Genomic DNA, 55,620 nt, shown 5'->3' on the forward strand with positions numbered 1-55,620 from the left:
TTCCCAGGACCGCCTTCCGTGCCAACGGGCAGTGGTACGATTTGAGCTATCGTTGCGAGGTCGATCCGGACGCGACGAAAGTCATTTCCTTCGCCTTCCGTGTCGGAGATCCGGTGCCGCGCAGCGAATGGAAGCGCCGCGGGTTGCCCGCCGAATAGGTGGTCGAGGCCACGGAGGCTGGCTGGTCGGCGCCGTCAAATCCGGCCGGCGATGTCTTCGCGCGCTCCGGGCTGCCGAACCAACACGCGCCAAAAGTGGCTTTCGTCAGCGGCCGCCGAAGTCTAGCATACGGCTTTGGGAGGAGGCTTCGATGACTTCAAGTTTCAATGTTCATCATGCTGCCGGCTATGAGCAGCTCATGGGCCGCTGGAGCCAAAGACTCGCGCCGCTGTTCATCGACTTCGTGGGGCTTGCCGACGGCGAAAACATCCTCGACGTCGGTTGCGGTACCGGCAGCCTGACCTTCGCGCTCGTCAAGGCCGCTGACCTCGGCGAGGTCGCGGCGATCGACTTTTCGGCCGTTTTCGTCGAGGAGGCAATCCGACGCAACACCGATCCGCGGATAAAAATCCGTCAGGCGGATGCCTGCGCCCTGCCCTTTGAGGATGGCGCGTTCGACCGTGCCCTAGCCCTGCTCGTGCTCCATTTCGTGCCCGAAGCCGGCAAGGCAGTCGCCGAGATGCGCCGCGTCGTGCGGCCGGGCGGCGTCGTCGCGGCGACGGTATGGGACCATCTCGGCGGCATGCCGGGGATGCGCATGATGATCGACACGGTGGCGGTGCTCAGTGAAGGCGGACGCCAGTTGCGTGCCCGCTATTGCACGCAGCCGATGATGCAGCCGGGTGAAATGAAACGGACCTTTGTCGAACAGGATCTCCGCGACGTTACGGAAACCCAGTTGATGATCCGCATGGACTACCAAAATTTCGATGATTACTGGGCGCCGATTGCCGCCGGCGAAGGGCCGCTCGGCAAGTATGTGGCCGCGCTCGACCCGGAAGAGCGGGCGCGCACCGACGCCGCCATGCGCGACGCCTATGAGGCCGGCCGGCCCGACGGCCCGAGGTCCTTTGCCAATGTCGCCTGGGCCTGCCGCGGCGTCGTTGCCTGACGTTGGCGCTAATGCATGCCGTGTAAAAAGCGCATCGCATGAGGCCGATCGAACGCGACGCGCTTTAGCCGATCCCGTAGACCAGCCCAACGCGGCCGTCCGAAAGCTGTTCGACCTTGCGCAGTTCGAGCCCACGACGATTTTTCGCCGTCCCAAACAGCGCCTTTCCTTCACCGGCGAGCAGCGGATAGACGATGAGCCTGAGCTCATCGACCAGCCCGGCATCGATAAGGCTCGCGGTAATTCGGGCGCCGCCCATAAGGTAGATGTCCTTGCCGGGCTGCTGTTTCAGTGCAGCGATATCCTCGAAATTCCGCACGAAGCGCGTCTTTGGCCAGGCCGCCGAAGTCATTGTGTTCGACAGCACATAATGCGGGGTCTGCGCGGCGAAGCGGGCCCATTCGAGCTCGGCCGGCTTCGGCAATTTGCCGGTCATCGGCAGCGGCTTGTCGGGCTCGTTCTGGATGGCGCTCCAGTAGCGCTCGTAGCCGGCATACATGACGCTGCCAAGCAGGCAAGCGTCGATTTGCGGCGTCAGGCCGTATTCGTCCGACCACGCGTCGACCCAATCGGCGTAACCCTCGGGCCCCTCCATCTTGCCGTCGACGGAAATTTTCATTCCAGCGATTAATTTGCGCATGACTTCCTCCATCAGGCTTGCGGGATGCAAGCACGTTTCATCGGTTCAGCGTTGCTTCGTGTTGCTGGCGGCGACCTCAGGGATGGCCGCCGCGAGTTACATCAGGCCGGCAGGCGGCGGTCGTATTCTTCCCGCAGGCGGCTCCAGCCGTCCCAGAACGAGGTCGGCGTCTTGCCCGCCAGGCGGGCGGCCAGCAGGTCGAGGTGTATGTGCCAGCCGGCCGTGATGTTGAGCTGGATTGCACGTTCCGGCAGGCGGCGATGAACGACGGTGAGCAGCACATCGTTACCCTTCGCCTCCAGCAAGAAGGAGACGCCGCCGGTGTTTCCCCAGGTGATGGAAAGCTTGCGCGGCGGATCGAGTTCGGTGATCCGGCCCTCCATCCGATGCTCTTCGGGAAAGCCCGCTGGTCGCTGGCCAGGCGGGTCCGTCAGCTCGTCGTTACGCCAGACCAATTCGAACGAGCTGCCGGCCTTCATTTCCATCTGGCCCGCGGCCATCCATTGCCGGCGCAAGTCACTCTCGGTGAGATAGGCCCAGACGCGCTCGATGGGGCCGGGCAAGAGGCGCTGAATGGTGAACGTGGCGGGCTCGCTCAGCTCGCCATAGGCGTCGATGGTTCTCATCTGGTTCATTGCTCGTCTCCTTCTTCTGAGTTGGGCGATTTCCTGGGCTCTTCCTGGGCTTTGCGTGCGTCCTCTTCGCGAAGAAGGCGTTCGAGAACATCGAGACGACCGGTCCAGAAGCGCTCGTAGAAGCTGAGCCACTGATGGGCGCTGGCCAGCGGTCCAGGGGCTAGTCGGCACAGATGCGTTCGGCCCCTCACCTCTCGACGAATAAGCCCTGCGTTCTCCAGCGCCTTGATGTGCTTGGAGGCCGCCGCGAGCGACATCGCGAAGGGTTCCGCCAGCTGGCTTACCGTTTTCTCGCCATCGGCGAGATCGCGAAGCATGTGCCGCCGGGTGGCGTCGCCAAGGGCGTGAAAAACCGCGTCCATCTTGGGTGTCTCTAATTCAACCATGTAGTTGAATATAGACGCACGCTTTGAGATAGTCAACCATTTGGTTGAATAATTTATGCGAAGCGTCGCGGGACCGTTTGCGCCATCGAGCTTGTCGTGACGGGAGATGCGGACGCGCCCCGCGACAGTAAGGGCGAGGCCCTTATTTGCCGTCGAAGAAACGGTGGATCGCGGCTTCCAGCTTTTCGATAAGCTGAGGGTTGTGGCAGCTGCCAGCCCAGATCAGGGCGTTTAGCCTCATCTCTTTGTTGATAAAGCTCACTTTCCCAGAATCCAGCAGGTATTCCGCGATCTCGTAGTGCCGCCCCTTGATAGCCTCGATGAGCGCGTTGTTTCTGCCCGTCTTGTCGGTCAGATTTACTTCCGCGCCATTCTCCACGAGCAACTTGACGACTTCGAGATGCCCGTTCTTCGCCGCCTCGATAAGAGCCGTTCTGCCGTAGTAGTCAGCTCGCGCGTTGATCTCTATTTGGGGGTGTCTCACGAGGACTGCGATACACGCGTAATGTCCCTTGGCCGACGCAAGGCTCAAGGGCGTGCTCTTCCACTTGTTTCTGGCATTCACGTCGATTTCCGGGTCTTCGATCAGCGCCTCCACCACAGCTGTGCGGCCATTGAGGGCTGAAAGGTGAAGTGCAGACCAGCCGCCGTCGTCCGACTGATTGATGTCGGCGCCAGCCGCCAATTCCGATCGAACCGCCTCCGCATCGCCTTGTTCTGCCGCGACCAGCAGGGGCGACCAGTCTCTTGCCCCTTCGGCTTCCAAGCTGTTGGTCAACGCAGTCGCCTCCTCGGATCGTCCACAGAATACCACAGAATCCGCGATAGTGGGGTCGTCCTGTATAGAGTTCCCTGGAGTCCGTGGGTCGCAGAGAGCTGTCGGCCCGAAGCGGAGGATCAGCGCTTCACGTCCGTCTCCTCACATTCTCCTGAGATCGACTGGCTTTGGCGGCCATTCAGACTAGATAGAGCCTGCGCCGGGCGGAACGATGCAGAAGGACCTGAACATGCCTGAACAGATTACCCTGAATAGACCTGAACAAATCAGATTGAACGACGGCTCCGCCATTCCGCAAATCGGCCTCGGCGTGTGGCAGGTCGATCCAGCCATCACCGCCAAGGTGGTGCGCTGGGGAATCGAGGCCGGCTACAGGCTGATCGACACCGCCGAAGGCTATCAGAACGAGGAAGGTGTCGGGCAGGCGATCCGCTCGGCCGGCGTGCCGAGAAGCGAGTTGTTCATCACCTCGAAACTGCGCAACGGCGCGCATCAGCGCGACGCCGCCTTGCGCGCCTTCGACGAGACGATGAGCAAGCTCGGCATCGAACAGATCGACCTGTTCCTGATCCACTGGCCGGTGCCCAGCCAGGACAGATATGTCGAGGCCTGGAAGACGCTGATCGAACTCAGGCAATCAGGCCGGATCAAGTCGATCGGCGTTTCGAACTTCAACCAGGACCACCTCGAACGGATCATCGGCGAGACCGGCGTCACGCCGACCGTCAACCAGATCGAGCTCCACCCCCGCTTCCAGCAGCGTGACAAACGTGAATTCCACGACAGGCACAACATCCGCATCGAGAGCTGGAGCCCACTGGGCAGCGGCCGGCTGTTGAGCGATCCGACGCTTGAAAGCATCGCCAGGAAACACGGCAAGTCGGTGGCGCAGACGATCGTCAGGTGGCACCTTCAGGAAGGGCTGATCGTCATTCCAAAGTCGATCCACCAGGACCGCATCGCCGCCAATTTCGATGTCTTCGATTTCGAGTTGGAAGCGAAGGACCTCGAGCTTATCCGGGGCATGGATTCGCCCGACGGCCGCACCGGCCCGAACCCCGCCACGGCCGCATTCCTGTTCTAACGAGGCGGGCCAACCGGGACGTTGGCATTCCTTCACACCCCCCTCTGTCCTGCCGGACATCTCCCCTTCAAGGGGGAGATCGGCAGCTTCAATAGCCGCGCCCTTCTTGCAGCGTCGGAGATTAGCGAAGGCCGCGATGAGGGCCAATCTCCCTCCTTGAGGGGGAGATGGCCGGCAGGCCAGAGGGGGGCGCTGTCCCGCCAGCGATCAAAACTACCCTTCCCGCTCGCTCATATCCCGGAGCCATCCACCAGCGGCACATCTTCGCCCTCCCAGGGGCTAGGCATCGATCCCTTGCTGAGATTGGCCGACGGCAGCGGCATCCAGCACTTCAGTTCGGGTTCGGCATATTCGACGATGCGTCCTGGAGACGAGTCGGAGGCGCGCCAGCCTTCGCTGCCGAACTGATCGGCGCGGGCCCAGTAAGCCATGTCGACCTCGGCCGGACCCTGTTCGGACGGCCGAACCGTGACAAGGATTCTGCTGCCGTCCCTTGGCGCGCTCGACATGTGGCGCCACTGACCGGGCTCGTCCATTGCATTTCCTCCTGCGATCTTCGCCTCGAACGGATAGTCGCTTCGCGTTCGGAAGCGGTCAACCCGAACTTTTTTGCCTGAGACAAAACCCCTGTCCCGTCGTCGCGGAACAAGTCATGGCACGCCGGGTTTGGGCAAGTTGTTGAAGGAAGCAAAATGAGACCAGCGCCGCGACCGATCCTTACCATTATTGCATGGCAGGCCGCGTCTTTCGTTCGCAACCCGGTCCCGTCGCAATGAGGCAGGCCGGTTCCGATCATTCCATCCCACCGAAGGAGGGCAAAGGCGGCATAGGACGAGCGCTCGGCCTCGGACTGATAACAGGGGCGGCCGACGACGATTGTTCCGCAATAGGCACCTATGCCAGTGCCGGCGCCCGTTTCGGACCCGACCTGCTCTGGACGGCTCCGGTGACGTTGCCGATGATGTACGCGGTCGTCTACCTGTCGTCGAAGCTCGGCCAGGTGTCGGGGCGCGGATTGTTCCACGTCATCAAGGACTTCTACCCGCGGTGGCTGCTCTGGTCGGTGCTGTTGGGTGTGCTCGTCGGCAACACCATCGAGGCAGCGGCAGATCTTGGTGGAATGGCGGCGGCGATCAACATATTCGTGCCGCTTCCCATTCCGCTGATCGTGCTGTTCGTCGCCGCCCTCATCTTCGCCCTCCAGGTCTTCGGCTCCTATACTTTGATTCGCAACATCTTTCGCTGGCTGGCGTTGGCGCTGCTCGCCTATGTCGGTGCCGCCATTCTGGCCAAACCGAACGCCGCGGCGGTGCTGCGCGGGACGTTGCTCCCCAGGATCGAATTCAATCGCGAGTTCCTGTCGATCCTGGTCGCCATCATCGGCACGACGCTGTCCGCCTATCTCTATACGTGGCAGTCCAATGAGGAGGTGGAGGAGGAGATTGCCCAGGGGCGCACAACGCTCAGCCAAAGGAAGGGCGCTACCGACAGCGAACTCCGCCGCTCGCGCCGGGACATCCTCATCGGCATGATGTTTTCAAATCTCATCATGTATTTCATCATCCTGTCGACGGGGGCGACGCTCTACAAGGCGGGGCATCACGATATCGACACGGCCGCGCAAGCGGCGGAGGCGCTGCGGCCGCTCGCCGGCCAGGCCGCAAGCGTTCTGTTCGCCGCAGGTGTGATCGGCGTCGGTTTCCTAGCGGTTCCTGTCATGACCACCGGCGCTGCCTATGACGTGGCACAAGCCATCGGCTGGAAAAACAGCCTGCACGCCCGGGCTCGAGAGGCGCCCAAATTTTACCTCGCCATCGGATTTTTTACGGCGATCGCCGCTGGCCTGAACTTTCTCGGCTTCAATCCGATGAAGGCGCTGGTCTGGTCCGGCATCGTTCAAGGCTTCTCGACACCGCCCTTGCTGCTGCTCATCATGCTGATGACGAACAGCCGCAGGATCATGGGCGATCAGGTTAACAGCCGCAGCACCAACATACTCGGCTGGGCAACGACCGTCGCCATCTTCTCGGCGACGATCGGCCTGGTGGCAACCTGGTTCATGTAAATCCGGCAGGACAAGGGACGCCGCCAGTTGGACTACCCGTTCCCGCTTGCGGATTGCCCCAGCTTTGCCGGCCTTGGAAACTCCACAACATCTCCCACCGGCCGCTTGTATTGCGCTGCGACAATTGCATCGATCAGGAGATCCAGAGCCGCACGAGCCGTGCGGCTCGTCTCGTCCTCGCCGCTCAAATAGTGGCAGGCTCGTTCAAGGTGCAGGTGTGCGGCGGCAAAGTCGCTTGTCATAGGCATCTCCCTGTTGCCCGCCCGCCGGCAAGATGACCGCCTCGATTTAGCTAAAAGCAAATATCCACAGCCGGATTTGAATCAAATTGGCCTGACTCACTGCATGCCGCGGAGCCACTCCAGCGCCGTGGCCTGTGCCTCGCTTGCATCCTCCCCGAGGACCGCTAGGCCGTCGAGGATCGTGGTATCGGGACATAGTTCCTCGACGTCGCGCCGGGAGCGTCCGAGGGCGACTTGCCTTATATGTCCGGCCGGCTTCATGCGCTCTGTCCGACGCGCTGCGCCATCGCGGCTGAAGGCGCTGTGGCGGGTTTTCAGCGCGCTGCGGCGCATTGAATGAACCAATTGTGGGCGATGTGCCGCAAACTCCGTTCGCGCAATGCGCTACTTTTGAAATTTTCTCACTCTCTTAATTCTACAAACTCTCTAGATTTAACATAGATCGCTAGACCCAAGATCTTAAAATAGAGCGCTTGAGAGGGAGCCAGGAATGTCGAAAAAGCTCGTGGTGGGGCTGTCGGGCAATTTGACCCGGCCCTCGAAGACCAAGGCGTTCGTCAGCCACATTGTCGGGCAGGCCGCCGAAAGCATCGGCGCGGCCTCGGCCGTCTTCGATATCGAGGATCTCGGCGCTTCCCTGCCGCAGGCAAGGCGCCTCGGCGACCTCGACCCGGCGGCGCGCAACATTGTCGAACGGCTGCTGGGCGCCGACATCCTGGTGGCCGGCTCGCCGACTTTCAAAGGCAGCTATACCGGGCTTTTCAAGCATTTCTTCGACCTGCTCGATCCGTCGTCGCTGAGGGGCAAGCCCGTCATTCTCGCCGCGACCGGCGGCGGCGAGCGCCATTCGCTGATCGTCGAGCACCAGTTGCGGCCGCTGTTCGGCTTCTTCGAGGCGCTGACCGTGCCGACCGCGATCTACGCCTCCGACAAGGATTTTGCCAATGGCGTGCTGGTGTCGGAAGCCATCCACGCCCGCGCCCGGCAGGCGGTCGCCGAGGCATGCCGTGTAACCGGGGTGCCCTACGGCGTCGGCCTTGCCGCCTGAACGCACCACTGACCCGAGATCCCCTCTCCGATCCGTCCAGGAGCACGCCGCGATGACCAGATCCACCAAATCCAGGCAAATCAAACTGGGCGCTTTCCTGCCCGGCGGCGGACAGCATATCGCCGCCTGGCGCCACCCCGAGGCGCCGGCCGACGGCGCCACCAATTTCGAGTTCCACAAGCAGCTCGCCCTGACCGCCGAGCGCGGCCTGTTCGATGCCTATTTCCTCGCCGACAATCTGACGGTCGGGCTCGGCGCCCGCGAAGGCGGCAATGCCAAGATCGCCGGCTTCGAGCCAGTGACGCTGTTTGCAGCGCTGGCGCCGCTCACCACGCATCTCGGCTTCATCGCTACCGCCTCGACCACCTACGAGGAGCCCTACACGCTCGCCCGCAAATTCGCCTCGCTCGATCATCTGTCGAATGGCCGCGCCGGCTGGAACGTCGTCACCTCGGCCGGCGACGAAACCGCGCGCAACTTCAATCGCGAGACGCAGCCTGCCCACGCCGAGCGCTATGCCCGCGCGCATGAGCACGTCGAGACGGTCAAGGCCCTGTGGGACAGCTGGGAGGACGATGCCTTCATCCGCGACAAGAAATCGGGGCGCTTCTACGACAAGGACAAGCTCCACGACATCGACCACAAGGGAGCGCATTTCAGCGTGAAAGGGCCGCTCAACGTGCCGCGCCCGGTGCAGGGGCACCCGGTCGTGGTGCAGGCGGGGCAATCGGAAGACGGTCGCAAGCTCGCCGCCCACTCGGCGGAAGTCATCTTCACCGCCCATCAGAACCTGGCGTCGGCGCAGGAATTCTATCGCGATATCAAGGCGCGCGTGGCGGCCGTCGGCCGCGATCCCGAGCAGGTGCTGATCATGCCGGGCGTGGCACCCTTCGTCGGCCGCACCGAAGAAGAAGCGCGCGCCAAGTACCAGCAGCTGAACGATCTCATCCTGCCCGAAGACGGCGTCGCCCTGCTCAACGGGCTGGCCGGCCAGACGCTCGACATCACCGGCTATCCGCTCGATGGACCGCTGCCGCCGAGCAAGGAGACCGAAGGCATGAAGAGCCGCCAGGCGCTGATCCGCCAGATTGCCGACGAGCACAACTTCACCATCCGACAGCTTTACCAATGGGTGGCAACGGCCCGCGGCCATTATACCGTCATCGGCAGCGCCACGCAGGTCGCCGATCAGCTGGAGGAATGGTTCGGCAACGAAGCCGCCGACGGCTTCAACATCCTGCCGCCCTGGCTGCCCGGCGGGCTCGACGACTTCGTCGAGCTGGTGATCCCCGAACTGCAGCGCCGCGGCCTGTTCCGCACCGCCTATGAAGGCAGGACCCTGCGCGAGAACCTCGGCCTCAGGCGGCCGGAAAACCCCTGGACCGCCGCCCGCTCGGCGGTGCTGGCCGCCGAATAATCCCGAGAAGCCCGATATTTTCCAAGCAGGAGGCAACACGATGACCTTGCAGCACATCGAACAGGCCGCCAGCCTCGGCACGCCTGACAGCACGACAAGCCTCGGCACGGATTTCCTGCGCCTCGGTGGCCGGGCGGGCATCCGCTTCCTGTCGCGCTACGGCGTCCTCATCGCTTTCCTCGCAATCTGGCAAGTGTCGAGCAGCGCGGGCTGGGTCAACGCGGCCGTGCTGCCGCCGAGCGACATGATTGTCGCGGCACTTTGGAAGGGGCTGGTCGGCGGCACTCTGCTCGGCGACATCGCCATCAGCCTGCAGCGCGCCGGTCTCGCTTTCGCGGCCGCCGTGCTGGTCGCCATCCCACTTGGCCTGTTCATGGGTCAGGTGCGCACGGTCGAAACCGCGCTCGATCCCATCCTGCAGGTTTTCCGCCAGACCTCGGCGCTGGCGCTCTATCCCGTATTTATCCTGCTGCTTGGGCTCGGCGAGGCCTCCAAGGTGTTCGTCATCTTCTGGGCGACGCTGTTCCCGTTGCTGCTCAACACCATCGGCGGCGTCAAGCAGGTCGATCCGAAACTGCTGGAGATGGCCCGCGTCTATGGTGCCAGGCAGCTCACCGTCTTCCGCCGCGTCGTGCTGCCCGGCGCCGTGCCGTCGATCTTCGTCGGACTGAGGCTCAGCGCCACCACGGCGCTGCTGCTGTTGATCGCTTCCGAAATGATCGGCGCAAACAAGGGCATCGGCTTCCAGGTGATGAACGCGCAATACAATTTCCAGATCCCGCTGATGTTTGCGGCAATCGTCATCCTCGCCGGCCTCGGCCTGATTGCAAACCAGGCGCTGGTCAGCCTGCAGCGCCGGCTCTGCCGCTGGAGCAATGCCGTCGACTGACCACCCGCCCTTACCAATCTCAACCAGGCCAGAACTCAAATCAGGAAAGACCCGGACCATGAAAATCTCCCGCCGTTCCCTGCTTGCCGGCGCGCCCTTCGCCGCCGGCCTTCTCGCCGCGGGCCTGCCGCGCTTCGCCTTTGCCGAAGCGGAACCAGTGAAGTTCCGCTCCCTCGCCAGCCGTGGCAGCATCTCTCCGCATGAGCTGGCCGGCGAGCTCGGCTATTTCAAAGGCCTCGGTATCGAGGTCGAGAATGTCGGCTATTCCGGCGGCGGCCCGGAATCATTGTTTGCGCTGGCCTCCGGCAGCGTCGATATCGGCTCGGCTGCAACCGCAGCCGTGATCAACTCGATCTCCGGCGGCAACGACTTCGTCGCCGCCTATCCGAGCAACGGCATCAATAGCAAGGTGCGTAGCGTCTTCTACGTGCTGGACGACAGCCCGATCAAATCGATCGCCGACATCGCCGGCAAGACCATCGCCGTCAACACGCTCGGCGCCCATCTCGACTACACCGTGCGCGAGGCGCTGCACAGCGTCGGCCTGCCGCCGGATGCTGCCAATCTCGTCGTCGTGCCCGGACCGCAGCTCGAACAGACCTTGCGCTCCCGTCAGGTCGACATCGCGGCGCTCGGCTACTGGCAGGCGACGTTTGCCGGCGCCCTCGTGGACAACGGCGGCGTGCGTGGCGTGTTCAACGACACCGACGTGCTGGGCGAGCTGGCCGGCGGCTTCGTCGTGCTCAGGCGCGACTTCATCGCCGCGCATCCGGACGCCGCCCGCAACTTCGTCGAACAATCGGCGCGCGCCTCCGACTGGTCGCTGCAGAACCCCGACGAAGCGCGCAAGGTGCTCGCCACAATCCTCGACAAGCGCGGCGAAAACGGCGAACTGGCGCGTTACTGGACCGGCTTCGGCCTGCGCCAGGGGGCCAAGGCGACGGACCGCGACATCGACTTCTGGGTCAGCGTGCTCGAGCGCGACGGCCGCCTGCCAAAGGGCAAGCTGAAGGCAACAGACATCCTCTACCGGCCGGGCGAAACCAAGACCAACTGACAAAGGCAACCGACCAACCAGTTGGGAGACGCGCGCGATGAGCAGCACAAGCGGCGGTCAGGTCAGCATACGCGACCTGTCCAAATCGTTCAGCATCAGTGGGCGCTCGCTCGCCGTTCTGAGGACCCTCAATCTCGACATCCGCTCGGGCGAATGCCTTGTCATCGTCGGCGCCAGCGGATCGGGCAAGACCACGCTGCTGCGCATCCTTGCCGGGCTGGAGGCCGCCGACAGCGGCGGCGTCGCCATCGACGGCAAGCCGGTGCACGGCGTCGGTGCCGAACGTGCGGTGATCTTCCAGGAACCGCGCCTGCTGCCCTGGTTGACCGTGCTCGGCAATGTCGCCTTCGGTCTCGAAGTGCGCGGCGTGCCAAAGGCCGAGGCCGAGGAACGGGCGCGCTTCTATATCGCGCTCGTCGGCCTCGCCGAATTCAGCGATGCCTTTCCCCGGCAGCTGTCGGGCGGCATGGCGCAGCGCGTCGGCATCGCCCGCGCCTTGACCGTGCAGCCCGAAATCCTGCTGCTCGACGAGCCGCTGGGCGCGCTCGATGCGATGACCAAGATCGGCATGCAGGAGGAACTGGCGCGCATCTGGAGCGAGGAGAACGTCACCATGGTGATGGTGACGCACGACCTCGAGGAAGCAATCTACCTCGCCGACCGGGTGCTGATCCTGCCCAAGGAGAAAGGCGGCGCGGCGCGGCTGATCGACATCGACCTGCCCCGCCCGCGCGAGCGCAGCGAAAGCCGCTTCGTGCGCTACCGCGAGGAATTGCTGCGCGAATTCGGCCTGCACTGAAAGCCGCCTAAGGAGCCTTGGGTCCTCGCCCCGCAACGGGGTCGTGGGGGCGCGGCCCCGCCGTGACGGAGAGAGGGGTCCTCCTTTAAGTGCCCTGCCCCCACCCTCTTCCTGGAACCGGATTCCCCGCCCCCGCATTTCCTTAACCGGGAGGCGAAGGAGCGCGGCATGAAAGCCTTATTCGCAATCTTCGGCGGCTTCGTGCTGACGCTCGCCGTATTCGCCAGCGGCCTCGCCTTCGCCACCTGGCTTCTAATAGCCAAGCCGGTACGGCCGGCCGCCCCGGTCTCCAGCGTCGCCGAACTGTGGGCCAAGGACCCGCGACCGGTGAACCCGGCCTCGCAGCGCCTCGAGCGCCTCCCGGCCCGCCCGGTCCCCGTTCGCACCTCGGAAGTCGATCGCACCTCGAAACCCACCGATGCCGCCGCAGCGTCGACAGCCGACATTACCGCGACCGGCTCTATCCAGCCACCAGCGGAAGAGCAGCAGACGCTGCCCGCCGCCCACGTGGAATGGTGCGCCAGCCGCTACCGCTCCTACAGGCCGGACGACAACCACTACACATCCTACAGCGGACAACAGCGCCCCTGCATCTCGCCCTATCTCGGCGCCGCCGATGACGGCAGCTATTTCGAGGCGAGCGATACGTCGTCGGTGGAGGGCTACGCGCCATCGGATGAATCCGGCGCCGCCGAGCTCTCATTCGACCACGTGCAATACTGCTTCAGCCGCTACCGGTCATATCGACCGGAGGACAACAGCTATCAGCCGTATTCGGGCGGGCCGCGCAGGCAGTGCGAGTAGGCAGGCCGTGGGGTGGCTGGCGGCCGCAGTGCATGGCGCCTTGTGCGACCCCACCCAACGATCACGCAGATTTCTTGGATCGTTCGGGTTGGCGCGGCGTTCATCCGATACCCAAAGGAGAAATCAACATGGGCGACGACCGGGAAGACAAGATTCGTGAGCGCGCATACCAGATCTGGGTACGCGAAGGCGGGATCCATGGCGATCCCGAGCGGCACTGGCACCGGGCCGGGGCCGAGATCGACAGGGAGGCGGCCCTGCCACTGACGGCAGGCGATGCCCTGCCGGAAACCCGCGAGGTCGCGAGCTCCGACGTTTTGACGGTGGAGGCCCTGGCGGTGCGCACCGGCATATCGGGCGAACAGGCGCAGGAGCTGATCGACAGGCTGGGAAACGACAGGGCGGCTATCGAACAAGCCGCGCGCAACCTTAAGGGGAAGCAGCGGCTCGGGGAGTGACAGATGATCAGAAAACTCAAAGACGGAAAATACCGCCTCTATTCGCGCAAGAAGGACGAAAAGACCGGCAAGCGCCGCAATCTCGGCACCTTCGATACCCGCGAGGCCGCCGAAAAGCACGAACGTGAGGTGCAGTATTTCAAGAGGCATTGAGGCGGCGTGCTGTCGCTTCGGTGCCTCCATTAGTTGATATTGAACAAAACGGGAACAAAAATGTCAAGAGCGAATTGACTCTGCGAGGAATGCCTTCCTATTTGTCAGCAGGCGGGGCGGTTGCTCACAAATCGAGGAGAGCCGCGATGGGCAGACGAAAAAGCCGGTTCGACAGGCTGTCGGCGAGGGATGCGGAGGCGATCAGGGACACTTTGAGCCTGCGCAAGACGGTGCTGTCGTCGCAACTGCATCTGAAGGCGCATGGCGAGCTGTTCTGGCAGCTTTGCGGGCTTGTCGAGAAATTGCACGAGGTGCTGGCCAGCGTCGCGGAGAAGGAGCCCGATTACCGGATGGCGGAGCTTGGCCTGCTTCCGCTGCCCGAGGATTACTCGACCCGGAATTGAGCCATGGCCGGGCCGATGGACAGCGTTGGGCGTGCCGCCAAGGCCAACATGCTGCTCATCGTGGAGTGCGGCCATTGCTACCATGTCGGACGCTTCAGGGCGAATGACGTGGCCCAGGTGGTGGGCTGGAGCAAGCCGCTGGAAGCGATCAGGTTCAGGTGCAAACGATGCAGCCGCAAGGACACGACGGTGAAGACGCAGTTCATCGACCAGGACCATCCGCCCAAGGGCTACATCTGGGTGCTGCAGAAATTCAAGCGCTAAAACAACGAGCCTTGCGCCGGCGCCTGCTGCGGAAACTTGATCTGTGTCGCCGGCTTGTCGACGATCACCAGCGCATCATCGGGCGCCGTGCGCTGCAGGTGCCTTGCCTCCGACCATGGCGCCGTCAGCCAGGTCTCGGTTTCTTTCGGCGTGGTCAGGATCACCGGCATTGCCTTTTCGTGGATCGGCGCGATCAGCGCGTTGGGCTGGGTCGTCATGAAGCCATAGACCTGGTGATCGGCGGGGCCGTCCTTGACCTTGCGAAGGCCATGCCAGCGCGTCCACAGGCCGGCAAAGAAGAACAGCGGGCGGTCCTCGCCGAGTGCAAACCAGTAGTTGCGCTGGATGCCGGTCTCGTGGTCCTTGTCGCCGGGCGTCGGGCTAGGCTCGGCGAAGCTGGTGACAGGCACCACGCAGCGGTTCTCGATGCCGAGATATTGCTGCCAGTGGCCATATTGCGGATTGCGGATATTGGTGGTGCCATAGTCGGCCTTGCCCTTGACCCGCTCCAGTGGCGTCGGCATGCCCCACAGCAGATTGGCCAATTCGCGTTCGCCGTCCGGCGTGTTGCGCACCACAGGGCCTGGCTGGTTGGGATAGGTGTCGATCGAGGGTTCGAGATTGCCGAGGATGTCGCGCAAGGCGCGGGTCCACTGGCGGATGGCCTCCTGGCTGGTCGTGATGTTGTAGAGATTGCACATTTCAGGCCATTCCCGGATGCTCAGGCATCTTGTTGGAAACGGCCTGGAATTTCCAGCGCTGTGCGTCGGGTTGCTGACACGGCAGGCCGTGTCAGCAATGGTTTGTGAGACTTACCGCGCCGATTGTCTCATAGCTTGTGCGGCGACTGCGGCGAGAAAAGCCCTCGCCGCGGCATCGCAGGCCGCTCGAGACGGGCCTTTGGCGAAAAGAAGAAGCTCGGCGGCTCGAATGTTGAGCCCGTGCTTCCTTGCGAATGTGGCTAGATCGTAAGGCTTGTTGTCGTAAGGTTCGTCGTCGTAGTCGATCGTCAGATCGTAGTTTTCTTTCATTTTCTTCCTCCCTTTAGCGATCTCCCCCCTCCTGTCGCTAACGCAAAATTAACGTCGATGGCGGCGGGCGAGTCCACCAATCAGAGATTGTGTAAAAAACGTACGAGCTCGCATGCTCACCCTCGCAACGGGGCTGCGAGCAATCGCTGCGGGCCGGACCGGTCGAAAGAGCCGATTATGATGGCAATGTTGGAAAGGCTGCCACGGCCTGGTGCTACAGGGGTGTCCGAGACGCCTAGCGTGCCTAAATGGCCGGCATTTTCATCTTCCAGGCCCCGGTCCGCAGCCGGCGCCGTTGGGTCCGGCTAAAGGATAAATCCGGCTAATAACACCGTGAGGAGCAGCGACAGCGGAACGGCCGCAAGACACCAGATCTCCAACGTGTTGTTTTGCAGCGGGTCCATCGTCAGCCTCACTTTTTGGTTTGTCATTGTGACACTAACGGTTGGTCGGAGGTAGCGGTTCCAAGCGACGCCGTTCATAGAGCGCTGCCTGTGCTGCATATTAGCAACAGCTTGACGACCGCTGCGTACCGCTTGGACAACTTCACTGGCGCTGGTGGATGCGTATTCCGCAGGACTGCAAGCGCCCTCGGCATCAGTCGTGCGGGGACAGATCGCCGCCCATGATCAGCGCCGAGCCGGTCATGCTCCGGGACCCGATGGCTGCATCTATCTCCGGCCGAAGTTTCGCTACCACCGAGCCGATCCGATGTTCACTCCAGCCAGCGATGCGCGTTTACAGGGACCTAAGTCTGACCTGCCTGCGCAATGGTCTTGTGTACGGCCGGCGTCGGGAACAACTGCGCCCGTCTTCAGTTGAAGGCGTCACCTCCTCGAGGAGACATCGGCGCAGAATCAGTCCCTTCATGCGCTGATTAGGGTCCGCCTGCCATTGCTGGATTTGGCAGGCGGACCCTTGGTTCTGTACGCTCCAGATGAAAAGCGGGTAAGCTCGGGATCACTCATCATCCCAGAAACCCCGTAGAGACGTATGGCGGAGGTCTTCCTCGCCCCTGAGATGCTTGACCCGGCTTGACATCCGAGACGACCTCCCAGCGCGCGCACGCAGCGGGTCGCCCTCAGCCTTCCAGCGCCTCGTGCTGGTAAAGCTCGTCCATGCTGAGCGTCGCAAGCGCGGTGAACGGCGCCTGCTTTTTCACACGGCCGTGGCTCAGGATCACGACGTCGTCGCAGAACGAGATGGTGCTGCGATGATGGCTGATGACGATGGTAGTGCGGCGGCCGGCCCGCGACTTGAGCGTCTCGACGATTGCCGCTTCCGACAGGCCGTCCACCGCATTGGTGGCTTCGTCCAGGATCAGGATATCGGGATCGCGCACCAGCGCTCTGGCCAGCGCGATCCGCTGTCGCTGTCCCGCCGAGAGATTGACGCCGCGGTAGCCGACGACCGTCCAGTAACCCTGCGGCAGTTGCTCGATGAAGCCATGCGCTTCGGCCAGTTTTGCCGCGCGCTCGGCGTCATCGGCCGAGGCCGCGTCCTGGCCGTAGATGATGTTGTCGAAAATCGTGCCGTCGACCAGCTCCAGCTCCTGGCTGGCAAGCGCGATGTGCTTTCGCCACTGGCCGGGGTCTATGCGGTCCAGCGGCGATCCATCGACGAGGATCCTGCCGCTATCCGGTTCGACGAAGCGGCACAAAAGGTTGACGATCGTCGTCTTGCCGGCGCCCGACCGGCCGATCAGCGCGGTCGAGCGGCCGCTACGGATATCGAAACTCGCCGCATGCAGCACCACCGCGCGCTGCTCCGAGCCGGAATAGGTAAAGGTGACGTCCTCGAACTTGATGCCTTGGCTGAGCCCGGGGAACGCTGCGCTGCCTTGCGGCGGCGCTGGCTTGTCGGATGGGTCCAGCATCCACGTCACCTCTTCCAGCGATCCGCTGAGGCCCTGCAGCTGGCTCCAGGCCATTTGCAACGATCGCATGTAGGGCTGCAGCCTGTAGAGCAGGATGACGAAGGCGACGATCAGCGGGAAGGAAACATTGGCGAACCAGGCGCCGATCACCACCGCCAGGAACAGCATGGCGTGCAGAACCTCGGTCAGCGGCGGCAAAGCTCCCTGGCGGGTTAAAAGCACGAACGCCGCCCGGCGCACCGCATCCGATGCCTGGTCGAATGCCGCCTTCTCGCGTTGCTCCTGGCCAAAAATGCGGATCAGCCGCCCGGCATGCACCAGATGCAGCATCTGCGATGCGAGCTGGCTGTTGCGGGAGGCGACGCTGCGGCTCGGCGCCTTCAGATTGGCCGACAGCACGGCGTGCGCGACCTGGACCAGCGCCAGGCCCAGCGTCACCAGCAGCGTCATCTGCCACGACAGGAGCAGCAGGAAGGCCAATAGGATGATTGCGGCCGATGCATTGACGATTGCCCCCAACGTGATCTGGATGGCATCCGAGGCCCGCCAGGATTCGTTGGAGATGATGTTGAGCAGCCGTCCCGGGCTTTGCTGCAGGAAGAATGGGTAGCCCACCCGCAGCAGCCGCTCCGACAGCGCGCTGCGGATCGAATGGCTTGCCTTGCCATAGATAAAGGTGGTCAGCAGCGTGTTGGCGAAAGCGAACAGGTTCTTCAGCACGATCGAGCCGAGGATGGCGACCGATATGACGATCAGCCGGTCGCGCTCGCTCAAGCTCGATCCGACATGCTGGAAGACGGCGGAAAAGCCAGCCATGCCGGTCTGCCCCTGTTGCCCCATGATTATGTTCAGCAACGGGATGATCAGGCCGATGCCGAAGCCTTCAAGCGCGGCGCTGAGCAGCCCGAGCACCACCACGGCCGGAAGCAGACGCAACTGTTTTTGCCCGAGCGCGCGGCGCAGCATCGGTAGGCTGGGCGGCATCAGTCGCATGATGGCGGATCACCTTGCCTCGGCATTTGCCTGTTGCTCCTGTCGCATTTCCGTCGTTTCGGGGGATTTCGCCAGCAAAAGCACCGCGAACTTGGCCGCGCCCAGCAAGTTCATGCCGATGATCGGCCAGTGCGACAGCTGGAGTTCACGGTCGAACAGCGGGCCTTTCCCCAATTCGCGCAAGGCCGCCCTCATCGACCAGTAGAAATGCCGAAGCAGCCACGGCGCGTTGCGGATATGCTTCAGGCAAAGCCCGCCATTGCCCATGCTGTAGTCGCGATGCAGCTTTTCGATGGCCTTGCGGTCGCGCCGGCCGTGATGGTGATAGATGGTCATGTCGGGCACGTATTCGACCGGAATCCCAAGCAGCACCGCCCGCACCAGATAGTCCGTATCCTCCGCCGATCGCAGCGGGCCGCCGGCGCCGAACCGTTCGTCGAACCGCCCGATACGGGCGGCGACATCGCGATGCATCGTCATGTTGCAGCCAAGCACGAAGCCGCCGGGATGGACATCCGGCGTAAGCCGCGCGCGCACCGGCGACCGCTTGATGGTGAACGGCAGGTCGCGGGGGTCGCCGATCTCGACGCGGCCGCCGCGGATGACCCGTTCGCCGGCCGCATAGTGCCGCTGCAGATCGCGCAAATAATCCTTGTGGACAGCGCAATCATCGTCGACGAAGACCAGCACGCGGCCCCGCGCCCGCTCCAGCCCGGCGTTGCGCGCGGCCGCTAATCCGGGTCGCGGCTCGCAAATGGCGGTGAACGGGATGTCCGACAGTTCGGCGATGCTGGCCAGCCGTTTGGCCGTGCTGTCGGTCGAGCCGTTGTCGACAACCACCAGCTCGGCGGCAAAGTCGGCATGGGCACGACACGCGGCCTGGATCGAGCTGATGCAGGGCTCGAGTACGGCGACACGGTCGCGTGTGCAGACAATGAAGCTGACCGCCGGCGCCGGTCCTTGCTGCGGCCGCGGCGACATGGCCGCCGGCACCGTCGAGCGGCCGCGCTGCTGGAGCTGGTGCGATTTGACGAACATGCGTTGCTAGCTCAACTGGTTCGAAGGCAAAACCGCCGCGGCCGGCACGGACTGCAGATACCGCGACAGGGCATCCACCTGCCTGGTGACCGACATCGAGGCGAGACTGAAGCGCGGCGCGAAGGCACCGGTCCGAAACACGTACTGCTCGCGCCGCCGGATGAGGTTCCATTTCGCCGTCCGCGTCAGGAATTCGTGCATCAGCAGCGGCTGCCTTTCCCCCGATATCAGCTGGTAGTGGAAATAGAACAGGTTCAGCGTGCCGGCCTGGTAACTCGGCCTCGTCTCGGCCGGCAGTGCCGAAATCCTTTCTTCCAGCGCAAGGATCCATTCGGCGGCACGGCGAACCGTGTCCATCGACAGGACCTCACCGATGTCGCGCAGGCCTTGCGTCTCTTGTGCGAGCCCTTCGCGCTCGAGGTTCTCGGCGACGATCTTCAAATGGGTCCTGCGCATTTCGCGCTTGTGCCTGTTGGTCACGCTGTCGTCATGGATACGATAGGCGATCAGGCTTTCGGGGATCATGGCCGCCGGGTAGCGGTCGGTCAGCCGCCTGAACAGGTCGAAATCCTCGGCATGCTTGTAGCTTTCGTCATAAAATAGAACGCTCTCTTCGATGACCTTCCTGTTGTAGACGACCGTGGAATGCATGAAGATCGTGAAGAACATCGACAGTATTCGCAGGATATTGTCCTGGAATATCGGATCGGGCGAACCCCGGACGATGCGGTTGCCGAGCAAGGTATCGAAACCCGCGCCGCATAGAGCCAGGTCAGGCTGCTGGTTGAACAGCGCGACCTGCCGCGACAGGCGCTGGGGATAGGCGATGTCGTCGGCGTCCATCCTGGCGACCAGATCGCCGCGCGCCACGGCCAGGCCTTCGTTCAAAGTTGCGATCAGGCCACGGTTTTCGCGTGAGATGATCGAGATGCGATTGTCGGCCTGGCGGTATTTCTGCAGGATCTGCAGCGAGTTGTCGGTCGAGCCGTCATCGATGGCGATGACCTCCAGACGCTCGTAATCCTGGCGCAGGACGCTGCCCAGCGCAGCGGCGAGATAAGGTCCCGCATTGTAGATCGGCAGCAGAACGGAAACCAAGGGAGCAGCAGCCATGATCAGCTCCGATCGGTTCGGTGCAGCTTGCGCGGCAAGGGTGACGTGCCACCATCAAGCGGCCTGCCCGGATATGCTCCGGCCGCGAGCCATCCGGCATTGCCCACGTCCATGCCTGCCGAGATGGCGCCTCGGCCTTTTCCAGCAACATAGGGGAAGTGGCGCTTGAGGCTGTTGAGCGGCTTTTCGAAAAGCAGCCAAGAAACCGAAGCCAGCATGAGCGTCGCAGTTCCCGCGACCAGGAACCGCCCCGGCCCTTGCTCCGAGACGTTGAGCGGGATCCAGGGCTGCGACTTGACAACCAGAGCCAGCACTATGGATGGTAGAGATAGACGCCGTAGCTTATGCGGCCAAGGCCAAGCAGCGGCGGCAGTTCGAGAAGTTTTCCGACGCGACCGCCAATGCCCGTTGAACAGCTTGCAACGATGACCACCAGAGGCGCGACAGGCAGGATCTGCAACAGCAGCCAGAGACCCCATTCCTGCACCGGATTTGCCGGCGCCGGCGCAAACCACTGCAGAACGAAAAACGCCGCGGCGAGCCCCGGCCAGCCAGCTCGAAGCCATTGCGGCAAGCCGGCTGTTCTTGACCGGTAGGCGGCGAGCAGCGCGCCTGACGCCAATGCATCCATCGACGCCGGCGGCAGCAGGTCGCGCGCCAAACCGGGCGTTCCCGCGATCGGCCAATAAAACCGGTAGGCCAGCGACAGCATGATCACGCCGATGCAGATCGCTTCGAGGCGCTGGCGCGGTGCCAGCAGGACGATCAGTGGCCAGGCGATATAGAACTGCTCCTCGATGCTCAGGCTCCAGAAATGGCAGAGCAGCCAGGGCGTCCATTCATTCTGCGCCGCGTACCAGAAATTCGACAGATAGAGGGCATGCCAGGCCAGTGATCCTCTGGACTGCTCCAGGTCCACCAGCCAGACGAAACCCAGCACGGCGAAATAGGGCGGGAATATTCGCAGCGCCCGCCTGATATAGAAGGATTTCAGCGCCGGTCCGGTTTCGAATTCGGCGGCCGCTCTGGCTTCCAGCAGCAGTCGCGTGATCAGAAAGCCGCTCAGCACGAAGAACAGGCGCACGCCGATATGGCCCCAGAACGAGGACCCTCCGGCCGCGAAGAAATGGGAGTACAGCACCATCGTCACGGCGATGGCCCTCAGCGCGTCCAATTGGGTGTCGCGCGCATTTCCCATTAGCGGCATACGCCGGAGGGACGGCGAAACTGCCAATCGGTCAATATAGCGGCGTCGTTCACGGCGCATTCCAATCGGAAGCGCCCCCTTGCGCAGAATAGGACCACCATTGTGCAACGCAACACAAAAAGTTGACACATTTGAAACAGGAACGTGAGGCGCGACTAATAAAAGCCAAAAAACAGCAGGAAACAGCCTGAATTGTCCATTCTTGACGATTTTTTCGCACTGCCTTGGCCCGCCGATATCGGCGAGAGGGTGCTGCGATGCAGCATGTTCGCCGCCATCACGGGCGCAAGATCTGGGTCTGGACACAGATGCCCCGCCACAGGACCGGCCGGCAACCGACGCTCGGCGACCTTTTTGCTGCGCTGGCGCGGCTGCTGTTAGCGCGACAACAGTGGGAGCAAGCGCAAGCTTCCCGCCTTCGAGTTACGCCTCCTTGCTGGCATTCGCGAGCGCCACTGCGCGACGCTCCGGGAGCCCCAATCCGACGAGCGCGCCGGCGAGCGAGAGCAGAGCGGAGACGTCGATTGCCGAGGTGAAGCCATCGCTGAACGCGTCGGTGGACGAGAAGCTTCCAGTGCCGGCGAACACCGCACCGGCGATCGCGATCCCGGATACGCCGCCGAGAAAGCGGAATGTGTTGAACGTGCCGGCAGCCTTGCCGACCTCCGGCCGGGCGACCGCATTGAGAACCGCGTTCTGCGCGGCAGGCATGGCCATCGACACGCCGGCACCGGTAATGATCAGCGGGGCGACTAGCTGAACGTAGGGCAGATCAGGTGCGGCGATCTGCGCCAGCCAGGCCATGCCAGCCGCTTGCAGGATCAGTCCGGCCACCACAAGCCAGCGCTCGCCGACTCGGTTGATCAGGCTGCCGGCGATCGGTGCGACCACGAAAAGCGTGGCGGTCCAAGGCAGCAATCCCATGCCGGCGCCGAACGGCCCACGGCTCTGGGCAAACTGCAGAAACTGCGGCAACAGGAATACGAGGCCGTACATGGCGGCGCAAAGCAGGAAGTTCGCCCCTACGCCCGAGGAGAATGCGCGCGCCTGAAAGAACCGCAAAGGCAGCATGGGCTCACGGGCACGCAGCTGCCAAAGGACGAACGCGATGGCGAGAAGCAGCCCGGCCGTCAGCGCCGTCAGCACTTCAGAGCTGCTCCAGCCCACGATGTTGCCGCGCATCAGGCCCCAGACCACTCCGAATGCCGCCGCAGTTACCAGCACGACGCCGAGGACATCGATAACCGTGCCCGGCCCGTGACTCTCCGGAATCCGACGCAGCACCAGCGGGATGAGAACGATGCCGACCGGGACATTGAGCCAGAAGATCCAGTGCCAGGAGAGGCCTTCGGAAATCGCACCGCCCGCTATCGGGCCGATGATCAGGGCCAGGCCGGTGATGCTGCTGAAGATACCCAGCGCCTTGCCTCGTTCCTCCGGAGGAAAAGCGACGCTCAGCAGCGCCATGGCCAGCGGCATGACCATCGCGGCACCTGCGCCCTGGACCGCACGGGCCGCAATCAGCAATCCGGCATTGCCAGCGAGCGCGCACGCAACCGACGCTGCGACGAACAACGCCAATCCGGCAACGAGCGTACGGCGGCGGCCGAACCGGTCACCGAGCGCAGCCCCGGTCATGAGCAGGACGGCAAAACTCAAATTATAGGCGTTCATCGTCCATTGCAGCGTCTCCAGCGAGGCGTCGAGCTCGACGCGCATCGTGCTCAATGCCGTCGCCACGACCATCGCATCGAGAACGACCATCAAGGAGCCTATCGACGTGAGGGCGAGAACCCAGACCTTCGTTGATCCCGCACTTTGCTTGCTCATGACTATGGCGCCTCCGGCTTGAACAAAGGGCCCGCCAGGTTGACGGGCCCGTGATCCAGAGACGCGTAGGGAACATCAAAGGATTCCAGCAGGAGAAAGTTTTTTCGACCGAATCCTTTTGCCATCGTCGAGCGTCTATAAGACGCTGCGCCCGATGGCGGGCGCCTCTGCCTGGGAGATACGCATGAGATCGACCCTTGTGCGATGACCGGATCCGCAATCGGCACGCCAGAAGGACGGGAGCCATTCGACCGGCTGCTCGGCGAATTGCGGCCGAAACTGCACCGTTATTGCGCCCGCATGACCGGTTCGGTGATCGATGCCGAGGATGTCGTCCAGGAAGCTACGGTCAAGGCGCTCGAGGCGTTCCCCGGGACCGGGCCGATAGCCAATGTCGAGGGCTGGCTGTTTCGCATCGCGCACAATGCCGCGCTCGACCACCTACGCCGTCGTGCCAGGTTGGATGCCGCGCATGTCGTTGAGGATATCGATATGATCCCTGACCCCGGTATGTCGGCCGAGGGTCGACACACTGCAGCCGCAAGCCTGCAGACCTTCATGCGCCTGCCCGCGGCGCAGCGTAGCAGCGTCATCCTCATGGATGTGCTCGGCTATACGATCGAAGAGATCGGCAACATTATCGACAGCAGCGTTCCGGCGGTGAAAGCCGCACTGCATCGCGGCCGTCTGCGCCTGCGCCAGGTCGCCGGCGAGCCTGACGATCGGCCTGTGCCGGTGTTGGCCGAGCCCGAACGGGCGCGTCTGGCAGCCTATGTAGAGCGGTTCAACGCCCGCGACTTCGATGCGATCCGCGACATGCTGGCCGAGGACGTCCGGCTTGACCTCGTCAACCGGCTCCGGGCGAGTGGCCGCACGAAAGTGGGCCGGTACTTCCACAATTACGCGGGTATCCACGATTGGCGGCTGCTTCCAGGCCTGGTGGATCGGCAGCCAGCCATTCTTGTGATCGATCCGGACGACTCGGCCGGAGGGCTAAAATACTTTATCCTGCTGGAATGGGCCGGCGACAGATTGGCGAGAATTCGCGATTTCCGCTATGCGCGCTACACGCTTGACGGCGCCGAGGTGGTGCCTCTGCGGGCATAGCAATTCGCGTTTCATAATGCCGAACAAACACTGCCAGCTATTTTTGGATCGCGGCCGCTTGCCATCCAAGCGGCCGCCCTTTTCCACCGATCCTGCTTTAAGCCGGTTGCAACTCCCTGCGCGGCAGCGGCGGGAAGGCGATCGCAATCGCCATCGCGCCAAGCCCGACAAGGGCCGAGCCGATGAACAGCCAGGAATAGCTGGCATAGGCATCGAACACCATGCCGCCGGCGAGCGGGCCGAAAGCCATGCCGAGGCTGGACAGCATGGTTACTGCACCGAACACCGTACCGAGGATGCGCTGGCCGAAATATTCCCGCGCCAGCACCGCATAGAGCGGCATGACGCCGCCATAGGTGGCGCCGAAGATGACGGCGAGCGTGTAGAATTGACCAAGCTCGCTGACCGCCAGATAGGCTGCGATGACCACGGCCTGTATGGCCAGCCCGGTGATCAGCACCGGCTTGACGCCCAACCGATCGGCAAGCACGCCGTAAAGCAGCCGGCCACCCAGCCCTGCCAGGCCCTCGATGCTGTAGATGCTGACCGCCGCCATCGGCGCTATGCCGCACAGCATGGCATAGCTCACCATGTGGAAGATCGGCCCGGAATGCGCCGCGCAGCAGGCAAAGAAGGTCAGTCCCAACACGATGAATTGCGGCGAGCGCAGCGCCTGCGGAACCGTCATGCCGGCACCCTCGGCGGCAACGCTTGGGGCAGCGCCGTCGGCAGCGGGCTTGGGCGGCTGGCGCACCAGAAGCGCGGCCGGCAGTAGCAGCACCCACGCGGTTATGCCGATGTCGAACATTGCGGTGCGCCAGTCGTAGGCCGAAATCAGCCAGCGGGCGAAGGGCGAGATGGTCATTGGCGCCACGCCCATGCCGGCCGAGACCAGCGAGACGGCGAGGCTGCGGTTCGTGTCGAACCAGGCGGAGGTCAGCGCAATCATCGGCGCGAAGAAGGCGCTTGCCGCGAGGCCGACGAGCACGCCGTAGGCCAACTGGAAAACGAGCAGCGAACCGGTGCGGCTGGCCAGGACCAGCGCCAGGCCGAGCAGCACGGCGCCGGTCATGACGACGATGCGGGCGCCAAAGCGGTCGTAAATGGCGCCCCAGGCGAAGCCGCCGAGGCCCATTACCAGGAAGTTCAGCGTCATCGCACTCGATATGCCGGCGCGCGACCATTGTGTGTCAAGCGCCATCGGTTCGAGAAAGATCGCCAGCGAGAACATCGCCCCGAGGGCGACACAGGTCATCAGCGCACCAGCCGCGACGATAACCCAACGATAGGGAAGGCTCATTTCACTTTTCTCCCATGCCGGAAGCGTTGATACGGCACGACCTTTTCGAGCTTCGCCGAGCCGCTTGCGTCCGAAGGACGTTGGATATGTCATGAATCCGACAATCCGGTTGCATTTTTTATCCAGTCGGCGCGATGGCGCCATTCCACGGCTTTCTGGATTGACCGCGCACCATTCGAAGCTAGATTTCCAACCGGCGATCAGGAGCTGTCAAGCATGGCAAATCAGGAACTTCATCGCGGGCGTCTCATCGACCACCTCCATCTGGTGGTCAGGGATCTCAAGGCCAGCCGTCGTTTCTACGAGGCGGTTCTCAACGTGCTCGGCATACCGATCGGTGGCGCCGGCAATGATTATTTCTGGGCCGACGAGCTGTTCATCTCCAGCCCCGACAGCCCGGCGGCCCTGGGAAAGCTGACCGGCCGCCACCACCTGGCCTTCCAGGCAAATGACCGCGCCATGGTCGATGCCTTCTACAGGGCCGGGCTTGAGGCCGGCGGCACCGACAATGGTGCGCCGGGCGAGCGATCCTACCATCCCGGCTATTACGCCGCCTTCCTGCTCGACCCCGACGGCAACAACATCGAGGCCGTCCACCACGGCGCGGCCAACCGCAGCGCCGATTCAGTTAAGATCACGTTCTAGCTCTATGGACAGGTAACGAAGGCGGGGGTCGCTTGTGCTACTAACAGGGTAATCTCGAAGCCGCCGCTGTCTTTGCCACGGAGCCCTGCGCTATCGCGCCAGCGCCGCCATTTGGCCCGCAAGGAAGTCGACGAACAGCCGCGCCCGGACCGGTAGCTGCCGCCCGTAGGCATGGACGATGTGCACCGGCATGGTCCGCATCGCCACCTCGGGCAGCATGCGGACCAGGCGGCCCGTGTCGAGATCGTCCTGCACCGCAAACTGCATGAGATGCGCGATGCCGGCGCCGGCAAGTGCGGCATTGCGGATGGCGCCGCCGTCATCGGTATCGAGCCGCCCATCCGGCACGATCATCGTACCGTCGGCAAATGTGACCGGATAAGGCCGGCCAGCCATCTGGTGGCGGACGAATTCATGGTCCCGTAAATCCTCGACCGATGCCGGACGGCCGCGCCGCTCGACATAGGCCGGTGAGGCCACCAGCATGATCGGCAGATTGGCGATCTTGCGCGCGACGAGCCCGGTGTCTGAGAGCGGCCCCATGCGCACCGCAACGTCATAGCCTTCGCGGATCAGATCGGCGTGACGGTCGGTGACGCTGAGCTCCAGTTTGACTGCGCCGTGCTGCGCAAGGAACGCTTGCGCCCATGCCGCGATCAGGCCACGCCCAAGCTCGACCGGCGCTGTAACGCGCAGCAGGCCGCGCGCCGTATCGGCCATCTGAACGATGTCTTCGGCATCGTCCAGCGCCCTGAGCAGCGGCGCCACGCGCTCGTAATAGACGATGCCTTCGCTGGTGAGCCCGAGCCGGCGCGTCGAGCGCTGGATCAGCCTGACGCCGAGCCGACGCTCGAGCCGCGCCACGCTTTTCGACACTGCCGACGGGCTGGAGCCGACCAGCCGGCTGGCGGCATGGAAAGAGCCGGCATCGACGGTTCGGACGAAGGCGACGAGACCGGCGGTCTTTTCGAGGATGGTGGTCATTCCGGAATTCCAGGAACGAAAGAACGGATTGTGGGCACCATAATACGCGTTTCGATCATGATTAAATACCGCTCATCGTCAACAAAGGAGAGATTTGATGAGCAAGCTGAACGGCAAGGTCGCCATCGTCACCGGCGCCTCCAACGGTATCGGCGCCGCCATCGCCAAGAGTCTTGCCACGGCCGGCGCCGCAGTGGTCGTCAACTACGCCTCGTCACGGGAAGGCGCCGACCGCGTCGTCGCCGAGATCGAGGACCGTGGCGGCCGCGCCGTCGCCGTCCAGGGCGACGTGTCGCAAGCGGCTGATGTGCGCCGCCTGTTCGAGGCGGCGAAATTGGAGTTTGGCGGGCTCGACATACTGGTCAACAATGCCGGAGTCTTCGCATTCGAGCCGCTGGAAGCGGTTACCGAGGCCGAGTTTCACCGCGAGTTCGACACCAATGTGTTGGGCATCATTCTGACCACGCAAGCAGCAGTGAACCATTTTGGCGCGGGCGGCGGCAGCATCATCAACATAAGCTCGGTCGCCAGCCGCAATCCGCAACCGAACTCGCTCGTCTACGCCGCGACCAAAGGTGCGGTGGACACGATCACGCTGTCGATGTCGCGGGAGCTCGGCGCACGCAACATCCGCGTCAACGCCATCGCGCCCGGCGGCATCGATACCGAGGGCCTCGCGCGCATCGGCATCGTCGGCAGCGAATTCGAGAAGCAGATTATAGCCATGACGCCGCTCGGTCGCTTCGGCCTGCCCGACGACGTCGCCCGCGTCGCGGTGTTCCTCGCCTCCGACGAAGCGTCCTGGCTGACCGGCGAGCGCATCACCGCCTCCGGTGGCTGGCGATAGGCATGGAGGGCGCGAACCTGCCGGCTCGCTGACCGTGCTACCCGCGGCGCGACGCACTGCAATCGATGACGAGAGCGATCTAAGCCCTATGTAGCAGCGAGGAAGGAGCGCCGTGCGCCATCGATGACGGCGAGATGCCAGGGAGGTAACGGATGACGGGCGACGAAACAGCAATCCGAAAGCTGGTCGAGACGTGGATGGATGCGAGCAAGCGTGGAGACATCGCGACCGTCCTCAGCTTAATGACGGACGACGCGATCTTCATGGTTCCCGGCCGGGAACCCTTCGACAAGGAGATCTTCGCGGCAGCCGCGCGGGAGACGGCCGGCGTTCATATCGACGGCACGAGCGATATCGTGGAACTACAGCTTCTCGGCACTTGGGCCTTCATCCGCAGCCGCATCAATATGACCGCGACCCCGCCGAATGGCGAGCCGGTCCATCGATCGGGATATGCGCTGACGCTCCTGCGCAAGGAGGCGGATGGTGAGTGGCGGCTCGCACGCGACGCAAACCTGCTGACCCAGCAAGGCTAGAGCCGGTCTCCGGCATCGCTGCACCTGAAGGCGCGCCAGGGGGGAGCGATTAGATGGCGAAGATGCGATGCAGGTCGCCCTGAACAGCGTTCCCCTCCTCTACCCGATCACACCGGCAAAAGGGCGTTCGGCTTGACATCGGCGATGGAGGCGAACGTGTGCGTTTCGCGCACGCCGGGCAGCGGCAGGATGACCCGCTGCAGGAAATCCTGGAACACCGCCATATCGGCGATCCGCGCCTTGACCAGATAATCGAAACCGCCAACCACCATATGGCACTCCAGAACCTCCGGAGCTTTCGCCACGGCTTCGGCGAAGCGGTCAAAGACATGAGGCGCCGTGTGGTCAAGCCGGACCTCGATGAACACCAGCGTTCCCCGGCCGACCTTGCGCGGATCGAGCATGGCCCTGACCGCGGTGATGAACCCGTCGCGGAACAGGCGCTTAACCCGCTGGCTGGTTCCGGTCGGAGACAGCCCGACACGCCCGGCAAGATCAAGCGTCGTCCGGCGTCCGTCTTCCTGGAGCAACCGGAGCAGGCTGCGGTCTATCTGGTCGAGGTCGCTCATTTCACAATCCACGCTATCTAAGGGATTTGCGTGTTGATTTCACGCAGAGACACCGAAATCAACGTATTTCACAACATAAAACCTCGCAATAGCCTGCGCTTCCCTCACCGCTGAAAGCAAACGTGGTGAGCCGATTTCGAACACAGGAGTGCAGGATGACCAAGGAAGCGTTCAGCCCAGCCGGCAAGAGTGCGGCAGAAATCAGCAAGGGAGCGACCGAGATCCTGGTGCTGAGCGAAACCGATGTGATGGAATGCATCGACCTCAGTCAGCTTCTCGATGTTCTGGAAGACGGCTTCAAGGCGCTGTCACAAGGCAGGGTCGTCAATCCACCCCGACCACAGCTCGACATCCCCGAGGCCGGCTACAGCCTCGCCATGCCGGCCTGGATGGAGGGCATGAACCTGACCGTCAAGATCGTCAACGTCTTCGAAGGCAACCTGGCCAAGAACCTGCCCAGCCACCTCGCCACCATCACCCTGTTTGATCCGCTGTCCGGCCTGCCGGTGTGTATCATGGACGGCACCTTCATAACCGCGGTGCGGACCTCCGGCTCCGCCGTGCTGTCGGTGCGCACGCTTGCCCGCAGGGACGCCAGGATAGCGACCGTGGTCGGCGCCGGCGTGCAGGCCAACCAGCACCTGCATCTGTTGCCCTTGGTGCGCGACTTTGCCGAAATCCGTGTCGCTTCGAAGAGCTTCGACGATGCGGCAGCGCTTGCCCGGCTGCATCCGTCGGTGGTGGCGGTCGCCGATCTCGAGACGGCAGTGCGCAGTTCCGACGTGGTGTGCCTGGCGACCCACTCCTACCAGCCGGTGATCGACGCAGGCTGGGTCCAGCCGGGCACGCATGTCTCCTCGGTCGGGGTGGCGCCGCCCGGCGGTGAAATGCCGATCGAGCTCATCGGCAGATCCAGTCTTTTTGTCGAAACCAAGGATGCATTCAAACCGACCCCGGTCGGATCTTGCGAGCTTGCCGGCTTCGACCCGGATTTCGGCACCGAGCTTGGCGCCATGCTGCTCGACCGCGCGCCGGGCCGCGTTTCGGATCAACAGATCACCACCTACAAGGCGATGGGCATTGCGATGGAAGACATGGTCGCTGCCGACCTCGTCTATCGTTGCGCCCGGCGTCTGCGCAAGGGAAAGCTCATCGTGCTGTAGGGGCGCGCCGCACGCCAGGCGGGATCGACGGTGCTGACAGTGGCGCTTTCGCGCAAGCGGCCGGGCTAAAGGCCGGCCCCTCAGGCCGGCTCGCGCTTCAGCGCCTGCGCCATGCAGTGAATGCCGCCGCCGGTCTTCGAGATCTCGCTCATGTCGATGGCCGCCACCTCGAAGCCGCGCGCCTTGAGCTGGCCGATCAGCGTCTGGCTCGAGGTCGGGGCGATTACCCTGTCCTTGCCCAGCGACATGAAGTTGCAGCCGAGCGCCATAGTATCCTGGAACGGCACGTCGATGATCTCGTGGCCCTTGCCCTTCAGCCAGTCGACGATGCCGGGCTCTGTACAGGCAAGGCAGACGGCGGTCAGCTTTTCGGCGATCGGCACCACCATCAGGTCGATATGGACGTAATACTCGTCGATGAAGGCGATGCGGGTCTCCCAGCCCTCCTTGTCGAACCAGGCCTGGACCTGGCGCGCGCCCTCCTCCTGCGTGCGGGCGCCACCGCAGCCGATCAGCACGACGCCGTCCTCGATGACGTTGAAGTCGCCGCCCTCGAACGTGCCGGCGGTGACCATATCATAGATCGGGATGCCGAGCTTCTCATAGGTGCGGATCGCCGCGTAGTTCTCGCCACGCCGCCACCATTGCGACATGGCGGTGATGATGGCGCCGTACGGCGTCATGACGCTGGAATCGCGCGAGTAGACCTGCATCGGCAGTTCCGGCGTCGGCTCGTGCCAGTGGATGTTGACACCGAAATGCTCATAGGCGGCGACCAGGTCCTTGTGCTGCGCCTGCGCGATCTGGACGTTGCATGGCGCTTCGCGCAGGTGCTTGCGCGACAGCGAGCTGGTCGAGAGATGGCGCAGGAAATTCGGCGAGCCGAGCAGCACGTCGGTCAGCACGTCGGTCTCGTTGGCGAAGCCCCAGGCGGTCAGCGGCTTGGTTCCGCCGGCCGGGTTGCGGTGCTGCAGCGAAAACGGCTCGGCGACGATGCGGTCATGGACGGTCATGGGGTTTCTCCTCGTGAAGGGCGGCTTGGTTGATCATGCGGCTTGGTTGCCTGGTATCCACCAATCCCGTCCGCGCGGGGTGGTGATGTATTCCGGCCAGCGAAATCCGATGGGCGGATCGTAGTCGCAGAGCGGCGCGATCCAGTTCGAGCCGCCGATGCCGCCGCCGGTGCGGGTGACGAATTCATCCATCGCCGCGTCGCGCGCAGCCTCGTCTTCCAACAGGCGAAGTGCTGCCAGCGCGACCGTCTTTGCGGCGCAGATGACCATCGGGTCGATGGTGGCAGAAATGCCGCCCAGCGCATTCATAGCCCAGGACGGAAACGCGTGGCCGTTCTCGGATCGCAGCGCCGGCCGGGCGACGTAGAATCGTGCCGTCGGTGTATGCCACGACATGTCGGTGTAATCGTCAGAGGTGGAATTGAGCTGCCAAGGCGGCAGGTCGCGGCGCAGGAGCGCCTCGGCCGCCTGTGGTGCAATCAGCCGGTCCAGTTCGTCGATGAATGGTTCCTCGGTCGCCTCGCCCCCGGCATTGAGCTGGACTTCGCGGGCGATCGCCTTGGCCGTCTCGTCCCAGCACGGCGGCCCGACCGCCGCCAGCGCGTCGAAGGCAATACCGGCCATGACGTGATTGGCCAGCCCCGGCCGCGACTTCGACACCCAGTGCCGCTCATGGCGGCAGCCGCTCATCCTGGCTGCGGCTTCCGCATTGCGGTCGAGCACGGCGGTGACCTGCTCGGCCATCGCCAGCGTCGGCACGCGGATCATGTACTGGATCTCGGCCAGCCCGGCCGGCAGATTGTCGGCGGTCGCCTGGCCCGCCGTCAGGATCGCCTCGCTGATCGACCAGCCGCCCTGATGCGGCAGCATGGAATCGCGCAGCGCCTTGGACGCCATATACATCATCATCAGCGCGTCGTTGGCGCCGGGCGCCCTGACTGCCGAATGCGCCTGCGGGATGGGTGCTGCGCCGCCTGCCGCCCTCGCCCAATGTTCCGGCTCGTCGCACACAAAGCGGTAGATCATCGCATAGGCCGCACCGCAATGCGTATCCCAGCGCGCGGTATTGCAGAGCGGCAGCATATAAAAAGGATGGAAGGAGACCATGCCCGCTAGCCCATCGTAATAGCCCTTCGCGGCATGGATCGGCTTCGACCCGCGCACCTTCTCCGCCGGCTCGCCGGTGAAGCGCAGCGTGCCTGATATGCCGTGGCGCTGCATCGCCGCCTTGGTCGCCAGCAGCCCGCCGAGGCTGGCAATGCCGAGGCCGGAATGCGGATCGGTGTGGCCGCCAGCCTGTTCGCCGAGGCCCGGGCGCGGTCGCTTCACCGTCGCAGCATCCTGGCAATTGCCGGGCACTGCATCATACTCGGCATACAGGCCGATGGTCGGCCCCGCGCCATTGGCCCAGTGGGCGCAGAAGGCGGTCGGCATGCCGCCAGAACCTTCCTCGACGGAAAAGCCTTCGTGCTTCAGATGCTCGACATACCAGGCGGCCGACTGGTATTCGCGCCAGGCGGTCTCGCCGAAATCGAAGATCGCCCGCGTCCACGCCGATAGCGACGGCTGGATGTCATCCAGAAAGGCAAGTGCGGTCACTTGCGCGGAGGTCACCGGTTTCTCCATGGCGGAAAGAAAGCAGTGAAGCGCCCCGCCAAAAAGTGATATGTTTTCCCGGCTCATGCAAATTCGGTTCACCTCTTGAGAATTCCCTCGACGCAGGCGCTGCGCGCCCTCGACAGTTTTGCCCGCCACGGCAGCGTCTGGCGCGCCGCCGACGAACTGCATCTGACCCGCAGCGCAGTCAGCCATCAGCTTCGCCTGCTCGAACGCGATCTCGGCTTCGACCTGCTCGAGCGCATTGGCAAGGGCGTGGCGCTGACGCCGCGCGGCCAGCGCTATGCCAGCGACGTGCGCAAGGCGCTGACGGTGCTGGGCGACGCGGTGACACGCCATGCCGGCACCGGCATCGGCGGCTCGTTCAGCGTCAGTTGTACGCCGGGTTTCGCCTCGCTGTTCCTGTGCACCCATATCGGCGAGTTCCGGCAGATGTACCCCGATGTCGCGCTGCGCATCCTGACGCCGCGCCGTCTCGACGACGTGAGCAATGCCGAGGCCGATGCCTTCATCGCCTTCGGCGTCGGCAATTGGCCAAACCGCGCGGTCGAGCTGTTGTGCGGGATCTCCTTTACGCCGCTGTGCAGCCCGACGCTGCTCAACAAGATCGGCGGCTTCTCCAAGCCGGCCGACGTGCTGCGCGCCAATCTCCTGCATCTCGGCGATACCGAGGACTGGGCGCGCTGGCTGGCGCTGTCCAAGGTCGAGAACCCCGACCCGGAAGGCGGCATCTTCTTTTCCGACATGAACCTGGTCTTTTCGGCGGCGATCGCCGGCCAGGGCATCGCCATGGGCGACGAGCTGACCAGCGGCCGGGCACTGAGCGAAGGCCGGCTGGTCCGCCCCTTCGACATAGCGATCAATTCACCGCGCTCGTATTTTCTGGTTTCCGAGCACGCCAAGGCGGCGCATCCGGTGCTGGAGGCGTTTGGGCGGTGGCTGCGGTCGAAGCTGTCGGAGAACCAGCGTTAATCTCCCCCCTCGAGGGGGAGATTGGCGCATAGATGAATCAAATTTGCCGATCAGGCGAAAACTATTCGGTTGCGGTGAGCCGCCGCCCTGCCTACGATTTCGGCTACGCTAAGGAAAGGGCAGGATGCAGCAACCCGGCCGGGCCGCAGAGATCAAGGCAATCGGGATCGGCAAGAGCTTCGGCTCGTTCCGTGCGCTGGACGATCTGACGCTCGATATCGGCCGTGGCGAGTTCCTCACCCTGCTCGGCCCCTCCGGTTCCGGCAAGACCACCTTCCTGATGATCCTTGCCGGCTTCATTCAGCCGACCGACGGTCGCCTTTACAGCGACGGCGTCGACATCACCGAGCGGCCGGCCGAGCAGCGTGCCGCCGGCATGGTGTTCCAGGGCTATGCGCTGTTCCCGCATATGAGCGTCGAGGCCAACATCGCCTTTCCGCTCAAGGTGCGAAAGAAACCGGCGGCCGAGATCAAACGCCGCGTCGGCGAAATGATCGAGCGCGTCGGGCTCAAGGGCCACGAAAAGAAACTGCCGTCGCAATTGTCCGGTGGCCAGCAGCAGCGGGTCGCACTGGCGCGGGCGCTGGTGTTCGAGCCGGGCGTACTTTTGCTCGATGAGCCGTTTTCAGCACTCGACAAGGGCCTGCGCGGCCAGATGCAGGCCGAGATGAAGCGGTTGCACCAGGAGACCGGCACCACCTTCGTCTTCGTCACCCATGACCAGAGCGAGGCGCTGGCGTTGTCATCTCGCGTCGCCATCTTCAACCACGGCAAATTGCTGCAGGTCGGCGCGCCGGACGAGGTCTACGACCGGCCGGACAACCGCTTCGTCGCCGAGTTCCTGGGCGAGATCAACATGCTGCCGCTGAAGGGCGTACGCCCGGCCAACAATGGCTCGACGGGCCTCTGCGAAGACCGCGCGATCAGCATGCGCTGCAAGGCCGAGAAGGTCCGGGGCGACGCCATCCTGGCGATCCGGCCCGAATACATGTCGATCGCCCGCGAAGCCGCGACAGGCGAGAACGGCATTGCCGCGACTGCCGTCGCCTCGACCTATCTCGGCGCTGCGACGCGGCTCGATCTGACGACGCGGCAAGGCGCCAAGGTGACGATCTCTGTGCCGAACGAGGTCGCCGCTTCCGCGCTCAGCAAGGGCAATTCCGTCTGGCTGACCTGGCCGGCGGAGAAAGGCTTCCTCCTTCCGAACGGAGGACAATGACGATCGGCGCGGCGAATTCGCCAAGCTGACTTTCAGGAAATATCAACGACAAAAAAGGGGAACTGACATGACAAACCAAACCAAGAAAAATTCCATCGAGGCGCTATCCGCCAGGGCAGTGCGCGGCGAGATCTCGCGCCGGCAGTTTACGCAGCTGGCCGCACTGGTGCTGGCCGGCACGCCGATGCTGCTGCGCTCGACCGGCGCCTTTGCCGCGGCTAAGGAACTGGTGCTCGTCAACTGGGGCGGCGACGCCATTACCGCCTATGACGCGGCTTACGGCCAGGCCTTCACCAAGGAAACCGGCATTGTCGTTAAGATGGACGGCTCCGGCCCGACCGAAGGCGCGATCGCGGCGCAGTTCAAGAGCGGCGCCCCGACCTGGGACCTGGTCGACGTCGATCCGTTCTCGGCCATCACGCTCGGCGCCCAAGGCATGCTCGAGCCGATCGATTATGCGGTCGTCGACAAGAAGAAGATGCGGCCGGGCTTCGGCTGGGAATACGCCGCCTCGACCTATTTCTTCTCCTATGTCATCGCCTATGATGCCGAGAAATACGGCAGCCAGGCACCAACCGGCATGGCCGACTTCTTCGACGTGGCAAAATTCCCCGGCAAGCGCTCGCTCTACAAATGGGGCGTGTCGAGCTGGGAAGCGGCACTGCTCGCCGACGGCATCGCACCGGCATCGCTCTACCCGCTCGACCTCAAGCGCGCGCATGACAAGATCGCCGCCTTCAAGGAAAACGTCGTCGCCTATTGGGGTGGCGGCGCCGAAAGCCAGAGCGTGCTGCTCAATGGCGAGGCCTCGATGGCGATCGTCTGGTCGACCCGGGCTTCGCTCATCGAGCAGGATTCCGGCGGCAAGATCAAGTTCATCTGGGACCAGGGCCTGATCTCGCCCGGCGCGCTCGCCGTGCTCAAGGGCAATCCCGGCGGCAAGGACGCGGCGATGAAGTTCATCGCCAGCACCCAGGACCCGGAGAAGGAACTCATCATGTTCGAAAAGCTCGGTCAGGGTCCGGCCAACCCGGCCACCGATGCGCTGATACCCGCCGACAAGAGGCGCATCAATCCGGTCGATCCCGAGAACATGAAGAAGCAGATCCCGCTCGACATGGATTGGTACGCCAAGAACTACGGGGCGGCACTCGACGAATACACGAAGATCATCTCCGCCTGACAAGCCGGGATAACCGGATGAGAGCATACCTCTCCGACAGGATGGGCGCGGCGCTGTTGATGGCGCCGCTGCTCCTCTTTCTTGTGCTGGCCTATGCCTGGCCATTCCTTGGCGTGGTTAAATGGAGCTTCACCCTGCCCACGCCGGGGCTGGGGCAGTACAATGCGCTGCTCACGGATCAGTTGGTGCAGTCGGTCTTCATCCGCACGCTGCGTATCGCCGCGATCGTGACGATCGTTTCGGTTGTCGCCGCCTACGCCATCACCGTTGTCTGGGTACGCGGCACGCCGGTGCAGCGCGTCGTGGCCGAGTTCTGCATCCTGGTGCCGTTCTGGATCTCGGTGCTGACGCGCGCCTTCGGCTGGGTGGCGCTTTTGTCCAATCGCGGCCTGATCAACACCTGGCTGCAGGCGGTCGGCTTCATCTCAGAGCCGCTGGCGCTGGTGCGCAACGAGTTCGGCGTTATCGTCGGCATGACGCATTTCCTCATTCCCTTCGCCGTGTTTCCGCTGGCCTCATCGATGCGCAGCCTCGACGACCGTGTGCTGCTGGCGGCGCGCGGCCTCGGCTCCAGCCGTATGCGCACCTTTTGGTCGGTATTCGTGCCGATGACCAGCTCCGGCATCATCGGCTCGGCGCTGATCGTCTTCGTCTTTTCGCTCGGCTTCTTCGTCACGCCGGCGATCCTCGGCGGCGGCCGTAGCGTGATGATCGCCGAGCTGATCTACCTTCGCATCTTCCAGAGCCCGGACTGGGGCCTGGGCGCCGCAATCAGTGTCGTGCTGGTGCTGTTTGTCGGCGCGCTGATGGCGCTGCTGTTCCGCTATATCAGACCCAAGCAACTGGTGTAGCGCGATGCCGACCTACCGCCCCGGTCCCGTCTCGCTGGTCCTCGCCGCCCTCGTCGCGCTGTTCCTGCTGCTGCCGCTGCTCGCCGTCATCCCGGTATCGCTGACGCCGAGCCGCATGCTGGCGATGCCGTCGGGCGAATTGTCGCTGCGCCATTACCGGGCGCTGATCGAGGATCCGCGCTGGATCGATTCGATCCTGCTCTCGATCAGGATCGGCATCGTCAGCAGCGCCTTTTCCACCGTGCTGGCGCTCTGCTTCAGCCTCGGCATCTGGATGTTCCAGCCGCGCTTCACGGCAGCATTGGTCGGTTTCGTGCTGCTGCCGATGGTGGTGCCGCCGGTGGTCTCGGCAATCACGCTCTACTTCCTGCTGACCTCGATCTCCGGGTTCTCGTCGTTCTTCGGCTATGACACCTGGCTGGGTGTCGTCATGGCGCATGCGGTGATGACGGTGCCCTTCGCCACGGTGCTGATCCTGGTGTCGCTCAGCCAGCTCGACCGCCGCATCGACCTCGCCGCCCGCGGCCTCGGCGCCACCGTGTGGGAGCGCGCCACCCGCATCATCATGCCCAACATCAAGTTCGGCATCGTCACCGCGGCGTTGTTGTCTTTCGTGCTGTCCTGGGAGGAGATCGGCGTCACCCTGTTTATCACCTCGGTCAACGCCATCACGCTGCCGCGCTTGATGTGGATGGGCCTGCGCGACAACATCGACCCGGCGATCGCCGCACTCTCGGTGATCCTGATCGTCATCACCGTGCTGGTGCTTGTGGCGCGCAGCGTCGTGGTCAGGCTGCGCGCGGCGCAGTGAGGGCCGCCTCACGCCGTGGTGACTGGCGCAAATGAAACCTTGCGCTACGATTTTCGTTATAAGTAGTTCAACACGTCGAAGGCTCCGCCATGACCCAAGGATGGTTTTCCAAGCCGGTTGCGGTTGCGGTCGGCATCGTGGGAGATATCCGCAACATTTCCAACGCACGGCAGGCTGTCGAGTTGCTGGAAGCCCACTGGCGTGACGCCGGCAGCGCCAAACACGGCTTGGCACTGCGCACATGCCGCCGCGCCATGAGCGACGATCGCTGGACCGAAGCCGCCAGGGACGCGTTCGTCGAGGCCGCGCGGGCGGCGCATGTCCTGGTCGAGCGCGCCGTCGAACCGGAGAACCGGTCCAGGCAGGCAGGACCGTGATCGATTTGTGAGAGCCTCGGTGGTTCGGCCGATCTATTGCATCTCAGGCAGCATGCAATCTTGGAACGGCGCTGACGTCGACCTCGCGCTCCGCATGCCAGGCATCATAGGCAGCCTGCATCCTGAGCCAGATCGCGGCGCCGTCGCCGAACATCTTTCCAAGACGGGCAGCGACAGCCGGCGACACCGGCTTCTTTTCGCGGATGATGTCATAAAGCTGCTGGCGCGAGATTCCGAGCAGATTGGCGATCTCCACCTTGGTCTTTCCGGTTGCCGGGATAATGTCGTCAAGCAGCGCTCCAGGGTGGGATGGGCAGCGCTCCATCGGACGCATCGGCTCATAAGAGGTCATGGGCTGGTTGTCCTTTCGCTTGGGGCGCCACGTACCCATAATGATATTGTTCGAAATCTACCCGGGTTGCCAGACCTCCCGAAAACCTGGCGGAGTTGTGGCACAGCGCCACCCACTATCCCATCGCATGACGAATGGTCTTGGACAGGCGGCTCAAAAATGCCGGCCTCGACGCCGCATCAAGCTTCCACGACAGCACCGCGGTCGCCATTTTCCGCGGCAACACCCCGACCGACAGGAACCAGGCGGCAAGGATTGCACGCCGCCGCAGGGATGCGGTCATTTCGAGGCTGGCGACGGCGCCGGCCGCCCCGAGCGCCAGCCGGGAATCGTCGGCCACGGGATGTCGGCCGCTGTCCGCGCAGAGCGACGCCAGCCGCTCTTCCAGGTGGACCGGATCGTGGCGGACAGCATCCGACGGCACGATGGTCAGGCCGATCCCGGCGGCCTGGTCCGACAGCGCCTGCATGCGGCGGAAATCGTGAGTTACCCGCCAGCGTGCCCGCTCGGCGAGCTTTTCACCGAAGACTGAATGGTTGGCGCCATGGATCCGGTAGGCGCCAAGGCATTCGTCGATCGATTGGACATGCCCGTACATCGGCGCCAGCGTTGCCAGATAGCCGTCGGCGCCCTGCCGGAACTCCGGCTCCGGTATCGGCATGATCGATTCGAGCGTTGCGCGGTCAAAGGCCAGCCCGCTGGTCACTGTCGTCTGATAGCGGCCCTTGTGCAGGAGTTTCGGCATGACGTCGCCGCTGTCGAAAGGCAATTCGGGCGGCGGAAAGACATCCTTGATGCGTTGCCCCTCGTCGACGATATGCAGTCTGGACTGGACCTGAGCGGTTGCATCATCCCACGTTTCGACAATGGTGGAGACGGCGGTTGGATAAAGATAATCGTCGGCGTCGAGGAACAGGACGATCTTGCCCGAGCTCGCAGCGAAGCCGGTGTTGAACGCCGCCGCGTGTCCGCCATTTTGCGCTCGCGGGCATGCGAGGATCTCGTCGCGATAGGATTCCATGATTGTCGTGGAATTGTCCTGCGATGCATCGTCGACGACGATGACTTCGACATCCGCGTAGTCCTGCTCGAGGGCGCTGTCGATGCTGCGTTTGAGGAACCGCGCATAGTTGTAGTTCGGGATGATGATGGATACCGGAATGACAGGCTGCATCGCGTTTGACCTCGCATCTTGCTTTGGTTCGGCAAAGGCCCGCTCATGGGCCCGCCCCCCTCTTCAAGCGCCCCCTCTTGGCGCAACGAGTTCCCTGGGAGAAAGCCTGCGCTTCCCACGAGGAGACGAGTCACGTTTCGCGTTGCGACTTCGTACTGAGGCCGCCATTGCCTTCGAGGCTGCTGCCATGGTCAGGGTCGGCGGCAGCAAAAGCTCCGACGTTCGGCCAAGGTGGGTCGCAACCGAGCCCGACGGAAATGTCTCGCCTCGCGATCAGGTCGGGAGCGAAGCGGACGGGTGCCCTGAAGGCATGGCGGATACTGGCCTGCAAATGCGGCTGGAACAAGCCCCGCGTCGAAAATAGCGCCACTTCAGGTTGCGTTTCAGGCGGCATGCCGCGACCGCCGGCCCTTTTGCCCCGGAGCCGGTGAACCGCCTCCGGGGCCTTGTGATCATGTGGCCTAGACGGTCAGGCGGCCTGCAAACCCGGCAGCGACAGGTCGACTTCCTCCGGCAAGTCGCCGGCCATGGCGGCGGCAAACTTCGTCTGGTCGAGTTCTCCCTCCCAGCGTGCCACCACGACCGTCGCCACCGCATTGCCGATAAAGTTGGTCAGCGCTCGGCATTCCGACATGAAGCGGTCGACACCGAGGATCAGCGCCATGCCGGCGACCGGCACGGTGGGGACGACTGAAAGCGTTGCCGCCAGCGTGATGAAGCCCGCGCCGGTGATGCCGGCGGCACCCTTGGAGCTCAGCATGGCGACAGCGAGCAGCAGGATCTGGTCGCCGTAGGTGAGTGGCGTGTCGGTCGCCTGCGCGATGAACAGCGCCGCCAGCGTCATGTAGATGTTGGTGCCGTCGAGGTTGAAGGAATAGCCGGTCGGGATGACCAGACCGACCACCGAGCGGTTGCAGCCGGCGCGCTCCATCTTGGCCATGAGGCCCGGCAATGCCGCTTCCGAGGACGAGGTGCCGAGCACCAGCAGCAGCTCTTCCTTGATGTAGCGGATCAGCGCCAGGATCGAGAAGCCGTTGTAGCGGGCGACAGCGCCGAGCACCACCAGCACGAACAGCAGCGCGGTCAAGTAGAACGTGCCGATCAGCATGGCGAGGTTGGCGATCGAGCCGATGCCGTATTTGCCGATGGTGAACGCCATGGCGCCAAACGCACCGATCGGCGCGGCCTTCATCAGGATGGCGACGAGGCGGAAGATCGGCGTGGTCAGCGCCTGCAGGAAATCGACGACCGGACGGCCGCGATCGCCGACCAGCGCCAGGGCGACACCGAACAGCACCGAGAAGAACAGCACCTGCAGGATGTCGCCCTGCGCGAAGGCGCCGGTGATGGTGTCGGGGATGATGTTCATCAGGAAGCCGACGATGGTAGTGTCGTGCGCCTTCTCGGCATAGGCCGCCACCTTGGCGGTATCGAGCGTCGCTGGATTGATGTGCATGCCGGCGCCGGGCTGGACGACATTGGAGACGACCAGGCCGACGACCAGCGCCAGCGTCGAGAACACCAGGAAATAGATCATCGCCTTGCCGGCGACGCGGCCGACCTTCTGCAGGTCGGAAACACCAGCGATACCGGTCGCCACGGTCAGGAAGATCACCGGCGCGATCACCATCTTCACCAGCTTGATGAAAGCATCGCCGAACGGCTTCATCGCCTCGCCGGCTTCCGGATAGAAATGGCCGAGCAGCACGCCGGCGGCGATCGCCGCCAGCACCTGCACATAAAGATGCCGGTATAAGGGAAGTTTGCCGCGCGGCTCGGCGGCAGCGATTGCTGTCTGCATGACGTCCTCCATGGCGCCCCGATCGAAAGCTCGACTCCCCGGGGCAGTTGTTTTGAGACCAGCAGCCTCGCGACTGCTGAATTCGTGTTTGCAACAGCCGTGCCAGATACGCAGAAGAGTGCTTCAGCATTGATTTTATTGAGCATTCGCAAACGTCCGCACTGCCGGACGCATGGTCAAGTGCGACTCTCCGCATAGGTCGAATTGTGTTTTGTGCGAGTTCATGCACAAATGGGCGATGCTGCAACGCCCCGCCGGTGCCTTGTCTTCGACGCCCGAGCAACTCGCCAGGCGGGCGCGCCGAGCCTGGCTGCTGTTTGCGGCCGTCGCCCTGCTGATCGTCACCGCAGCGCTCTACGGCGCCGGCCTCTACGGCCGCACCGCCGAGGTCGAGACCCTGGCGGCGCAGGGGCGTACCGACGCCAATCTGAAGGTCGCGCTGCTGCGCGCCGTGCTCGAAAGCCCGCGTGCCCTGCCCCTGCTTTTGTCCGCAGACCAGCAAGTGCGTGACGCGCTGTCGCAGAAAAATGCCGCGGCAATCGATGTGCTGAACCGCAAGCTCGAGGGGCTGGTCTCCGGCACCAAGGCGTCGGTACTCTATGTCGTCGGCACCGATGGACTGGCGGTCGCCTCCAGCAACTGGCGCGAGCCGATCAGCTTCGTCGGCAATGACTACCGTTTCCGCGACTATTTCTCCGGCGCGATGCAGGCCGGAACCGCCGAGTATTTTGCACTCGGCAATGTCAGCAAGCGCCCCGGCCTCTACATTTCGCGGCGCGTCGGCGACACAGACGCACCGCTCGGCGTCGTCGTCGTCAAGATGGAGTTCGACCAGCTCGAAGCCGACTGGCGCGAGGCGAACCGCCCGGCTTATGTCAGCGACGAGAATGGCGTCGTGCTGATCACCAGCGTGCCGTCCTGGCGTTTCATGACAACCGCACCGCTGGCCGCACCTAAGCAAGCCGCGATCCGCGACAGCCAACAGTTCGGCGACGCGCCGCTTGTGCCGTTGCCGATCATGCACGCGCAGGCGCTCAGCCCGGATGTGTCAATCGTCCACGCAGTAACGCCCGGCGGCAGCGACGCGGAGTATCTCAGCCTTTTCACGACGATTCCTTCGACCCCCTGGCGGCTCGACTATCTGATCCCGGCTGAAGCGCCGATCGCCGCCGCCGTCCGCGAAATGCGGCTTCTGGCGCTCGGCGTCGTCGTCCCGCTGCTCGGCCTTGCCGCGTATCTGTTGTGGCGCCGGCAGTCGGCGCAGATGCGGATTGCCGCCGAACAGGCGGCCCGCACCGAACTCGAACGCCGCGTCGTCGAACGGACCGAGGATTTGAGCCGCGCCCGCGACCGGCTGCAGGCCGAGATAACAGGCCACCGCAGCACGGAAGCCAAGCTCCAAATCGTGCAGCAGGATCTGGTCCAGGCCAACCGCCTCGCCATCCTCGGCCAGGTCGCTGCCGGCGTCGCCCATGAGATCAACCAGCCGGTCGCCACCATACGCGCCTATGCCGACAATGCCCGCACCTTCCTCGACCGCAAGCAGACCGGGCCGGCCGAGGAAAACCTCGGCGCTATCGCAGCCCTTACCGAACGCATCGGCTCAATCACCGAGGAGTTGAAGGCATTTGCCCGCAAGGGCCGCACCGCCGCCGAGCCTGTCGAATTACGTGGTGTCATCGAAGGCGCCGTCATGCTGTTGAGAAGCCGCTTTGCCGGCCGGCTCGACGCATTGGCCATCGACCTGCCGCCGCCGAGCCTCAAGGTCATGGGCAATCGGGTGCGGCTCGAACAGGTGCTGATCAACCTCTTCCAGAACGCGCTCGAAGCACTCGACGGCCGCGACGACGCTCGTGTGCAGGTGTCGGTCGACGAGACCGCGGACGGCGTGACGGTCGGCGTGTCCGATAACGGACCCGGCATTCCACCCGCGATCCTCAAATCGCTGTTCACGCCGTTCAACACCTCCAAGGAAAAAGGCCTTGGCCTTGGCCTCGTCATCTCGAAGGACATCGTCGCCGATTATGGCGGCCGCATCGAAGTTTCGAGCGACGACAGCGGCACCCGCTTCACCATTCATCTCCAGACAGCAGCGTAAGCCATCATGACGAACGACAATGCCGCGCCGGTGATCCTGATCGACGACGACCGCGATCTCCTCAAGGCCACCGTGCAGACGCTGGAGCTTGCCGGCTTCTCGGTCTCGGCCTTTGCGGTGGCGGCCGAGGCGCTGGCCGGGCTCGACGCCGGTTTTACCGGCGTCGTGGTGTCGGATATCCGCATGCCTCAGATCGACGGCTTGCAGCTTTTCAACCGCATCCTGCGGCTGGATACCGACATTCCCGTCATCCTCGTCACCGGACATGGCGACATCGCCATGGCCGTCAAGGCGATCAAGGACGGCGCCTACGACTTCATCACCAAGCCTTTCGCCGCCGACCGGCTGGTACAGAGCGTGCGCCGCGCAGCGGAAAAGCGCCGCCTGGTGATGGAGAACCGGGCCTTGCGCGAGGCGGCCGGAGAGGCGCAGGACGGCCTGCCGCTGATCGGCCAGACGCCGGCGATGGACAGGCTGCGCCGCACACTACGCCAGATCGCCGACACCGACGTCGATGTGCTGGTGACCGGCGAGACCGGCTCCGGCAAGGAGGTGGTGGCAAGCCTTCTGCATCGCTGGAGCCGCCGCGCCAAGGGCAATTTCGTCGCGCTGAATTGCGGCACGCTGCCGGAGACCGTCATCGAAAGCGAATTGTTCGGCCATGAGGCCGGCGCCTTCACCGGCGCTCAGAAGAAACGGATCGGCCGCATCGAGCACGCCAGCGGCGGCACGCTGTTCCTCGACGAGATCGAAAGCATGCCGGTCTCGACACAGGTGCAGATGCTGCGCGTGCTGGAAATGCGCGAGGTCACCCCGCTCGGCACCAACGAGGTGCGGCCGGTGGATCTGCGCGTCGTCGCCGCCGCCAAGGTCGACCTCGCCGATCCGCGCCAGCGCGGCGCTTTCCGCGAGGACCTTTACTACCGGCTCAACGTGGTGACGATCTCGATCCCGCCGCTGCGCGAGCGCCGCGACGATGTCGCCCTGCTGTTCTTCTATTTCGCCGAGCGCGCCGCCGCCCGTTTCCACCGCCAGGTGCCGGCAGTGCCGGCTTCGGTGCATCGCCATCTCAGCGACCATGACTGGCCGGGCAATGTGCGCGAACTGGCGCATTTCGCCGAGCGGTTCGTGCTTGGATTGGAGGAAGGCGCCGAAGCACAACCCCCTGCCCCGACCCAATCGAACGCCGCCATGAAGCTGCCGGAGCGGCTGGAGCGCTACGAGGCCGACATCATTCGCGAGACGCTTGGCCGCAACGAGGGCGACGTCAGGCGCACGATCGAAGCGCTGGGGATTCCGCGCAAGACCTTCTACGACAAGCTCCAGCGCCACGGTATCGTGCGCAGCGATTTTTCGAGGTAATCGTCGCCAGGGCTTGACCGGGCGGCCCGGTTACTTGGCGTCGTGGAAGATGATACCGACAGTGTGGCGCATGCCGGAGCGAAGCCGGCTGACGCCGTGCCTGAGATTGACCCGGTAATTGCCCTTGCTGCCCTGGACCGGTCGATTGTGGACCGCGAAGGCGACCGCGTCGCCCCGGCGCAGCGGCACCACCTCGGCGCGGCTCTGCATGCGCGGACGCTGCTCGGTCAGCACGAACTCGCCGCCGGTGAAATCCTTGCCTGGTTCCGACAACAGGATCGCCACCTGCAGCGGGAAGGCCAGATCGCCGTAGAGATCCTGGTGCAAGCAGTTGAAGTCGCCGGGAACATATTGCAGCAGGAGCGGCGTCGGCCGCGTCTGGCCCTGCTCGTGGCATTGCTCGAGGAACGCGGCGTGTTCGTCGGGATAGCGCTGGGCGATACCCATGCGCTCGTTCCAGTCATTGGCGACCGCGGCCAGGCGCGGATAGAGCGCGGTGCGCAAGCCGCCGATCAAGTCGGGCAAGGGATAGCGGAAATAGCGGTACTCGCCCTTGCCGAAGCCATGCCGCGCCATATGGACATGGCTGCGGAAATGGCTCTCGTCCGAATAAAGTCCGGCGATATGCCGGCACTCCTGCGGCGTCAGCAGCTTTTCCATCACCGCGCAACCATAGCCGCTCAGCTCATCGGCCAGCGTCCGCCAGTCATATCCGGCAACGCGCACCTCCGCCGATTTGACCGCCGCTTTCGCGCCTATCGAATGGATGGTCATGGCTTCGCCTCCTGTGGCTTCTCTGTCATTGAGATGGGTGAAACGGCGCGCGCGGACCACCCGTTTCTTGCCGGGTAACTCGTTAGCGATTGTCTCGGGGATTTCGTTGAATACAATGCAGCTGGGCTTGCCGCGATGGGGGGCGATTTGATCGGACGGGTTCGACAGGGGGACAGGGCAGTCCGGCAATTCCTCGTTTGCCTCGTCGTCATGCTGGTCTCGGCGCTCCCGGCCTTGCCCGCCAGCAGCGACTGCGTCAGCGACGATGAGGTCGATCCGGCGGTGCGGATTCCCGCCTGTACGCGCATGATCGAGGATGCGACAGAGCCCCTCGAAAACCGCGGTATTGCCTATTTCAAGCGCGGCAATGCCCTGACGGAACGAGGCGACTATGACCGCGCGATCGCCGACTACAGCGCGTTCATCGGCATCGCACCGACCGTCGCCAGCGGCTACTACAACCGGGGCATCAGCTGGGTCTTCAAGGGCGACTACGACAAGGGCATCGCCGATCTGGACAAGGCGATCAGCCTGGACCCGAAATATGGCGATGCCTACTACAACCGCGGCGTCGCCTGGACCTTCAAGGGCGAGAACGACCGGGCTTTGGCCGACTATGACAGGGCAATCAGCCTCAATCCGGGAGACGGCAGAAATTACCACAATCGCGGGCTGATCTGGTCACGCAAAGGCGACGACGACCGCGCGATAGCCGACTTCGACCGGGCCATCAGGCTCAACCCGAACGACGCCGGTTCCCTGAACGATCGAGCCGATGCGTTGACCAGCAAGGGCGATGAGGAGCGCGCGCTGGCCGACTATGACAAGGTGATCAGCCTCGATCCGAAAAACGCGCATGCCTACTACCGGCGCGGCAACGCCCGGCTGACGGGCGGCGATTTTGACGGCGCCATCACCGACTACAATAAGGTCGTCGCGATCGATCCGAAGGATGCTAGCGTCTACTACAACAGAGGCCTCGCCTGGTCGAACAAGGGCGACCATGACCAGGCGCTGGCGGACTTCGACACGTCCATCAGCCTCGATCCGACATTTGCACCAGCCTATTACAGCAGAGGCGTCACTTGGGCCAACCGGGGGGACCATGACCGCGCCATAGCCGATTATGGCAAGGCGATTGGCATCGATTCAAAACTCGCCGTCGCATACTACGCGCGAGGCGCGGCCCGATCCGACGCAGGTGACGCCGATGGCGGCATCGCCGACTATGGTCAGGCCATCGCGCTCGATCCGAAATATGTCGACGCCTACAACAACCGGGGGATAGCATGGGCGGCGAAAGGCGATTTCGACGGCGCCATCACCGACTACGACCAGGCGATCAGACTCGATCCGAAACACGCCATCTCTTATTCAAACCGGGGTCTGGCCCGAGCAAACAAGGGCGACATCGATCGTGCCATCGCCGATTACAGCCAGGCGATCACCTTCGATCCGAACCTTGGCAATGCCTATTTCAACAGAGGCATCGCCTCGCTTGCAAGGGGCGATGCGGACAGTGCCATTGCCGATTACACCCAGGCGATCAGGCTCGATCCGACAAATCCGAAAATCTACGTCAGTCGTAGCCATGCCTGGTACAAGAAGGGGGAAGACGACCACGCCATTGAGGACTCCAACCGAGCCATCGGTCTCGATCCAAAAGGCGCGATGCCCTTCAACAACCGTGGCATGTCCTTGTGGCGAAAGGGCGAAGCCGACAAGGCCATCGCTGATTTTGACCAGGCGATCCGCCTCGATCCGAAATACGCCGACGCATACGCCAATCGAGGTGCAGCTCTGGCGGACCGGGGCGATAGGGACCGTGCGCTGGCCGACCTCAACCAGGCGATTACCATCGACCCGGGTCAGACCGACGCCTATCTGCATCGGGGCATGATAGATATCGACAGGGGCGATTTCGACGACGCGATGGCCAATCTCGACAAGGCGATCAGTCTTGACCAGAAAGATACCTACGCTTTCAACGCTCGGGGTTTAGTGTGGTTCAAGAAGGGCGATAATGACCACGCCCTCGCCGACTACAACATAGCGATCGATCTTGATCCGAAGCGTGCCGAGACTTTCAACAACCGGGGGATGGTCTGGGCGCGCAAAGGCGACGTCAACCGCGCCTTCAAAGATTACGGACAAGCCATCAACCTCGATCCAAAATACTCAAGCGCTTACTACAATCGGGGAATAGCCTGGTTCGCCAAAGGGGACAATGACCGTGCTATGGCCGATTACGACCAGGCAATCAGCTCCGACCCCGGGAACATCGATGCCTACAACAACCGAGGACTGGTGTGGGCGGCAAAGGGCGAGTTCGACCGTGCCATCGCCGACTACGACAAAGCGCTCGGCCTCAACCCGAAAAATACCTTTTCCTATTCCAATCGTGGAATCGCGCGTGCGGGAAAGAGCGACAATGACGGCGCCCTCGCCGATTTCGACAAGGCCATCAGCCTCGATCCAAAAGACCCTTCTGCATTTTTCAACCGGGGCATAACGTGGATTGCCAAGGGTGATGCCGAGAAGGCCATCGCCGATTTCGATAAGGCGATTAGCCTCGATCCGAAACTGATGCCCGCCTACTACAAACGCGGCGAGGCATGGCTAGAAAAAGGCGACAATGACCGGGCGATCGCCGATTACAGCCAGACCGTTACGCTCGACCCGACAAAGGCGATCGCCTACAACGACCGAGGTTTCGCCTGGAGCAGGAAAGGCGAATACGATCTCGCCATCGCCGACTACGACCGCGCGATCAGCCTCGATCCGAGACTTGTCAAGAGCTACCAAAACCGAGGCGTAGCCTGGACGGCAAAGGACCAATACAGCCGCGCTATCGCCGACTATGGCGAAGCAATCAACCTCGATCCGAAAGACGCCTCCACCTATGCTGGCCGGGGCGTCCTGTATCTCTATTCCGGCGCGACGGCGATGGCGCAGACGGATTTCGAGCAGGCGGCCTCTCTCACCCCCGACAATGCCTACTTTGCCATCTGGCTTGATATCGCGGCGCGGCGCAACGGCGCGGCGAGCCACTTGAAGGAGGCGAAAAGCAAGCTCGACATGACGAAGTGGCCGGCACCGCTGGTCAGCATGCTGCTGGGTGAAAAGACGTCCGCCGAAGCACTTTCGGATGCCGGTGCTGTGGGCCTGGCTCAGAGAACCGGACAAGTCTGCGAAACGAATTTCTACACGGCCGAGCTTAGCCGGCTCCAAGGGCATAGCGAGGAAGCCTTACGGCTTTACCGGCTCGCCGCTAGCGATTGTCCCAGGGATTTCGTCGAATACCGAGCCGCCATGAGTGCGCTGCACGATCTGGGCGTGCCGCCATAACTCTGCAAACGACCGTCTCTTTTGCCGAGAAGATCGTTGGCGAACAAGGCGATAGAGACACACCCTGCCAGACTGATCCAAGCCGGCCGGCGTCCATATGTCAGGAGCCTTCGCCAGCGCGATTCCGGTTTTCACTGGCCCGCGCTAGGCTGGCAGCAACCGCAACCGGACTGCCCATAGCATGATTGTCCAGACCTGCATCAATGGCGCGCGCAGCGCCGATTTTCACCCGCGACTGCCGCTTGATCCCGAAGCCATGGCGCGCGACGGTGCGACCTGCGTCGCCGCCGGTGCCGCCGAACTGCATGTCCATGCCCGCGGGCTGGACGGCCGCGAAAGCCTGGCTCCGGCGGCGATGGATCGGACGGTGCTGGCGCTTCGTCGCGCCTGCCCTGGAACGCTGATCGGCGTGTCGACCGGCGCCTGGATTGAGAATGACGACGAGCGGACGCTGGCCGCGATCGCCGCTTGGAGCGAGCTGCCCGACTATGCCTCGGTCAATCTCAGCGAAGACGCCGCGCCCGCTATCATGGAGCGTCTGCGCCAACGCGGCATTGGCATCGAGGCGGGGCTTGCCTCCGTCGCCGACGCCGAACGCCTGGTGAGCCTCGACCATGGCAAACGCGTGCTGCGGATCCTGATCGAAATCTCCGAGCAGGAGCCGGACGCTGCGCTGGAGATCAGCGACGATATCGCCGCCGTGCTCGACGGCGCCGGAATGCGCCGGGCAATCCTGCTGCACGGCGCCGACGCCACGGTCTGGCCTTTCGTGCACCGGGCGGCGGAACGCCGTTGGTCGACGCGCGTCGGACTGGAAGACGGCAAGGAGCTCCCTGATGGAACAGTAGCATCTAGTAACGCTGCGCTGACAGCGGCAGCCGTCGCTATCTTCGAGTCCAGCCGTTAGCGCGGGAACGGCCAATCTCCTCTTCACTGGGGAGATGCCAAGTTTGGCAACGAGGCAGGCCAAAGTCGGCCGAGCATAAGTGTGGCGGCACGCTATATCAATAAAACTTATCTAAAACTTTACGTGTTAATTAAACCAACAATTAATCGGCACATCAACGATCACGTATGTTTATGCTCTCCTGCACCGGGGACCATTTTTTGATGAACATCATTCCACAGAATGATCACGCTGCGCCGCGTCGGATTCAACAGTATACATCGATACAGGTACTGCGGGGGCTAGCAGCTCTCATGGTTGTTATCTATCATCTTCCGGCCGCGCTGGGCATGCTCGATCTGCGTATTCCCGTTCTAAACAGCGGCGTCGACCTGTTTTTCGTCATTAGTGGTTTTGTAATGGTTCTCTCGACAGAGAACAGACGCGCCGACCACCGTGCTTTTTTGATGCAGCGCTTCACGCGCGTCGTTCCCTTCTATTGGGTTATGACCTTCCTCATGGTCGCCGCACTTTGGTTGTTTGCCGGTCGTGCAGTGTTTCTTGAGCAGATCACCAATAGCCTGCTTTTCATAGCCTATCTCGATACGGTCACAGGCTATGTCCAACCGGTGCTTGGCGTGGGTTGGACGCTCAATCTGGAAATCCTGTTTTACATTCTGTTCGCAGCGACTATGCGTTTCGGCACGCTGACGCAAATGGCCATGGTCGGCGTTGTCTTTGCAATCGCCGTAGCGGCGCGCATCGTCTTCAAACCCGCCGCCGACACTGTGCTGTTTTTCTATACCACGCCAATCCTGTTTGAGTTCCTTGCCGGCATGGCGCTCGGCCACCTGGTCGGCAGACTGGCGCGTTTGCCTACCGTCCTGGGTGTCTCGGCGCTCGTGTTCGCCATCGTGTCCATGCTGGTGATGGTACTTGGCTTCAACTTGCCGCGAACCCTTGCTCAGGGAATCCCGGCCTTGATCCTTGTCGCCGGTTGCATCAGCCTGGAAAGCTATTTCCGGCTTTTTGCTCCTCGCCTGCTGGCAAGATTGGGCGATGCCTCCTACTCTCTCTATCTGACGCATCCTATCGTGCTGCTTGCGACCGCTCCTGTCGTTGCAAGCGTCAGCGTATCACCATGGCTTGCTGGCATGGTTATTGTCACCGCCTGCATTGCCGTCTCCCTGGCCAGCTACAGTTTTGTTGAAAAGCCGATTTTGGCCATTTCGCGGATGAGCCTTTCCGCCCGTCACGTGAAGGCATGAGTTGCGGCTGCGCTCCGCGGAACCACGGTGTCCCGCCAATCTTAGACCGGCGGCGCTGAACCTTCAAAAGATCCGGAAACAAAAACCCGCCTCGGGAGGACGGGTCGTTGGAGCCAAATTGGCACCATACCCAAATTAGTAGCATAGCTGCCGGCACAAAGCAAGAACAAAATGTGGCGACATCGACGAAACTGCCGATAGGCGCAGCGGCACGGCGGATGACATGGCTCTTGCCGTTGTTAAAAATCTCTCATAAGGTATTTTCATATCAGAAAGAAAATACGATCATTTCTTTCCCTTTATGAAAGCCTGAGCGTTTGCGGGAACATCTCGATCAGACCGACCGGCGACTGGTCAAGCTGCTGTCGCAAGATGCGCAGCTTGGCGTCAACCGCCTCGCTGAGAAGATGGCGATCTCGGTGCCGACGGTGCGCATGCGGCTGCGCAACCTGCTCGACCGCAACCTGCTCAAGATCGTCGGGCTGCTCAACCTGACCGAACGCCCTGAGCTGATCTCGGCCATCGTCGGCATCAATGCGCAGGGACGCGGCCGCGCCCGGGAACTGGCGCAGCGCATCTCCGAACTGCCTTTCGTGAACTCGGCCGCCGTCGTCACCGGGCGCTTCGACATCATCGTCGACGTGACCGTGGCCGGTGATGTCGCCGATCTCTACCGCGTCACCAGCGAGCTGATCCCCGGCGCCGGCGAGCCGGGCGAAGTCGTGCGCAGCGAGACCTTCGTCGTCATGGCGTCCTGCAACAAATGGGTCAGCCTGCCGGAAGGCTGCTGGTCGGACGAGACGCGGAAGGAAATGGCATGAAGATCGCGGTTCTCGGCGGCCTCGGCCTGCAAGGCCGGGCGGCGATCGCCGATCTCGTTGCCAGCGACGGCGTCGAGCAAGTGGTCTGTGTCGACACGGCAACCGACGGCGCTGCGCGGCTTGGCGGCCTGACCGACCTTGCCAGGGTGCGTTTTGTCGTGCCGGAGGGCGCGATCGGTCCGGTGCTGGCCGATGTGATGGAGGACGTCGATGCGGTCATCGACCTGTTGCCGCAGCCGCTGATGCGCGACGCGGTGCAGGCGGCGATCGCGACGCGCACGCCGCTGGTCACCACCAATTACGGCAAGGCCATCGCCGATCTCGCTCCCGAGGCCGAAAAGGCCGGCGTGTCGATCGTGACCGAATGCGGGCTCGACCCCGGCATCGACCTGGTGCTCTACGCGCGCGCCGCCAGCCAGTTCGACACCATCACCGCGATCGATTCCTACTGCGGCGGCATTCCCGAGCCGAAGGCGGTGGTCGAGCCGCTGCGCTACAAGGTGAGCTGGAATTTCGACATGGTTCTGGTCAGCCAGAACCGCGACAGCGTGCTGGTCGAGGACGGCAAACGGGTCGATGTGCCGGCCGCCCGCCAGCACGACAATCGTTTCATCCACGAGATCGAGGTGGCGGGACTGGGCAGGCTCGAAGCCTTCCCCAATGGCGACGCGCAGCATTATGCCGGCATGCTCGCCGCCGCCAAGGGGCTGCAGCGCTCCGGCCGCTATTCGCTTCGCTGGCCCGGCTGGTCGGCGTTCTGGGCGCCGCTGAAGCAGCTCGGCTTCCTGTCCGAGGACAAGGTGCAAAGCACCGGTGCCAGCCCACGCGAATTCCTCGGCCGGCTGCTTGGCCCGCAACTGCAATATGGCGCCGACGAAAAGGACCTTTGCGTGATGCGCAACGTCTTTGTCGGCAGCGAAGGCGACCGCCGCAAGACGGTGACCTCGGAGCTGGTCATCGAACGCGACCTCGCCTCGGGCCTATTCGGCATGAGCCTCGGCGTCGGCTATCCCGCCAGCATTGTGGCGCAGATGCTGGCACGGCGCGAGATCGCCGCGCCCGGCCTGCTCAATCCGCTGCTGCATGTTCCCGATGGCCGCTTCCTCGATGAGCTGGCCAAGCGCGGCATCAAGGTTGCCGAAACGGTGAGCTGGGACTGAAGGATTTTCGAACGGTGGTCGCCGCCGGCAACGGCGCTGCCGCTCAAAAAGCACCTCGATGGGGTGAAACAACAAGTGGAACAACAAACGACAACAAGGAGGAATGCCCAAATGAAGATTGCCAAGCTTTTCATCGCCGGCCTTGCGCTCGCTGGCCTTACCGCTGCCGCCAGTGCGGGAACGCTCGACGAGATCACCAAGCGCGGAGAGTTGCGCGTCGCCGTGCAGACGCAAGGACCGCCCTTCTCGCTGGTGGGTGCTGCCGGCGAACGCACCGGCAGTTCGGTCGAACTCGCCGAACTGATGGCCAAGGAAATGGGCGTCAAGATCACCTTCCTCGACTTCGACTGGGACGGCCTGATCCCGGCGCTGCTGTCGGGCAAGGCCGATCTTCTGGTCGCCGACATGACCCCGACACTGGCGCGTGGCATGAAGGTCGCCTTCACCAAGCCTTACATGTACACCGGCAGCACAGTCTTCACCAAGGCTGGGACCGCCTTCAAGTCCACCGAGGACTGCAAGGCCAAGGGCACCAAGATCGCGGTGCTGCTCGGCGCCACCGGCGAGAAGGAAGCCAAGGCCGCCTTCCCCGACGCCGATATCAAGAGCTACAAGGGCGGCGGCCCGCTGCTGCTCGACGCCGTCAACAACGGCCAGGCCGATTGCGGCGTCAACGACGTCTCGGCGGTCAAGGGCCAGTCGACCGCTTACCCCGCCGACAGCTTCATCATCATGCCGGACATGCTGTCGAAAGAGCCGCTGGCCTTCGCCACACGCTATGACGAGCAGGACCTGCTGGTGTGGATGAACCTGTTCCTCGACCAGGTCAGCCTCGACGGCCGCCTGCAGAAGAACCTCGATTACTGGGTGAATTCCGACGCCTGGAAGAAGGATCACTGAGTAGTGTGAATGGTGAATGGTGAGCAGGGAGTAGGGGGTAGGGAGTAGAGAAGAGCTACTCGCTACTTGCTGCTCCTATTCCCAATTCCCTATTCACTATTCCCTATTCACTATTCACCATTCACCGTCCAAAATGCTCGAAAACTTCAGCTTCCGCACCATCGTCGAATATCTGCCCCTGTTCGGGCAGGGCCTCGTCACGACCGTGTGGCTGTCTGTCCTCTCCTTTGCCGGCGCGCTCGCCGTCGGCATCGTGCTCGCCGCCATGAACCTGCAGCGCGGCCGGCTGTTCCGCGTCCCGGCCAAGGCCTATATCGACGCGGTGCGCGCCACGCCGCTGCTGGCGCAGCTTTATTTCCTCTATTTCGGCCTGCCGCGGCTCGGCTTCGTCCTGCCCGAGCTCGTCGTCGGCATCTTGGCCCTGTCGCTGAACAGCGGCGCCTATGTCGCCGAGATCATCCGCGCCGGCATCCTGTCGATCCCGCGCGGCCAGGTGGAGGCCGGCGTCGCCTCCGGCATGACCTATGTCCAGCGCATGCGCCTGGTCATCCTGCCGCAGGCGTTCAAGGTGACGATCCCGCCGCTGCTCGGCCAGGCGATCGTGCTGGTCAAGGATTCCGCCCTGTTGTCGCTGATCTCGGTTGCCGAGCTGACGCGCGCCGGACAATTGCTCGCCTCCGACCGCTTCATGCCGGCCGAAGGTTTCATCACCATCGCCGCCTTCTACCTCCTGCTCTATTACGGGCTGAAGGGGCTGGCGGCGCTCTCCGGGCGCTGGCTCGGCCTGGCGGGGGCACGGACATGATCTGGCAGCAGCTGCAAAGCATCGCCGGCAGCTATCCCCTCGCCTTGCACGGCCTCGGCATGACCGTGGTGCTGTCGCTGATCAGCCTGGTGCTGGGCACGCTGCTCGGCTTCGGCCTCGGCATCCTGCGCACCGGCGGCAACCGGCTGATCAGCGGCGCGATCGGCGCCTGGGTCGACCTGATCCGCGGCACGCCGTTCCTGGTGCAGATCTTCCTGATCTTCTTCATCCTGCCGGAACTCGGCATCGAGCTCGACGCCTTCACCGCCGGCATCATCGCGCTGACCAACCTGGCCGCCTGCTTCATCTGCGAGATCGTCGTCGCCGGCATCCGCTCGGTGCCGACCGGCCAGGT

Annotated in this window: 55 protein-coding genes and 1 pseudogene (2 of these 56 running past the window's edge); 35 read left to right on the top strand and 21 right to left on the bottom strand. The window is 63.3% G+C overall.

Features of this window, described 5'->3' with window-relative positions:
- On the top strand, positions 1–158 hold the 3' portion of the coding sequence (locus NKH33_RS14855) for a DUF930 domain-containing protein (protein ID WP_352472186.1). Its footprint begins 751 nt before the window's first position; only the last 158 of its 909 coding nucleotides appear in the window; its start codon lies beyond the left edge, outside the window; the stop codon is at positions 156–158.
- 152 nt (positions 159–310) lie between these two features.
- Complete coding sequence (locus NKH33_RS14860; RefSeq protein ID WP_352472187.1) at positions 311–1,111, top strand: class I SAM-dependent methyltransferase; 801 nt, start codon at positions 311–313, stop codon at positions 1,109–1,111.
- 64 nt (positions 1,112–1,175) lie between these two features.
- On the opposite strand, the gene NKH33_RS14865 is transcribed toward NKH33_RS14860, so the two are convergent.
- The 4 genes from NKH33_RS14865 to NKH33_RS14880 form a co-directional block, all read right to left on the bottom strand.
- The gene (locus NKH33_RS14865; RefSeq protein WP_352472188.1) at positions 1,176–1,751 is read right to left on the bottom strand and encodes a dihydrofolate reductase family protein; all 576 of its coding nucleotides are present in this window, start codon (positions 1,749–1,751) and stop codon (positions 1,176–1,178) included.
- Positions 1,752–1,852: 101 nt separating this feature from the next.
- Positions 1,853–2,386, bottom strand: coding sequence for an SRPBCC family protein (locus NKH33_RS14870; protein WP_352472189.1), 534 nt, complete (start codon positions 2,384–2,386; stop codon positions 1,853–1,855).
- On the bottom strand, positions 2,383–2,772 hold the full coding sequence (locus NKH33_RS14875; protein ID WP_352472205.1) for an ArsR/SmtB family transcription factor: 390 nt from the start codon (positions 2,770–2,772) through the stop codon (positions 2,383–2,385). The genes NKH33_RS14870 and NKH33_RS14875 overlap by 4 nt, the downstream gene beginning before the upstream one ends.
- Before the next feature lie 142 nt (positions 2,773–2,914).
- The gene (locus NKH33_RS14880) at positions 2,915–3,550 is read right to left on the bottom strand and encodes an ankyrin repeat domain-containing protein (RefSeq protein ID WP_352472190.1); all 636 of its coding nucleotides are present in this window, start codon (positions 3,548–3,550) and stop codon (positions 2,915–2,917) included.
- A gap of 229 nt (positions 3,551–3,779) precedes the next feature.
- Between NKH33_RS14880 and NKH33_RS14885 the strand changes: the two genes are divergently transcribed.
- Positions 3,780–4,634, top strand: coding sequence for an aldo/keto reductase (locus tag NKH33_RS14885; protein WP_352451452.1), 855 nt, complete (start codon positions 3,780–3,782; stop codon positions 4,632–4,634).
- A 230-nt stretch (positions 4,635–4,864) separates the two neighbouring features.
- Here the strand turns inward: NKH33_RS14885 and NKH33_RS14890 are convergent, their stop codons facing one another.
- Entirely contained in the window at positions 4,865–5,170 is a 306-nt protein-coding gene (locus NKH33_RS14890; RefSeq protein ID WP_023677305.1) for a hypothetical protein, read from the bottom strand.
- 236 nt (positions 5,171–5,406) lie between these two features.
- On the opposite strand from NKH33_RS14890, the gene NKH33_RS14895 reads away from it, so the two are divergent.
- The 11 genes from NKH33_RS14895 (at position 5,407) to NKH33_RS14945 (ending at position 14,234) form a co-directional block, all read left to right on the top strand.
- Positions 5,407–6,699: an Nramp family divalent metal transporter gene (locus NKH33_RS14895; protein WP_352472192.1), complete on the top strand. Its 1,293-nt coding sequence runs from the start codon at positions 5,407–5,409 to the stop codon at positions 6,697–6,699.
- Positions 6,700–7,431: 732 nt separating this feature from the next.
- A complete protein-coding gene (gene msuE / locus NKH33_RS14900; RefSeq protein ID WP_023677302.1) occupies positions 7,432–7,989 on the top strand; it encodes an FMN reductase in 558 nt (185 codons plus the stop codon).
- 52 nt (positions 7,990–8,041) lie between these two features.
- The gene (locus NKH33_RS14905; RefSeq protein WP_352472194.1) at positions 8,042–9,406 is read left to right on the top strand and encodes an LLM class flavin-dependent oxidoreductase; all 1,365 of its coding nucleotides are present in this window, start codon (positions 8,042–8,044) and stop codon (positions 9,404–9,406) included.
- Positions 9,407–9,446: 40 nt separating this feature from the next.
- The gene (locus NKH33_RS14910; RefSeq protein WP_352920281.1) at positions 9,447–10,295 is read left to right on the top strand and encodes an ABC transporter permease; all 849 of its coding nucleotides are present in this window, start codon (positions 9,447–9,449) and stop codon (positions 10,293–10,295) included.
- 58 nt (positions 10,296–10,353) lie between these two features.
- Positions 10,354–11,352: an ABC transporter substrate-binding protein gene (locus NKH33_RS14915; RefSeq protein WP_352472197.1), complete on the top strand. Its 999-nt coding sequence runs from the start codon at positions 10,354–10,356 to the stop codon at positions 11,350–11,352.
- Positions 11,353–11,389: 37 nt separating this feature from the next.
- Positions 11,390–12,151 (top strand): ABC transporter ATP-binding protein, encoded by a 762-nt coding sequence (locus tag NKH33_RS14920; RefSeq protein WP_352472198.1) that lies wholly within the window; start codon positions 11,390–11,392, stop codon positions 12,149–12,151.
- A gap of 168 nt (positions 12,152–12,319) precedes the next feature.
- Positions 12,320–12,955 (top strand): BA14K family protein, encoded by a 636-nt coding sequence (locus NKH33_RS14925; protein WP_352473733.1) that lies wholly within the window; start codon positions 12,320–12,322, stop codon positions 12,953–12,955.
- A gap of 128 nt (positions 12,956–13,083) precedes the next feature.
- Positions 13,084–13,413 carry a DUF2934 domain-containing protein gene (locus NKH33_RS14930; protein ID WP_352920286.1) on the top strand — a complete coding sequence of 110 codons (330 nt, stop codon included), beginning with the start codon at positions 13,084–13,086 and terminating at the stop codon, positions 13,411–13,413.
- Positions 13,414–13,416: 3 nt separating this feature from the next.
- A complete protein-coding gene (locus NKH33_RS14935; protein ID WP_023677295.1) occupies positions 13,417–13,566 on the top strand; it encodes a hypothetical protein in 150 nt (49 codons plus the stop codon).
- Positions 13,567–13,712: 146 nt separating this feature from the next.
- Positions 13,713–13,970 carry a hypothetical protein gene (locus tag NKH33_RS14940; protein WP_352473735.1) on the top strand — a complete coding sequence of 86 codons (258 nt, stop codon included), beginning with the start codon at positions 13,713–13,715 and terminating at the stop codon, positions 13,968–13,970.
- 3 nt (positions 13,971–13,973) lie between these two features.
- Positions 13,974–14,234: a hypothetical protein gene (locus NKH33_RS14945; RefSeq protein WP_352451464.1), complete on the top strand. Its 261-nt coding sequence runs from the start codon at positions 13,974–13,976 to the stop codon at positions 14,232–14,234.
- On the opposite strand, the gene NKH33_RS14950 is transcribed toward NKH33_RS14945, so the two are convergent.
- From NKH33_RS14950 to NKH33_RS14980, 7 genes and pseudogenes are all read right to left on the bottom strand, one after another.
- Positions 14,231–14,935 (bottom strand): SOS response-associated peptidase, encoded by a 705-nt coding sequence (locus NKH33_RS14950; RefSeq protein ID WP_352473737.1) that lies wholly within the window; start codon positions 14,933–14,935, stop codon positions 14,231–14,233. The two genes, NKH33_RS14945 and NKH33_RS14950, sit on opposite strands and share 4 nt — an antisense overlap.
- 111 nt (positions 14,936–15,046) lie before the next feature.
- A complete protein-coding gene (locus NKH33_RS14955; protein WP_292659780.1) occupies positions 15,047–15,265 on the bottom strand; it encodes a hypothetical protein in 219 nt (72 codons plus the stop codon).
- 1,081 nt (positions 15,266–16,346) lie between these two features.
- Positions 16,347–18,134, bottom strand: a complete 1,788-nt coding sequence (locus NKH33_RS14960; RefSeq protein ID WP_502906733.1) for an ABC transporter ATP-binding protein — start codon at positions 18,132–18,134, stop codon at positions 16,347–16,349.
- Between the two features lie 9 nt (positions 18,135–18,143).
- Positions 18,144–19,172, bottom strand: a complete 1,029-nt coding sequence (locus NKH33_RS14965) for a glycosyltransferase family 2 protein (protein ID WP_502896437.1) — start codon at positions 19,170–19,172, stop codon at positions 18,144–18,146.
- Positions 19,173–19,178: 6 nt separating this feature from the next.
- Positions 19,179–20,285, bottom strand: a complete 1,107-nt coding sequence (locus NKH33_RS14970) for a glycosyltransferase family 2 protein (protein WP_352473738.1) — start codon at positions 20,283–20,285, stop codon at positions 19,179–19,181.
- Positions 20,286–20,287: 2 nt separating this feature from the next.
- Positions 20,288–21,483 (bottom strand): annotated as a pseudogene (locus NKH33_RS14975) (acyltransferase family protein).
- A gap of 432 nt (positions 21,484–21,915) precedes the next feature.
- A complete protein-coding gene (locus NKH33_RS14980) occupies positions 21,916–23,322 on the bottom strand; it encodes an MFS transporter (RefSeq protein ID WP_352473740.1) in 1,407 nt (468 codons plus the stop codon).
- 204 nt (positions 23,323–23,526) lie between these two features.
- Here NKH33_RS14980 and NKH33_RS14985 point away from each other — a divergent pair, with 204 nt between their 5' ends.
- On the top strand, positions 23,527–24,429 hold the full coding sequence (locus NKH33_RS14985; RefSeq protein ID WP_352473741.1) for a sigma-70 family RNA polymerase sigma factor: 903 nt from the start codon (positions 23,527–23,529) through the stop codon (positions 24,427–24,429).
- A gap of 97 nt (positions 24,430–24,526) precedes the next feature.
- Here the strand turns inward: NKH33_RS14985 and NKH33_RS14990 are convergent, their stop codons facing one another.
- Positions 24,527–25,729 carry an MFS transporter gene (locus tag NKH33_RS14990; RefSeq protein WP_352451471.1) on the bottom strand — a complete coding sequence of 401 codons (1,203 nt, stop codon included), beginning with the start codon at positions 25,727–25,729 and terminating at the stop codon, positions 24,527–24,529.
- Between the two features lie 216 nt (positions 25,730–25,945).
- Here NKH33_RS14990 and NKH33_RS14995 point away from each other — a divergent pair, with 216 nt between their 5' ends.
- Positions 25,946–26,374: a VOC family protein gene (locus tag NKH33_RS14995; RefSeq protein ID WP_352473742.1), complete on the top strand. Its 429-nt coding sequence runs from the start codon at positions 25,946–25,948 to the stop codon at positions 26,372–26,374.
- A gap of 90 nt (positions 26,375–26,464) precedes the next feature.
- Here the strand turns inward: NKH33_RS14995 and NKH33_RS15000 are convergent, their stop codons facing one another.
- Positions 26,465–27,358 carry a LysR family transcriptional regulator gene (locus NKH33_RS15000; RefSeq protein WP_352473744.1) on the bottom strand — a complete coding sequence of 298 codons (894 nt, stop codon included), beginning with the start codon at positions 27,356–27,358 and terminating at the stop codon, positions 26,465–26,467.
- A gap of 97 nt (positions 27,359–27,455) precedes the next feature.
- On the opposite strand from NKH33_RS15000, the gene NKH33_RS15005 reads away from it, so the two are divergent.
- Both NKH33_RS15005 and NKH33_RS15010 read left to right on the top strand, forming a co-directional pair.
- Positions 27,456–28,205 carry an SDR family NAD(P)-dependent oxidoreductase gene (locus NKH33_RS15005; RefSeq protein ID WP_352473745.1) on the top strand — a complete coding sequence of 250 codons (750 nt, stop codon included), beginning with the start codon at positions 27,456–27,458 and terminating at the stop codon, positions 28,203–28,205.
- A 152-nt stretch (positions 28,206–28,357) separates the two neighbouring features.
- Entirely contained in the window at positions 28,358–28,741 is a 384-nt protein-coding gene (locus NKH33_RS15010) for a YybH family protein (RefSeq protein ID WP_352473747.1), read from the top strand.
- A 107-nt stretch (positions 28,742–28,848) separates the two neighbouring features.
- Here NKH33_RS15010 and NKH33_RS15015 read toward each other — a convergent pair whose 3' ends face one another.
- A complete protein-coding gene (locus tag NKH33_RS15015; protein ID WP_023677275.1) occupies positions 28,849–29,310 on the bottom strand; it encodes an Lrp/AsnC family transcriptional regulator in 462 nt (153 codons plus the stop codon).
- A 155-nt stretch (positions 29,311–29,465) separates the two neighbouring features.
- On the opposite strand from NKH33_RS15015, the gene NKH33_RS15020 reads away from it, so the two are divergent.
- The gene (locus NKH33_RS15020; protein ID WP_352817112.1) at positions 29,466–30,473 is read left to right on the top strand and encodes an ornithine cyclodeaminase family protein; all 1,008 of its coding nucleotides are present in this window, start codon (positions 29,466–29,468) and stop codon (positions 30,471–30,473) included.
- Between the two features lie 80 nt (positions 30,474–30,553).
- Here the strand turns inward: NKH33_RS15020 and NKH33_RS15025 are convergent, their stop codons facing one another.
- Positions 30,554–31,486, bottom strand: a complete 933-nt coding sequence (locus NKH33_RS15025; protein WP_023677273.1) for a dimethylarginine dimethylaminohydrolase family protein — start codon at positions 31,484–31,486, stop codon at positions 30,554–30,556.
- A gap of 33 nt (positions 31,487–31,519) precedes the next feature.
- A complete protein-coding gene (locus NKH33_RS15030; RefSeq protein ID WP_352473793.1) occupies positions 31,520–33,112 on the bottom strand; it encodes a zinc-binding metallopeptidase family protein in 1,593 nt (530 codons plus the stop codon).
- 75 nt (positions 33,113–33,187) lie between these two features.
- On the opposite strand from NKH33_RS15030, the gene NKH33_RS15035 reads away from it, so the two are divergent.
- The 6 genes from NKH33_RS15035 (at position 33,188) to NKH33_RS15060 (ending at position 38,516) form a co-directional block, all read left to right on the top strand.
- Positions 33,188–34,075, top strand: a complete 888-nt coding sequence (locus NKH33_RS15035; RefSeq protein ID WP_023677271.1) for a LysR substrate-binding domain-containing protein — start codon at positions 33,188–33,190, stop codon at positions 34,073–34,075.
- Between the two features lie 124 nt (positions 34,076–34,199).
- The gene (locus NKH33_RS15040) at positions 34,200–35,294 is read left to right on the top strand and encodes an ABC transporter ATP-binding protein (RefSeq protein ID WP_023677270.1); all 1,095 of its coding nucleotides are present in this window, start codon (positions 34,200–34,202) and stop codon (positions 35,292–35,294) included.
- Positions 35,295–35,361: 67 nt separating this feature from the next.
- Positions 35,362–36,477, top strand: coding sequence for an ABC transporter substrate-binding protein (locus NKH33_RS15045; protein ID WP_023677269.1), 1,116 nt, complete (start codon positions 35,362–35,364; stop codon positions 36,475–36,477).
- 17 nt (positions 36,478–36,494) lie between these two features.
- Positions 36,495–37,328 carry an ABC transporter permease gene (locus NKH33_RS15050; RefSeq protein ID WP_352473751.1) on the top strand — a complete coding sequence of 278 codons (834 nt, stop codon included), beginning with the start codon at positions 36,495–36,497 and terminating at the stop codon, positions 37,326–37,328.
- A gap of 4 nt (positions 37,329–37,332) precedes the next feature.
- The gene (locus tag NKH33_RS15055; protein WP_352920295.1) at positions 37,333–38,139 is read left to right on the top strand and encodes an ABC transporter permease; all 807 of its coding nucleotides are present in this window, start codon (positions 37,333–37,335) and stop codon (positions 38,137–38,139) included.
- 89 nt (positions 38,140–38,228) lie between these two features.
- The gene (locus tag NKH33_RS15060) at positions 38,229–38,516 is read left to right on the top strand and encodes a DUF982 domain-containing protein (protein ID WP_352685247.1); all 288 of its coding nucleotides are present in this window, start codon (positions 38,229–38,231) and stop codon (positions 38,514–38,516) included.
- 43 nt (positions 38,517–38,559) lie between these two features.
- Here the strand turns inward: NKH33_RS15060 and NKH33_RS15065 are convergent, their stop codons facing one another.
- From NKH33_RS15065 to NKH33_RS15075, 3 genes are all read right to left on the bottom strand, one after another.
- Positions 38,560–38,868, bottom strand: coding sequence for a HigA family addiction module antitoxin (locus tag NKH33_RS15065; protein WP_352473755.1), 309 nt, complete (start codon positions 38,866–38,868; stop codon positions 38,560–38,562).
- Between the two features lie 115 nt (positions 38,869–38,983).
- Complete coding sequence (locus NKH33_RS15070; RefSeq protein ID WP_352920299.1) at positions 38,984–40,042, bottom strand: glycosyltransferase family 2 protein; 1,059 nt, start codon at positions 40,040–40,042, stop codon at positions 38,984–38,986.
- A gap of 469 nt (positions 40,043–40,511) precedes the next feature.
- On the bottom strand, positions 40,512–41,843 hold the full coding sequence (locus tag NKH33_RS15075; protein WP_352920302.1) for a dicarboxylate/amino acid:cation symporter: 1,332 nt from the start codon (positions 41,841–41,843) through the stop codon (positions 40,512–40,514).
- 238 nt (positions 41,844–42,081) lie between these two features.
- Between NKH33_RS15075 and NKH33_RS15080 the strand changes: the two genes are divergently transcribed.
- Positions 42,082–43,941 carry a sensor histidine kinase gene (locus tag NKH33_RS15080; protein WP_352920304.1) on the top strand — a complete coding sequence of 620 codons (1,860 nt, stop codon included), beginning with the start codon at positions 42,082–42,084 and terminating at the stop codon, positions 43,939–43,941.
- Positions 43,942–43,947: 6 nt separating this feature from the next.
- Positions 43,948–45,303: a sigma-54-dependent transcriptional regulator gene (locus NKH33_RS15085; RefSeq protein ID WP_352920306.1), complete on the top strand. Its 1,356-nt coding sequence runs from the start codon at positions 43,948–43,950 to the stop codon at positions 45,301–45,303.
- A 30-nt stretch (positions 45,304–45,333) separates the two neighbouring features.
- Here NKH33_RS15085 and NKH33_RS15090 read toward each other — a convergent pair whose 3' ends face one another.
- The gene (locus NKH33_RS15090; protein ID WP_352774355.1) at positions 45,334–46,077 is read right to left on the bottom strand and encodes a 2OG-Fe(II) oxygenase; all 744 of its coding nucleotides are present in this window, start codon (positions 46,075–46,077) and stop codon (positions 45,334–45,336) included.
- A gap of 147 nt (positions 46,078–46,224) precedes the next feature.
- On the opposite strand from NKH33_RS15090, the gene NKH33_RS15095 reads away from it, so the two are divergent.
- The 8 genes from NKH33_RS15095 to NKH33_RS15130 all read left to right on the top strand — a co-directional run.
- Positions 46,225–49,425 (top strand): tetratricopeptide repeat protein, encoded by a 3,201-nt coding sequence (locus NKH33_RS15095; protein WP_352920310.1) that lies wholly within the window; start codon positions 46,225–46,227, stop codon positions 49,423–49,425.
- A gap of 181 nt (positions 49,426–49,606) precedes the next feature.
- Positions 49,607–50,332, top strand: a complete 726-nt coding sequence (locus tag NKH33_RS15100) for a 3-keto-5-aminohexanoate cleavage protein (protein WP_352920313.1) — start codon at positions 49,607–49,609, stop codon at positions 50,330–50,332.
- Between the two features lie 203 nt (positions 50,333–50,535).
- Positions 50,536–51,579 (top strand): acyltransferase family protein, encoded by a 1,044-nt coding sequence (locus NKH33_RS15105; RefSeq protein WP_352569108.1) that lies wholly within the window; start codon positions 50,536–50,538, stop codon positions 51,577–51,579.
- A 317-nt stretch (positions 51,580–51,896) separates the two neighbouring features.
- Positions 51,897–52,400, top strand: coding sequence for an Lrp/AsnC family transcriptional regulator (locus NKH33_RS15110; protein WP_023677254.1), 504 nt, complete (start codon positions 51,897–51,899; stop codon positions 52,398–52,400).
- Entirely contained in the window at positions 52,397–53,560 is a 1,164-nt protein-coding gene (locus tag NKH33_RS15115; RefSeq protein ID WP_352920317.1) for a saccharopine dehydrogenase family protein, read from the top strand. The genes NKH33_RS15110 and NKH33_RS15115 overlap by 4 nt, the downstream gene beginning before the upstream one ends.
- A gap of 111 nt (positions 53,561–53,671) precedes the next feature.
- Positions 53,672–54,460: an ABC transporter substrate-binding protein gene (locus NKH33_RS15120; RefSeq protein ID WP_352569105.1), complete on the top strand. Its 789-nt coding sequence runs from the start codon at positions 53,672–53,674 to the stop codon at positions 54,458–54,460.
- 133 nt (positions 54,461–54,593) lie between these two features.
- Positions 54,594–55,265: an amino acid ABC transporter permease gene (locus tag NKH33_RS15125; protein WP_023720609.1), complete on the top strand. Its 672-nt coding sequence runs from the start codon at positions 54,594–54,596 to the stop codon at positions 55,263–55,265.
- Positions 55,262–55,620, top strand: partial view of an amino acid ABC transporter permease gene (locus NKH33_RS15130; RefSeq protein ID WP_352920321.1) — the 5' portion only. Its footprint extends 316 nt past the window's final position; 359 of the gene's 675 nt are visible here — the first part of the coding sequence; it begins with the start codon at positions 55,262–55,264; the stop codon falls past the right edge of the window. The genes NKH33_RS15125 and NKH33_RS15130 overlap by 4 nt, the downstream gene beginning before the upstream one ends.

The organism is Mesorhizobium sp. M1182 (genome assembly GCF_040318335.1).
GTDB lineage: Bacteria > Pseudomonadota > Alphaproteobacteria > Rhizobiales > Rhizobiaceae > Mesorhizobium.

Excerpts from the sequence above, each read along its gene's own strand:
- NKH33_RS14860 (WP_352472187.1), top strand. The coding sequence starts at position 311 with ATGACTTCAAGTTTCAATGTTCATCATGCTGCCGGCTATGAGCAGCTC.
- NKH33_RS14865 (WP_352472188.1), bottom strand. The coding sequence starts at position 1,751 with ATGCGCAAATTAATCGCTGGAATGAAAATTTCCGTCGACGGCAAGATG.
- NKH33_RS14870 (WP_352472189.1), bottom strand. The coding sequence starts at position 2,386 with ATGAACCAGATGAGAACCATCGACGCCTATGGCGAGCTGAGCGAGCCC.
- NKH33_RS14875 (WP_352472205.1), bottom strand. The coding sequence starts at position 2,772 with ATGGTTGAATTAGAGACACCCAAGATGGACGCGGTTTTTCACGCCCTT.
- NKH33_RS14885 (WP_352451452.1), top strand. The coding sequence starts at position 3,780 with ATGCCTGAACAGATTACCCTGAATAGACCTGAACAAATCAGATTGAAC.
- NKH33_RS14890 (WP_023677305.1), bottom strand. The coding sequence starts at position 5,170 with ATGGACGAGCCCGGTCAGTGGCGCCACATGTCGAGCGCGCCAAGGGAC.
- NKH33_RS14895 (WP_352472192.1), top strand. The coding sequence starts at position 5,407 with ATGAGGCAGGCCGGTTCCGATCATTCCATCCCACCGAAGGAGGGCAAA.
- msuE (WP_023677302.1), top strand. The coding sequence starts at position 7,432 with ATGTCGAAAAAGCTCGTGGTGGGGCTGTCGGGCAATTTGACCCGGCCC.
- NKH33_RS14905 (WP_352472194.1), top strand. The coding sequence starts at position 8,042 with ATGACCAGATCCACCAAATCCAGGCAAATCAAACTGGGCGCTTTCCTG.
- NKH33_RS14910 (WP_352920281.1), top strand. The coding sequence starts at position 9,447 with ATGACCTTGCAGCACATCGAACAGGCCGCCAGCCTCGGCACGCCTGAC.
- NKH33_RS14915 (WP_352472197.1), top strand. The coding sequence starts at position 10,354 with ATGAAAATCTCCCGCCGTTCCCTGCTTGCCGGCGCGCCCTTCGCCGCC.
- NKH33_RS14920 (WP_352472198.1), top strand. The coding sequence starts at position 11,390 with ATGAGCAGCACAAGCGGCGGTCAGGTCAGCATACGCGACCTGTCCAAA.
- NKH33_RS14925 (WP_352473733.1), top strand. The coding sequence starts at position 12,320 with ATGAAAGCCTTATTCGCAATCTTCGGCGGCTTCGTGCTGACGCTCGCC.
- NKH33_RS14930 (WP_352920286.1), top strand. The coding sequence starts at position 13,084 with ATGGGCGACGACCGGGAAGACAAGATTCGTGAGCGCGCATACCAGATC.
- NKH33_RS14935 (WP_023677295.1), top strand. The coding sequence starts at position 13,417 with ATGATCAGAAAACTCAAAGACGGAAAATACCGCCTCTATTCGCGCAAG.
- NKH33_RS14940 (WP_352473735.1), top strand. The coding sequence starts at position 13,713 with ATGGGCAGACGAAAAAGCCGGTTCGACAGGCTGTCGGCGAGGGATGCG.
- NKH33_RS14945 (WP_352451464.1), top strand. The coding sequence starts at position 13,974 with ATGGCCGGGCCGATGGACAGCGTTGGGCGTGCCGCCAAGGCCAACATG.
- NKH33_RS14950 (WP_352473737.1), bottom strand. The coding sequence starts at position 14,935 with ATGTGCAATCTCTACAACATCACGACCAGCCAGGAGGCCATCCGCCAG.
- NKH33_RS14955 (WP_292659780.1), bottom strand. The coding sequence starts at position 15,265 with ATGAAAGAAAACTACGATCTGACGATCGACTACGACGACGAACCTTAC.
- NKH33_RS14960 (WP_502906733.1), bottom strand. The coding sequence starts at position 18,134 with ATGCGACTGATGCCGCCCAGCCTACCGATGCTGCGCCGCGCGCTCGGG.
- NKH33_RS14965 (WP_502896437.1), bottom strand. The coding sequence starts at position 19,172 with ATGTTCGTCAAATCGCACCAGCTCCAGCAGCGCGGCCGCTCGACGGTG.
- NKH33_RS14970 (WP_352473738.1), bottom strand. The coding sequence starts at position 20,285 with ATGGCTGCTGCTCCCTTGGTTTCCGTTCTGCTGCCGATCTACAATGCG.
- NKH33_RS14980 (WP_352473740.1), bottom strand. The coding sequence starts at position 23,322 with ATGAGCAAGCAAAGTGCGGGATCAACGAAGGTCTGGGTTCTCGCCCTC.
- NKH33_RS14985 (WP_352473741.1), top strand. The coding sequence starts at position 23,527 with ATGACCGGATCCGCAATCGGCACGCCAGAAGGACGGGAGCCATTCGAC.
- NKH33_RS14990 (WP_352451471.1), bottom strand. The coding sequence starts at position 25,729 with ATGAGCCTTCCCTATCGTTGGGTTATCGTCGCGGCTGGTGCGCTGATG.
- NKH33_RS14995 (WP_352473742.1), top strand. The coding sequence starts at position 25,946 with ATGGCAAATCAGGAACTTCATCGCGGGCGTCTCATCGACCACCTCCAT.
- NKH33_RS15000 (WP_352473744.1), bottom strand. The coding sequence starts at position 27,358 with ATGACCACCATCCTCGAAAAGACCGCCGGTCTCGTCGCCTTCGTCCGA.
- NKH33_RS15005 (WP_352473745.1), top strand. The coding sequence starts at position 27,456 with ATGAGCAAGCTGAACGGCAAGGTCGCCATCGTCACCGGCGCCTCCAAC.
- NKH33_RS15010 (WP_352473747.1), top strand. The coding sequence starts at position 28,358 with ATGACGGGCGACGAAACAGCAATCCGAAAGCTGGTCGAGACGTGGATG.
- NKH33_RS15015 (WP_023677275.1), bottom strand. The coding sequence starts at position 29,310 with ATGAGCGACCTCGACCAGATAGACCGCAGCCTGCTCCGGTTGCTCCAG.
- NKH33_RS15020 (WP_352817112.1), top strand. The coding sequence starts at position 29,466 with ATGACCAAGGAAGCGTTCAGCCCAGCCGGCAAGAGTGCGGCAGAAATC.
- NKH33_RS15025 (WP_023677273.1), bottom strand. The coding sequence starts at position 31,486 with ATGACCGTCCATGACCGCATCGTCGCCGAGCCGTTTTCGCTGCAGCAC.
- NKH33_RS15030 (WP_352473793.1), bottom strand. The coding sequence starts at position 33,112 with ATGGAGAAACCGGTGACCTCCGCGCAAGTGACCGCACTTGCCTTTCTG.
- NKH33_RS15040 (WP_023677270.1), top strand. The coding sequence starts at position 34,200 with ATGCAGCAACCCGGCCGGGCCGCAGAGATCAAGGCAATCGGGATCGGC.
- NKH33_RS15045 (WP_023677269.1), top strand. The coding sequence starts at position 35,362 with ATGACAAACCAAACCAAGAAAAATTCCATCGAGGCGCTATCCGCCAGG.
- NKH33_RS15050 (WP_352473751.1), top strand. The coding sequence starts at position 36,495 with ATGAGAGCATACCTCTCCGACAGGATGGGCGCGGCGCTGTTGATGGCG.
- NKH33_RS15055 (WP_352920295.1), top strand. The coding sequence starts at position 37,333 with ATGCCGACCTACCGCCCCGGTCCCGTCTCGCTGGTCCTCGCCGCCCTC.
- NKH33_RS15060 (WP_352685247.1), top strand. The coding sequence starts at position 38,229 with ATGACCCAAGGATGGTTTTCCAAGCCGGTTGCGGTTGCGGTCGGCATC.
- NKH33_RS15065 (WP_352473755.1), bottom strand. The coding sequence starts at position 38,868 with ATGACCTCTTATGAGCCGATGCGTCCGATGGAGCGCTGCCCATCCCAC.
- NKH33_RS15070 (WP_352920299.1), bottom strand. The coding sequence starts at position 40,042 with ATGCAGCCTGTCATTCCGGTATCCATCATCATCCCGAACTACAACTAT.
- NKH33_RS15075 (WP_352920302.1), bottom strand. The coding sequence starts at position 41,843 with ATGCAGACAGCAATCGCTGCCGCCGAGCCGCGCGGCAAACTTCCCTTA.
- NKH33_RS15080 (WP_352920304.1), top strand. The coding sequence starts at position 42,082 with ATGCTGCAACGCCCCGCCGGTGCCTTGTCTTCGACGCCCGAGCAACTC.
- NKH33_RS15085 (WP_352920306.1), top strand. The coding sequence starts at position 43,948 with ATGACGAACGACAATGCCGCGCCGGTGATCCTGATCGACGACGACCGC.
- NKH33_RS15090 (WP_352774355.1), bottom strand. The coding sequence starts at position 46,077 with ATGACCATCCATTCGATAGGCGCGAAAGCGGCGGTCAAATCGGCGGAG.
- NKH33_RS15100 (WP_352920313.1), top strand. The coding sequence starts at position 49,607 with ATGATTGTCCAGACCTGCATCAATGGCGCGCGCAGCGCCGATTTTCAC.
- NKH33_RS15105 (WP_352569108.1), top strand. The coding sequence starts at position 50,536 with ATGAACATCATTCCACAGAATGATCACGCTGCGCCGCGTCGGATTCAA.
- NKH33_RS15115 (WP_352920317.1), top strand. The coding sequence starts at position 52,397 with ATGAAGATCGCGGTTCTCGGCGGCCTCGGCCTGCAAGGCCGGGCGGCG.
- NKH33_RS15120 (WP_352569105.1), top strand. The coding sequence starts at position 53,672 with ATGAAGATTGCCAAGCTTTTCATCGCCGGCCTTGCGCTCGCTGGCCTT.
- NKH33_RS15125 (WP_023720609.1), top strand. The coding sequence starts at position 54,594 with ATGCTCGAAAACTTCAGCTTCCGCACCATCGTCGAATATCTGCCCCTG.